47 protein-coding genes (1 of these 47 running past the window's edge) are annotated in these 56,988 nt (G+C 73.8%); 30 read left to right on the forward strand and 17 right to left on the reverse strand.

The window, feature by feature from the left end; all coding sequences use genetic code 11:
* Nucleotides 1-147: 147 nt before the first annotated feature.
* The gene (locus ACFY4B_RS05165; protein ID WP_387966529.1) at nucleotides 148-1,458 is read right to left on the reverse strand and encodes a chitinase; all 1,311 of its coding nucleotides are present in this window, start codon (nucleotides 1,456-1,458) and stop codon (nucleotides 148-150) included.
* A gap of 196 nt (nucleotides 1,459-1,654) precedes the next feature.
* The gene (locus ACFY4B_RS05170) at nucleotides 1,655-2,560 is read right to left on the reverse strand and encodes a LysR family transcriptional regulator (protein ID WP_380738131.1); all 906 of its coding nucleotides are present in this window, start codon (nucleotides 2,558-2,560) and stop codon (nucleotides 1,655-1,657) included.
* Nucleotides 2,561-2,663: 103 nt separating this feature from the next.
* On the opposite strand from ACFY4B_RS05170, the gene ACFY4B_RS05175 reads away from it, so the two are divergent.
* From ACFY4B_RS05175 to ACFY4B_RS05190, 4 genes are all read left to right on the forward strand, one after another.
* Nucleotides 2,664-3,575, forward strand: coding sequence for a DMT family transporter (locus ACFY4B_RS05175; RefSeq protein WP_387966530.1), 912 nt, complete (start codon nucleotides 2,664-2,666; stop codon nucleotides 3,573-3,575).
* 10 nt (nucleotides 3,576-3,585) lie between these two features.
* Nucleotides 3,586-4,899: a sensor histidine kinase gene (locus ACFY4B_RS05180; RefSeq protein WP_380777344.1), complete on the forward strand. Its 1,314-nt coding sequence runs from the start codon at nucleotides 3,586-3,588 to the stop codon at nucleotides 4,897-4,899.
* Nucleotides 4,884-5,540 (forward strand): response regulator transcription factor, encoded by a 657-nt coding sequence (locus ACFY4B_RS05185; RefSeq protein WP_049660614.1) that lies wholly within the window; start codon nucleotides 4,884-4,886, stop codon nucleotides 5,538-5,540. The genes ACFY4B_RS05180 and ACFY4B_RS05185 overlap by 16 nt, the downstream gene beginning before the upstream one ends.
* 71 nt (nucleotides 5,541-5,611) lie before the next feature.
* A complete protein-coding gene (locus tag ACFY4B_RS05190) occupies nucleotides 5,612-5,974 on the forward strand; it encodes a hypothetical protein (protein WP_049660617.1) in 363 nt (120 codons plus the stop codon).
* On the opposite strand, the gene ACFY4B_RS05195 is transcribed toward ACFY4B_RS05190, so the two are convergent.
* Complete coding sequence (locus ACFY4B_RS05195) at nucleotides 5,946-7,076, reverse strand: glycosyltransferase family 4 protein (protein WP_387966531.1); 1,131 nt, start codon at nucleotides 7,074-7,076, stop codon at nucleotides 5,946-5,948. The genes ACFY4B_RS05190 and ACFY4B_RS05195 overlap by 29 nt on opposite strands.
* The gene (locus tag ACFY4B_RS05200) at nucleotides 6,983-8,332 is read right to left on the reverse strand and encodes a glycosyltransferase 87 family protein (protein ID WP_387966532.1); all 1,350 of its coding nucleotides are present in this window, start codon (nucleotides 8,330-8,332) and stop codon (nucleotides 6,983-6,985) included. Before ACFY4B_RS05200 ends, ACFY4B_RS05195 begins: the two co-directional genes overlap by 94 nt.
* 223 nt (nucleotides 8,333-8,555) lie before the next feature.
* On the opposite strand from ACFY4B_RS05200, the gene ACFY4B_RS05205 reads away from it, so the two are divergent.
* The 7 genes from ACFY4B_RS05205 (at nucleotide 8,556) to ACFY4B_RS05235 (ending at nucleotide 17,681) form a co-directional block, all read left to right on the forward strand.
* Nucleotides 8,556-9,587, forward strand: a complete 1,032-nt coding sequence (locus ACFY4B_RS05205; protein ID WP_387966533.1) for a GNAT family N-acetyltransferase — start codon at nucleotides 8,556-8,558, stop codon at nucleotides 9,585-9,587.
* Nucleotides 9,580-10,374 carry an aminotransferase class IV gene (locus tag ACFY4B_RS05210; RefSeq protein WP_117490597.1) on the forward strand — a complete coding sequence of 265 codons (795 nt, stop codon included), beginning with the start codon at nucleotides 9,580-9,582 and terminating at the stop codon, nucleotides 10,372-10,374. Before ACFY4B_RS05205 ends, ACFY4B_RS05210 begins: the two co-directional genes overlap by 8 nt.
* Nucleotides 10,375-10,479: 105 nt before the next feature.
* Nucleotides 10,480-11,379, forward strand: coding sequence for an ABC transporter ATP-binding protein (locus tag ACFY4B_RS05215; protein ID WP_387966534.1), 900 nt, complete (start codon nucleotides 10,480-10,482; stop codon nucleotides 11,377-11,379).
* Nucleotides 11,376-13,946: an FtsX-like permease family protein gene (locus ACFY4B_RS05220; RefSeq protein WP_387966535.1), complete on the forward strand. Its 2,571-nt coding sequence runs from the start codon at nucleotides 11,376-11,378 to the stop codon at nucleotides 13,944-13,946. The genes ACFY4B_RS05215 and ACFY4B_RS05220 overlap by 4 nt, the downstream gene beginning before the upstream one ends.
* Before the next feature lie 205 nt (nucleotides 13,947-14,151).
* The gene (locus ACFY4B_RS05225) at nucleotides 14,152-14,625 is read left to right on the forward strand and encodes a hypothetical protein (RefSeq protein WP_387966536.1); all 474 of its coding nucleotides are present in this window, start codon (nucleotides 14,152-14,154) and stop codon (nucleotides 14,623-14,625) included.
* Entirely contained in the window at nucleotides 14,622-16,208 is a 1,587-nt protein-coding gene (locus tag ACFY4B_RS05230) for a multicopper oxidase family protein (RefSeq protein ID WP_387966537.1), read from the forward strand. The genes ACFY4B_RS05225 and ACFY4B_RS05230 overlap by 4 nt, the downstream gene beginning before the upstream one ends.
* Nucleotides 16,209-16,322: 114 nt before the next feature.
* Nucleotides 16,323-17,681: a DUF2252 domain-containing protein gene (locus ACFY4B_RS05235; RefSeq protein WP_049658339.1), complete on the forward strand. Its 1,359-nt coding sequence runs from the start codon at nucleotides 16,323-16,325 to the stop codon at nucleotides 17,679-17,681.
* 50 nt (nucleotides 17,682-17,731) lie between these two features.
* Here the strand turns inward: ACFY4B_RS05235 and ACFY4B_RS05240 are convergent, their stop codons facing one another.
* Nucleotides 17,732-18,301 carry a TetR/AcrR family transcriptional regulator gene (locus tag ACFY4B_RS05240; protein WP_375874527.1) on the reverse strand — a complete coding sequence of 190 codons (570 nt, stop codon included), beginning with the start codon at nucleotides 18,299-18,301 and terminating at the stop codon, nucleotides 17,732-17,734.
* A 105-nt stretch (nucleotides 18,302-18,406) separates the two neighbouring features.
* On the opposite strand from ACFY4B_RS05240, the gene ACFY4B_RS05245 reads away from it, so the two are divergent.
* Nucleotides 18,407-19,384, forward strand: coding sequence for an NADP-dependent oxidoreductase (locus tag ACFY4B_RS05245; RefSeq protein ID WP_387966538.1), 978 nt, complete (start codon nucleotides 18,407-18,409; stop codon nucleotides 19,382-19,384).
* Between the two features lie 337 nt (nucleotides 19,385-19,721).
* Here ACFY4B_RS05245 and ACFY4B_RS05250 read toward each other — a convergent pair whose 3' ends face one another.
* Together ACFY4B_RS05250 and ACFY4B_RS05255 are read right to left on the reverse strand one after the other, a co-directional pair.
* Nucleotides 19,722-20,870 carry a Cmx/CmrA family chloramphenicol efflux MFS transporter gene (locus ACFY4B_RS05250; RefSeq protein ID WP_387966539.1) on the reverse strand — a complete coding sequence of 383 codons (1,149 nt, stop codon included), beginning with the start codon at nucleotides 20,868-20,870 and terminating at the stop codon, nucleotides 19,722-19,724.
* Between the two features lie 329 nt (nucleotides 20,871-21,199).
* On the reverse strand, nucleotides 21,200-21,967 hold the full coding sequence (locus ACFY4B_RS05255; protein ID WP_375874525.1) for an alpha/beta hydrolase: 768 nt from the start codon (nucleotides 21,965-21,967) through the stop codon (nucleotides 21,200-21,202).
* Between the two features lie 234 nt (nucleotides 21,968-22,201).
* On the opposite strand from ACFY4B_RS05255, the gene ACFY4B_RS05260 reads away from it, so the two are divergent.
* From ACFY4B_RS05260 to ACFY4B_RS05270, 3 genes are all read left to right on the forward strand, one after another.
* Nucleotides 22,202-22,822: a hypothetical protein gene (locus ACFY4B_RS05260; protein ID WP_387966540.1), complete on the forward strand. Its 621-nt coding sequence runs from the start codon at nucleotides 22,202-22,204 to the stop codon at nucleotides 22,820-22,822.
* A gap of 2 nt (nucleotides 22,823-22,824) precedes the next feature.
* Nucleotides 22,825-22,986 (forward strand): hypothetical protein, encoded by a 162-nt coding sequence (locus ACFY4B_RS05265; protein ID WP_387966541.1) that lies wholly within the window; start codon nucleotides 22,825-22,827, stop codon nucleotides 22,984-22,986.
* Nucleotides 22,987-23,064: 78 nt separating this feature from the next.
* Nucleotides 23,065-23,982, forward strand: a complete 918-nt coding sequence (locus tag ACFY4B_RS05270) for a DUF6891 domain-containing protein (RefSeq protein ID WP_049658625.1) — start codon at nucleotides 23,065-23,067, stop codon at nucleotides 23,980-23,982.
* A 54-nt stretch (nucleotides 23,983-24,036) separates the two neighbouring features.
* On the opposite strand, the gene ACFY4B_RS05275 is transcribed toward ACFY4B_RS05270, so the two are convergent.
* On the reverse strand, nucleotides 24,037-24,945 hold the full coding sequence (locus tag ACFY4B_RS05275) for a diacylglycerol kinase (RefSeq protein WP_380738162.1): 909 nt from the start codon (nucleotides 24,943-24,945) through the stop codon (nucleotides 24,037-24,039).
* Nucleotides 24,942-26,510, reverse strand: coding sequence for an FAD-binding oxidoreductase (locus ACFY4B_RS05280; RefSeq protein ID WP_387966542.1), 1,569 nt, complete (start codon nucleotides 26,508-26,510; stop codon nucleotides 24,942-24,944). The genes ACFY4B_RS05275 and ACFY4B_RS05280 overlap by 4 nt, the downstream gene beginning before the upstream one ends.
* Before the next feature lie 74 nt (nucleotides 26,511-26,584).
* On the opposite strand from ACFY4B_RS05280, the gene ACFY4B_RS05285 reads away from it, so the two are divergent.
* Nucleotides 26,585-27,214: a TetR/AcrR family transcriptional regulator gene (locus tag ACFY4B_RS05285; protein WP_387966543.1), complete on the forward strand. Its 630-nt coding sequence runs from the start codon at nucleotides 26,585-26,587 to the stop codon at nucleotides 27,212-27,214.
* The gene (locus ACFY4B_RS05290; RefSeq protein ID WP_387966544.1) at nucleotides 27,211-28,887 is read left to right on the forward strand and encodes a glycerol-3-phosphate dehydrogenase/oxidase; all 1,677 of its coding nucleotides are present in this window, start codon (nucleotides 27,211-27,213) and stop codon (nucleotides 28,885-28,887) included. Before ACFY4B_RS05285 ends, ACFY4B_RS05290 begins: the two co-directional genes overlap by 4 nt.
* Here ACFY4B_RS05290 and ACFY4B_RS05295 read toward each other — a convergent pair.
* Both ACFY4B_RS05295 and ACFY4B_RS05300 read right to left on the reverse strand, forming a co-directional pair.
* Nucleotides 28,875-29,288 carry a hypothetical protein gene (locus ACFY4B_RS05295; RefSeq protein WP_387966545.1) on the reverse strand — a complete coding sequence of 138 codons (414 nt, stop codon included), beginning with the start codon at nucleotides 29,286-29,288 and terminating at the stop codon, nucleotides 28,875-28,877. The two genes, ACFY4B_RS05290 and ACFY4B_RS05295, sit on opposite strands and share 13 nt — an antisense overlap.
* A gap of 253 nt (nucleotides 29,289-29,541) precedes the next feature.
* Complete coding sequence (locus ACFY4B_RS05300; protein WP_074004108.1) at nucleotides 29,542-29,844, reverse strand: hypothetical protein; 303 nt, start codon at nucleotides 29,842-29,844, stop codon at nucleotides 29,542-29,544.
* A gap of 127 nt (nucleotides 29,845-29,971) precedes the next feature.
* On the opposite strand from ACFY4B_RS05300, the gene ACFY4B_RS05305 reads away from it, so the two are divergent.
* Nucleotides 29,972-30,388, forward strand: coding sequence for a hypothetical protein (locus ACFY4B_RS05305; protein WP_387966546.1), 417 nt, complete (start codon nucleotides 29,972-29,974; stop codon nucleotides 30,386-30,388).
* A 148-nt stretch (nucleotides 30,389-30,536) separates the two neighbouring features.
* Nucleotides 30,537-31,112 carry a TerD family protein gene (locus tag ACFY4B_RS05310; protein WP_049650185.1) on the forward strand — a complete coding sequence of 192 codons (576 nt, stop codon included), beginning with the start codon at nucleotides 30,537-30,539 and terminating at the stop codon, nucleotides 31,110-31,112.
* Nucleotides 31,113-31,189: 77 nt separating this feature from the next.
* Here the strand turns inward: ACFY4B_RS05310 and ACFY4B_RS05315 are convergent, their stop codons facing one another.
* On the reverse strand, nucleotides 31,190-32,500 hold the full coding sequence (locus ACFY4B_RS05315; protein WP_387966547.1) for an FAD-dependent monooxygenase: 1,311 nt from the start codon (nucleotides 32,498-32,500) through the stop codon (nucleotides 31,190-31,192).
* A 287-nt stretch (nucleotides 32,501-32,787) separates the two neighbouring features.
* Between ACFY4B_RS05315 and ACFY4B_RS05320 the strand changes: the two genes are divergently transcribed.
* The 4 genes from ACFY4B_RS05320 (at nucleotide 32,788) to ACFY4B_RS05335 (ending at nucleotide 37,062) form a co-directional block, all read left to right on the forward strand.
* Nucleotides 32,788-34,830 (forward strand): FAD-dependent oxidoreductase, encoded by a 2,043-nt coding sequence (locus ACFY4B_RS05320; RefSeq protein WP_387966548.1) that lies wholly within the window; start codon nucleotides 32,788-32,790, stop codon nucleotides 34,828-34,830.
* A gap of 157 nt (nucleotides 34,831-34,987) precedes the next feature.
* Nucleotides 34,988-35,548 carry a YcxB family protein gene (locus tag ACFY4B_RS05325; protein ID WP_387966549.1) on the forward strand — a complete coding sequence of 187 codons (561 nt, stop codon included), beginning with the start codon at nucleotides 34,988-34,990 and terminating at the stop codon, nucleotides 35,546-35,548.
* Nucleotides 35,549-35,624: 76 nt separating this feature from the next.
* Nucleotides 35,625-36,209: a PadR family transcriptional regulator gene (locus tag ACFY4B_RS05330; RefSeq protein WP_387966550.1), complete on the forward strand. Its 585-nt coding sequence runs from the start codon at nucleotides 35,625-35,627 to the stop codon at nucleotides 36,207-36,209.
* A 91-nt stretch (nucleotides 36,210-36,300) separates the two neighbouring features.
* The gene (locus ACFY4B_RS05335) at nucleotides 36,301-37,062 is read left to right on the forward strand and encodes a hypothetical protein (protein WP_387966551.1); all 762 of its coding nucleotides are present in this window, start codon (nucleotides 36,301-36,303) and stop codon (nucleotides 37,060-37,062) included.
* Between the two features lie 97 nt (nucleotides 37,063-37,159).
* Here ACFY4B_RS05335 and ACFY4B_RS05340 read toward each other — a convergent pair whose 3' ends face one another.
* The gene (locus ACFY4B_RS05340) at nucleotides 37,160-41,446 is read right to left on the reverse strand and encodes a LamG-like jellyroll fold domain-containing protein (protein ID WP_387966553.1); all 4,287 of its coding nucleotides are present in this window, start codon (nucleotides 41,444-41,446) and stop codon (nucleotides 37,160-37,162) included.
* Nucleotides 41,447-42,043: 597 nt separating this feature from the next.
* Here ACFY4B_RS05340 and ACFY4B_RS05345 point away from each other — a divergent pair.
* The 6 genes from ACFY4B_RS05345 to ACFY4B_RS05370 all read left to right on the forward strand — a co-directional run bounded on the left by ACFY4B_RS05345 (nucleotide 42,044) and on the right by ACFY4B_RS05370 (nucleotide 52,678).
* Entirely contained in the window at nucleotides 42,044-49,000 is a 6,957-nt protein-coding gene (locus ACFY4B_RS05345) for an RHS repeat-associated core domain-containing protein (RefSeq protein WP_387966554.1), read from the forward strand.
* 276 nt (nucleotides 49,001-49,276) lie between these two features.
* A complete protein-coding gene (locus ACFY4B_RS05350) occupies nucleotides 49,277-49,708 on the forward strand; it encodes a hypothetical protein (protein WP_049650194.1) in 432 nt (143 codons plus the stop codon).
* A 562-nt stretch (nucleotides 49,709-50,270) separates the two neighbouring features.
* Complete coding sequence (locus ACFY4B_RS05355; RefSeq protein WP_387966555.1) at nucleotides 50,271-50,951, forward strand: hypothetical protein; 681 nt, start codon at nucleotides 50,271-50,273, stop codon at nucleotides 50,949-50,951.
* 91 nt (nucleotides 50,952-51,042) lie between these two features.
* Nucleotides 51,043-51,261: a hypothetical protein gene (locus tag ACFY4B_RS05360; RefSeq protein ID WP_049650196.1), complete on the forward strand. Its 219-nt coding sequence runs from the start codon at nucleotides 51,043-51,045 to the stop codon at nucleotides 51,259-51,261.
* A gap of 479 nt (nucleotides 51,262-51,740) precedes the next feature.
* Complete coding sequence (locus tag ACFY4B_RS05365) at nucleotides 51,741-52,253, forward strand: hypothetical protein (RefSeq protein WP_387966556.1); 513 nt, start codon at nucleotides 51,741-51,743, stop codon at nucleotides 52,251-52,253.
* Between the two features lie 176 nt (nucleotides 52,254-52,429).
* Nucleotides 52,430-52,678 (forward strand): hypothetical protein, encoded by a 249-nt coding sequence (locus ACFY4B_RS05370; RefSeq protein WP_387966557.1) that lies wholly within the window; start codon nucleotides 52,430-52,432, stop codon nucleotides 52,676-52,678.
* 58 nt (nucleotides 52,679-52,736) lie between these two features.
* Here ACFY4B_RS05370 and ACFY4B_RS05375 read toward each other — a convergent pair whose 3' ends face one another.
* Both ACFY4B_RS05375 and ACFY4B_RS05380 read right to left on the reverse strand, forming a co-directional pair.
* Complete coding sequence (locus tag ACFY4B_RS05375) at nucleotides 52,737-54,041, reverse strand: alpha/beta hydrolase family protein (RefSeq protein ID WP_387966558.1); 1,305 nt, start codon at nucleotides 54,039-54,041, stop codon at nucleotides 52,737-52,739.
* 240 nt (nucleotides 54,042-54,281) lie between these two features.
* The gene (locus ACFY4B_RS05380) at nucleotides 54,282-55,244 is read right to left on the reverse strand and encodes a phosphatidylinositol-specific phospholipase C (protein ID WP_387966559.1); all 963 of its coding nucleotides are present in this window, start codon (nucleotides 55,242-55,244) and stop codon (nucleotides 54,282-54,284) included.
* 223 nt (nucleotides 55,245-55,467) lie between these two features.
* On the opposite strand from ACFY4B_RS05380, the gene ACFY4B_RS05385 reads away from it, so the two are divergent.
* A complete protein-coding gene (locus ACFY4B_RS05385; RefSeq protein ID WP_053111985.1) occupies nucleotides 55,468-55,734 on the forward strand; it encodes a hypothetical protein in 267 nt (88 codons plus the stop codon).
* Between the two features lie 36 nt (nucleotides 55,735-55,770).
* Here ACFY4B_RS05385 and ACFY4B_RS05390 read toward each other — a convergent pair whose 3' ends face one another.
* Entirely contained in the window at nucleotides 55,771-56,613 is an 843-nt protein-coding gene (locus tag ACFY4B_RS05390) for a methyltransferase domain-containing protein (RefSeq protein WP_387966560.1), read from the reverse strand.
* A 172-nt stretch (nucleotides 56,614-56,785) separates the two neighbouring features.
* Nucleotides 56,786-56,988 carry the 3' end of a ferredoxin gene (locus ACFY4B_RS05395; protein ID WP_387966561.1) on the reverse strand. It continues 460 nt past the right edge of the window, so only the last 203 of its 663 coding nucleotides appear in the window; the start codon falls outside the window, past its right edge; it ends in the stop codon at nucleotides 56,786-56,788.

The following is a 56,988-nucleotide window of genomic DNA, read 5'->3' on the forward strand; positions in this document are numbered from 1 at the left end:
TGCGGGGGGGGGGGGGGGGGGGGGGGGGGGGGGGGGGGGGGGGGGGGGGGGGGTGGGGGGGGGGGGGGGGGGGGGGGGGGTGGCGGGGGGGGGGGGGGGGGGGGTTGGGCCCCCCCCCCCCCCCGCTGGTGGTCGCCGGTACGGCCGTCAGCAGGGCCCGTCGTCGGCCCAGACGCCCCACTGGCCACTGGTGCTCGGCACCTCGTTCAGCGTCCACCACTTGGCGTGGTAGGCGTGCCCGTTGTACGAGACCTTGGCGCCGCCGTTGTACGTGGTGCTCGCGCTCCATGCCGGGGCGGCGCAGCTGCCCGGGGTGGTCGGCGGCGTGGTCGGGGGAGTCGTCGGCGGGGTGGTGGGCGGGGTGGTGGGCGGCGTGGTGGGCGGGGTCGCCCCGGCGAACTTCACCGTGAACCTGGTGAAGTCCCAGTCGTTCTGCACCACGCTGGAGCAGGAGCCGGACAGCCCCGGGTCGACGTTGCCCGCGCACTGGCGGTCCCGGTTGACCGACCAGTAGGTGTACCGGGCCAGGCCGTGCGCGGTGGCGAAGTCCAGCACGGTCTGGAAGTCGGACTGGTGGAAGTACTCGGCGGCGTCGGTGCGGCCGTTCATCATCGACACGCCCTCGTGGGCGTAGGCGGTGGCCTCGTTCCAGCCGAAGGTGGTCTGCAGGATCTGGTTGAACTTCACCAGCGCGTCGGTCTGCGCCGCGGCGCCGCTGAAGCCGCCGTCGAACGGCATGATCGAGTAGTTGTCGGGCGTGAAGCCCTGCGACTTGGCCTCGTTGAGCATCTGGGTGCCGAACCAGCCGGTGCCCGCGTTGGTGCCGGCGGTGGTGATCGAGACGTACAGGCCGGGGTTGTTCTGCTGGAGGATCCGCGCCGCGCCGATCTCGTTGTGGATGGCCGCGGTGTTCTCGTACTCCGGCTCCTCCAGGTCGAAGTCGATCGCCTTGAGGCCGTACTTGGTGATCACCTTCTGGTACCCGGCGGCGGTCGCCTCGGGGGTGCCGCAGACCTGGCCCAGCTTGGTGCCGCCGTACCCGCCGACCGACACCGAGACGTCCCCGCCCTTGCCGCGGACGGTCTGGATGACGCTCGGCATGGTGGTGTCGGTGTCGATCGGGGAGGTGCCGCCCCAGGCGGGCGAACAGCTGCTGCCCTGGGCCAGGATGAACGCCAGCTGGAAGGCCTTCTGGCCGGTGGCGTCCATGACGGCGGCGGCGTCCGGCGGGCTGTTGTCCTCGGGCATCAGGTACGGCGCCGAGGCGTACCAGTTGCTGCCGAGCCCTCCGGCGGCCCCGGTGCCGGTGGTGCCGGTGGTGTCCGCGGCGGCGGAGCCGGAGCCGGCCAGGGCGGCGACGCCGCCGGCGACCAGGCCGAGCGCGGCGGCCACGGCGAGTACGGCGCGGCGCCTGAAGGGGGGACGTGCGGTGTGCTGTGGGGGAAGAGCGCGTTCCATCGGAAGCCTTTCCAGGACACGGCAGTGGGGAAGGCGGGCCTGCTCACGCCGGGTGCGGGGGTGGCGTGGCGGCCGAACGGGCCGTCGGCGGCGGGTGGTTGCCGAAGGTCCTCACTGGTATAGACCTGTCAGGGAAGGGCGGTCAACCCCAAAGAGGTCAAGGCGCACCGGTCGGCCGACGGGCCCTGGAGCCGGCTCACCGGGACGGAACGCCGGCCGCCGCCCCGGCCGCCACTCCCGGCGCCATCCCCGCCAGCAGCGAGCCGACCGCCGGGGACCACGGGCGGCCGGTCGGCCCGGTCAGCGACAGCGTCCGGTGGACGGCGGGCCGGATCGGGACCAGCACGCAGTCGGCCGGGAGCATGGTCAGCGCCAGCGCGGGCATCACCGAGACCCCGACGCCCGCGTGCACCATGCCGATCAGGCTGTTCAGGTCGCGGATCCGGTGCCGGGGCGTGAAGCGGGTGCCGGCCCGCCGGTAGGCCTCGCGGATGTGGCGCTCGCAGCCGCCCTCCGAGAGCAGGAAGTCGTCGTCCTCCAACTCGGCCACGTGGACGGTCGGTTGACCGGCGAGCGGGTGGTCGCGGCGGAGCAGCGCGTGCATCGAGTCGGCGCCGAGCGAGACCGCCCCGGGCGGCAGCGGCCCGGCGTCCACCAGGACAGCGGCGTCCACCGTGCCCGCCTCCAGCCAGGCCGCCAGCTCGTCGTCCTCGCCCTCGAAGACCCGGACGGTCACCTGCGGGTAGGCCGCCCGCCAGTCCTTGAGCAGCCCGGGCAGCAGCGCCTGGCAGACGGTGGTCGGCGCCGCCAGCCGTACGGTGCCGGTCGGGCCGCCGGAGTGCCGGGTGGCGATCGCGCGGACGGCGGCGGCCGAGGCGACGGCGGTCCGGGCGTGCGGCAGGACCTGCTCGCCCAGCGGGGTGGGCCGGCACGGGCTGCCGCGCCACAGCACGGGCGCGCCGAGGCTGCGCTCCAGCGCGGCGACGGCGTGCGAGACCGCGGACTGGCTGATGCCGAGCTCGTCGGCGGCCGCGCTGAAGCCGCCGGTGTCGGCGACCGCGACCAGTGCCCTGAGCTGGGCCAGGTTGACGTCCGGGGTCATGAGACTTCCTCATCACGAGTGCACTGCCACTTGTTGGACTCATGCTGCGCCGCCGGGCCACGCTCTGTCCAGAAGACGCGACGGGAGGACGGAGGTGGTCGGGGTGAGGCGCTGGTTGCCGGGCTTCGTGGCACTGTCGGCGATCTGGGGCGCGAGCTTCGCCCTGATCAAGGTGGCGGTCGAGGCGGGCATGCCGCCGCTGTGGGTGGCGCTGTGGCGCTGCCTGCTCGGCGCCACCACGCTGTGGGCGGTGCTGCTGCTGCGCGGCGAGCGGGCCCCGCGCGACCGGGCGCTGTGGGGGCACTCGGCGATGGTCGCGGTGCTGCTCAACAGCGTGCCGTTCACCCTCTTCTCCTTCGGGGAGACCAGGGTCAGCTCGGTGCTCGCCGGGGTGATGAACGCGACCACCCCGCTGTTCACCCTGCTGTTCGCGGTGCTGACCGTCCCCGAGGAGCGCCGCCCGGGCGGCCGCCGGCTGGCCGGTCTCGGACTCGGCTTCGTCGGCGTGCTCACCGTGCTCGGGGTCTGGCGCGGCCTGGGCGCCGGTGCGACCGCCGGTGCGCTGGCCTGTCTGGCCGCCGCCTGCTGCTACGGCGCGGGCTTCGCCTACCTGCGCCGCTTCCTGTCCGGCCGCCCGGAGTCGGTGACCACCCTCTCCACACTCCAGATCACCTGCGCCACGGTGGAGTTGGCCCTGGTGGCGCCTTTCGCCGCGGGCCTTCCGCGCTGGCCGGGCGCCGCCGCGGCCGGCGCGCTGCTGGTGCTCGGCGCGCTCGGCACGGGCGTGGCCTACCTGCTCAACCTGGCGCTGGTCCGCGGCGCCGGGACGACGGTGGCCTCGGCTGTGACGTACGTGACGCCGCTGTGGTCCACCGCGCTCGGCGCGGCCTTCCTCGCCGAGCCGGTCGGCTGGAACGCCCTGGCCGGCGGCGCGCTGGTGGTCGCCGCCGTCGCGCTGACCAGGCCGCGCGCGGCCCGAGCCCGGGCCCCGAAGGACCGTCAGCCGGTCGGTTAGGGTGGACCGGGTGAACGAGGGGTCGGTGACGGACGGGGAGCGGCGGCCGACGTCCGTCCGTGAGGCGCTGCGGGCGCACCCGCTGCGCTTCCCGTTCACCCGCTGGGTGCCGCGCTGCTGGGCGTACCTGCTCGGCGGGGCGCTGTTCGGGCCGGTGCTGCTGGTGGTCCTCGCGGTGCTGCTGGTGGTCGGTGCGGGCCTGTCGGTGGTCGGCGTCGGACTGCCGGTGCTGCTCGCCCTGGCGCTCGCGGGCATCCCCGCCGCCGGTGTGGCCCGGTGGCGGCTGCGGCTGGTCGAGCCGGTCCCGCCGCCCGACCCGCACCGCAGTCTGCCCGGGGCCGGCCGCCGGGCCCGCGTCCGCACCCGGCTGCGCGAGCGGGCCACCTGGCGCGAACTCGCCCACGCCGGGCTCACCTCGACCGTGCTGGCCGCCGCCTCGCTGGGCTTCACCGCGCTGCTGGTGATCTCCGGCGCGTTCACGGTCTCCCCGCTGGTGGTCTGGGCGCTCGCCCCGGAGACCGTGATGCTCGTCCCCGGGCGCGCCGTCGCCGGGCCGTTCGCCGCCCTGCCGTTCACCGCCGCCGGACTGGCCGGTCTGCTGCTCTGCGCGTACGCCGGAGCGCTGCTGGTCCGGGCCGAGGTCGCGCTGGCCCGCTTCCTGCTCGGACCCCGGGAGGACGACCTCGGCCACCAGGTGCTCGAACTCACCCGCTCCCGGGCCCGGTTGGCCGACGCCTTCGAGGCCGAGCGGCGCCGGATCGAGCGCGACCTGCACGACGGCGCGCAGCAGCAGCTGGTCGCGCTCAGCATGACCCTCGGGCTCGCCGAGTACGAGCTGCGCGACCGGGACGGCCGGGCGGCGGAGCTCGTCACCCGGGCGCGCGGCGAGGCCCGGCAGGCGCTGGAGCAGCTGCGCGGGCTGGTGCGCGGCATCCACCCGCAGGTGCTCACCGACCACGGGCTCGCCGCCGCCGTCGACGAGGTCGCGCAGCGCCACCCGATCCCGGTGGCCACCGACATCGAGCTCCCGGAGCGGCTGCCCGCCCCGGTGGAGACCACCGCCTACTTCACCGTCACCGAGGCGCTCACCAACGCCGCCAAGCACAGCGGCGCCACCGCGATCACCGTCCACGGGCGGCTCGCGGGCGGCCGGCTGGTCGTCCAGGTGACCGACGACGGCCGGGGCGGGGCGGACCCGGCCGCCGGGGCCGGGCTGGCGGGACTCGCCGACCGGGTGGCACTGCTGAGAGGACGGTTGATGGTGACGAGCCCGACGGGCGGCCCGACGACGCTGCGGCTGGAGGTCCCGTGCTCCGGGTCGTGATCGCCGAGGACGCGGTGCTGCTGCGCGCCGGACTGGTCGAACTCCTCACCCTCGGCGGCCACCGGGTGACCGCCGCCGTCGGCGACGCGGAGGCGCTGGCCGCGGCCGTCGACGCCGAGCGGCCGGACATCGTGGTCACCGACGTCCGGATGCCCCCCGACCACACCGACGAGGGCCTGCGCGCCGCCCTCGCCCTGCGCGAGCGCCACCCGGGCCTGCCCGTCCTGGTCCTCTCCCAGTACGTGGCCACCCCGTACGCGACCCGGCTGCTCGCCGCGGCCGGCGCCCAACCGGCCGGTCTGGGCTACCTGTTGAAGGACCGGGTCGGCGACGTCGCGGACTTCCTGGACGCGCTGCGGCGGGTCGCCGACGGGGAGACGCTGATCGACCCCGAGGTGGTCCGGGTGCTGCTGCGCGGCCGGTCCGCCGACCGCCCGCTGGCCCGGCTCACCCCGCGCGAGCGCGAGGTGCTCGCGCTGATGGCCGAGGGCCTCAACAACCAGGCCGTGGCAGGCCGGTTGAGCATCACCGAGGCCTCGGTGGTGAAGCACTGCGGGAACATCTTCATGAAGCTGGACCTGGACCCGACGGAGGGTAACCGGCGGGTCCTCGCGGTGCTGGCCCACCTGCGCGGGGAGTGAACCGGCGGGCTCCGTACGGCTTTTGAGTGACGCCCTTGTCAGGGCGGCCGCGGTGCCGGAACGATGGCGGCATGGCGAGGACACGGGAACCGCAGAGCGCGATCGTCAACCGGATGCTCAAGGGCGAGGCGACCAGGGACGACACCACGACGGCCCAGACCAACTTCCTGCTGTGGCTGCGGCAGGAGTGGGCCGGGGACGGGGACCAGGCGCTGGCGGCCTGCCAGGACGTGCTGACGGCCGCCGGGGGCGAGGAGTGGCGAGCACTTCCGGAACGCGACCTGTCCGCCCACGTCTGGCTGTTCAGCTTCTCCTGCCCGAGCCGGGAGGACCTGCCGGGCCAGGCGCGGAACTGGGTGACGGCGGTCGGCGCCAACGGCGGGGCGCCCGCGATCGCCCGGCTGGTCAGGCACCTGCGGGGGCAGCCGGAGTGACCGTACCGGCCGGATCGACCGCGGTGGCCGGGTCGGCCGGGTCCGGCAGGGGCACGGCGGGGTCGAGCAGCTCGGTGAGCCGCCGCGCCGAGGCCTCCCAGGTCCAGTGCTCCTCCGCCCAGCGCCGCCCCGCCGCCCCCATCCGGGCGCGCTCGGCGGGCGGGGCGAGCAGGATCCGGGTCAGGGCGGCGGCCACTTCGGCGGGCGCGCGGCCGTCGACGACCGCGCCGGTGACGCCGTCCAGGACGGTGTCCGGGGCGCCGCCGGAGCGGCCGACCACCACCGGGAGGCCGGCCGCGGCCGCCTCCAGGAAGACGATGCCGAGGCCCTCGGCCTCCAGGCCCAGCCGGCGGGTGCGGCACGGCATCGCGAAGACGTCCGCCCCCGCGTAGTGGACGGCCGTCGCGGCGTGGTCGAGGCCGCCGGTGAACACCACGCTGCCCGGCTCGGCGAGGCGGAGGGCGAGGCCCCGCAGCCGGTCCTCGTCCGGGCCCCGGCCGACCAGCACCAGGGTCGTCCCGGGCACGGCCCGGCGGATCGCGGGCAGCGCGCGGATCAGCACGTCCTGGCCCTTGCGCGGGACCAGCCGCGCCACGCAGAGGACCACCGGGGCGGCGGACGCCTCCCCGACGGAGTCCTCGGAGGCCGGCCGGAAGACCGCCGGGTCGACCCCCGGCACCAGGCGCGCCAGCCGGGCGTCCGGTCCGAGCGCGGGCGCGATCCGGGCGCGGGTGTAGGCGCCGAGGTAGGTGACCACGTCCGTGCCGCGGCCGATCCGGCGCAGCAGGCCGCGGGCGCCCGGGGTGCGGGCCCACCAGATCTCGTGGCCGTGGGTGGTGGCGACGGTGCGGCGGATGCCGGGCGCCAGCCGCCGCAGGCCGGGCGTCATCGCGGCGAGCGGCGCGGCGGCGCCGAACCAGACCCGGTCGCAGCCGTGCGCCCGGGCTATCTCGGCGGCCCGGCGGGTGGCCCGCGGGGTCGGCAGCAGGGTGCGGGCGCGGTCGCGGATCACCGGGTAGGGGAGAGCGGCGTCGTGGTGCTCCGCACCCGGTTCGGCCGAGGTGTAGACCACGACGTCGTGACCGGGGACGCGGTCGGCCATGGCCTTGACGAAGGTTTCGATGCCGCCCTGGCGCGGCGGGAAGTCGTTGGTGACGACGAGGGTGGTGCCCATGGCAGGCCTTTCGGAACGGAGAGCGGAACGGAGGACGGGAGGGAGAGCGGAACGGAGGACGGGAGGGAGGGCGAGACGGAGGACGAGAGGGAGAGCAGGACCAGGACGAGCGGCAGCGCGAGGTAGCCGAACCGTCCGGCGGGCGCCAGCAGGAAGGCCGCGGTCAGCCCGAGGGCCAGCCGGTGCACCGCGGCGGGCGCGGTGCGGGGCGGCCGGACGGCCAGGGACGCCCCGACGGCGAGCCCGGCGAGCAGCAGCAGGCCGACGGCGGCGCACCAGCCGGCCGGGCCGAGGTCGGCCAGCAGCCGCCCGGGCAGCGGGCTCGCGGCCGGCGTCGGCAGGCCGCCGCGCCCGGTGGGGAAGGCGAACACCTGCTCCACCAGCGGCCCCGGCGCGCGCAGCGCCACCGGCAGCACCGCCAGCGCCGCCGCCCCCACCGCGACGGCTACCCCGCGCAGCGCCGCGCGCCGTCCGGCGGTGGCCGCCAGCAGGGCCGCCACCACGGCCAGCGCCGGCCAGGCCGTCCACTTCAGCGCGCAGGCGGCGGCCAGCGCCAACCCGGCCGCCACCGGCCGTCGTTCGGCGGCGCGGACCAGGGCGAGCCAGCAGAGGCCGGTGAGCGGCAGGTCCACCCCGCTGACGCAGAGCGGCAGCGCGACCACCGGCGAGGCGGTGAGCGCGGCGGCGCCGAGCCGGCGCCCGGCGGGCACCGTCCGCAGCACGCAGACCAGGAACACCGCCGCGCACCACAGCCGGGCGTCGCCCAGCGGCGAGCCGCCCAGCGGGGTGCCGTCCAGCAGCGCCCGCGGCAGACCCAGCAGGGCCATCCCGGGGAGGTACGGGGTGTACTCCTCGACGGTCCGCGGCTCGGCCAGGTACGGCGTGCCGGTGTGCAGCAGCAGCGACCCGGAGCGCTCGATCACCCCGACCTCGCTCTGCCCCCGCCCGTCCAGGACCAGCAGGAGCAGTGGCATCAGCACCGCCCCGAGGGCCGCGACCGCCACCGAGACCTCACGTCCGCGCCGCCGCACCAGCACCACGGCGAGCGCCGCCAGCAGGTACCCGCAGGCCGCCCAGGCCCCCCAACTCCGGTGCGGCCCGAGCCCGGACACCACCGGGAACGCCCCCGCCCACCCCGCCGCGACCAGCCACCCGCCGCACCACCACCACGCCCGTTTCGTCACCGCTTCATTGCATCGCCGCAGCTCGGCGGGGTCATCACGGCCAGGTCGAGTCTCGTGGTCGGGTTTTCCCTACCCCGCCCCGACGGCCGCCGGCGGCGGGCGCCGTCCTCGGGGCCGGCCCGGCGGCGGGGCGGGGTCGGCGCCACCTCCCGCTCCCCGTACTGACATTCGGTGGCGGCCGGATTACTGATCGTCCCCGCCGCGCCGCTATCCTCGCCCTGTGGTGAGGTCGTGGGATGCGGCGGTGGAGCGGGCGCAGGACCGGCTGGCGGCGGGGCCGCGGCTGCGGGCGGCCGGGCCGGGGGACGAACGGCGGTTCGCGCTCTGGGACTTGGCGTCCCTGGTGGAGGGCGGGCTGGGCGAGCTGGTGGACCCGGACGGGCTGGCGCCGCCGGCGGAGCGCGCCTGGCGGGAGCGGCTGGGGGAGAGCGGGCGGGAGTGGCCGGGCGGTGAGCTGTACCGGCGGCGCTACTGGATCCAGGACGACGACGGCGCCGTGGTGGGCACCGTCGCCGTGGACAACTGGACCAAGGGCCCGAGCCAGCTCGCCGTCTCCTCCCTCTACGTGACCCCGGCCGCGCGCGGGCGGGGCCTGGCCGCCGCGGCGCTGGACGAGGTGTACGCGGCGGCCACCGCCGAGGGCCTGCCGGGGTTCCGGCTGGAGGCGCACTGGACCTGGCAGCCGGCGGTCCGCTACTACCTGCGCCGGGGCCTGTGGGTGGTGGGCTGGAAGCACTCGCTCTCCTTCGCCCGGATGCCCCAACTCCCCCTGCACCGGGTGCGGGAGGAGGACGGCCGGCTGCTCCTGCTGGTCGCCGACCGGCTGCGCGGCTGGGTGCCGATACTGGCCGCCGGGCAGGAGGGCCGCTGGCTGCGGCTGGACGAGACGGCGGACTACCGGGGCTGCGACGGCTGGGTGCACGAGTACGCCCGTTCCACGCTGGCCCTGTACCTGGCGCTGGCCGGCCGGCCGCTGGTGCGCGGCCCGCAGTGGTGGGCGGAGGCGTGGCGCTGGTCGGATGCCGGGGAGCCAGAGGGCCTGGCGTACCGGATAGAGGAGTTCGAGCGGGTGGCCCGGGCGGCGGGCCGGCGGGTGGTGAGCCCGTACCGCCCGGTGCCGCTGCCGGAGAGCGCGTTGCCGGAGGGCGCGTTGCCGGAGTCCGTCCCGCCGCAGTCAGTGTCCCCGCGGTCCGCGCTGCCGGGCTCCGCGCCGCGGCCCGGGTCCCCGCAGCTGGCAGACTCGGGGGATGGCTGAGATCGAGATCGACGGCGCCCCCGCCGACCCGGCGCGGCTGGCCGCGCTGGGGCTGCTCAACTACGGGCACTTCACCACCCTGCGCGCCGAGGCGGGCCGGGTGCGCGGTCTGGCCCTGCACCTGGACCGGCTGGTCCGGGACTGCCGGGCGCTGTTCGGCGCCGAGCTGGACCGGGCGGCGGTGCGGGAGCGGATCGGCGCGGTGCTGCCCGCCGACGGTGCGCCGGTGATCGTCCGGGTCACGGTGTACGACCCGGCGCTCGGCCTGGAGCGCCCCGCCGCCCCGGCCGCGCCCGCCCTGCTGGTGACCACCCGCCCGGCCGCGGCGGCCGAGCCCGCCCCGCTGCGGGTCCGCACCGCGGCGTACCGGCGGGAGCTGCCGGAGGTGAAGCACGTCGGCCTGTTCGGCCTGGTGCACCACCGTCGGCAGGCCCAACTGGCGGGCTACGACGACGTGCTGCTGGTCGGCGAGGACGGCCTGGTGGTCGAGGGCGCGACCTGGAACGTCGGCTTCCTGGCCGGGGAGCGGCTGGTCTGGCCGCAGGGCCCGAGCCTGCCCGGGGTGACGGAGGCGCTGCTGTCCGGCGCGTACCGGGGCCCGCAGTCCCGCGAGCCGCTGCCCGCCGACGGGCTGGACCGCTTCACCGCCGCCTTCGCGGTGAACGCGGGGGTCGGGGTGCGCCCGCTGGCGGCCGTGGACGGCACCGCCTTCGACCCCGCGCACCCGGCGCTCGCCGTCCTGCGCGCCGCTTACCTGGGGATTCCCGCCGAAGCGGTGGGGGGATAACCCCACCGCCGTTCCGCCGGTGGCCTGCATGGTTCGCGGAGCCCGTCGTCCCTAGGTTGGAGCACGTTGACGACGAGCGACGCAGAACCGAAGGAAGGCCCACCCATGGCACGCCGCCAAGACCGCCGCAGGACCGACGAGTTCGGGACGGATCAGTACGGCCCCGGCGGCCACGCTGCCGAGGGGTACGGCCCCGACGGATACGGCCGCGAGGGCTACGGCGCCGACGGTCACGGCGGGTACGCCCCGGCCCCGCAGGCGGCCCCCGCGATCGAGCTGCGCGGGGTGCGCCGCACCTACGGCCGCGGCGAGGCGACGGTGCACGCGCTGCGCGGGGTCGACCTGGCGCTCGCCCACGGCAGCTTCACCGCGGTGATGGGCCCGTCCGGCTCCGGCAAGTCCACCTTCCTCCAGTGCGCGGCGGGCCTGGACCGCCCGGACTCCGGGCAGGTCCGGCTCGGCGGCGAGGACATCACCGCGCTGAGCGAGAACCGGCTGACCAAGCTGCGCCGCAGCCGGATCGGCTTCGTCTTCCAGGCCTTCAACCTGCTGCCCTCGCTGACCGTCGAGCAGAACGTGCTGCTCCCGCAGCGCCTCGCCGGGGAGCGCCAGGACCGGGCCCGGGCACGGGAGCTGCTGGCCCGGGTGGGCCTGGGCGAGCACGCCAAGCGGCGGCCCGGCCAGCTCTCCGGCGGCCAGCAGCAGCGGGTGGCGATCGCCCGCGCGCTGATCACCCGCCCGGACGTGGTCTTCGCCGACGAGCCGACCGGCGCGCTGGACACCCGCACCGCGCACGAGGTGCTGGCCCTGCTGCGGCAGGCCGTGGACTCGCTCGGCGCGACGGTGGTGATGGTGACCCACGACCCGGTGGCGGCCTCCTTCGCCGACCGGGTGCTGTTCCTGGCCGGCGGCGCGATCGTCGACGACCTGCCGCACCCGAGCCCGCAGATCGTCGCGGACCGGATGGTCGCGCTGACCGCCCGCCCGGTGGGAGCCGCGGCATGACGAACGGACTCGCGCGCTCCTCGGTGCGCTTCCGGCCCGCGTCCTTCGCGGGCACCCTGGTCGCCCTGCTGCTGGGCGCCGCCGTGGTGGTGGCCTGCGGCGTGCTGCTGCAGACCGGTCTGACCGCGAGCCTCAAGCCGGCCCGGTACGCGGACACCCCGGTGGTGGTCGCGGCCGACCAGGCGGTGAAGATCCAGCGGAAGGTCGGCACGGACACCGAGACGACGGAGGAGGCCACCCCGGAGCGGGCCCGGACGGACGCCGCGCTGGCCGGCCGACTGGCCGCGCTGCCCGGGGTCGCGGCGGCCCGCCCGGACACCGCCTTCCCGCTGCCCGCCTCCGGCCGGGCGCCGGCCCTGACCGGCCGGGGCTTCGCCGCGCTCGGCATCGCCGGGCCGGGCGACACCCTGGTCGAGGGCCGGGCCCCCGGCGCGAACGAGGTGGTGCTGGACGCCGACACGGCGCGCGCCGCCCACATCGCGCCCGGCGCGAACCTCACGCTCACCGCGCCCGGCGGCACCGCGGACTACCGGGTCTCCGGCCTGGCCGCCGCCCAGCAGGCCGGACCCACCGCCTGGTTCGCGGACGCCACAGCCGACCGCCTCTCCGGCCACCCCGGCCGGATCGACGCCATCGCCGTCCAGCCCCGCGCGGGCGTGACCACCGCCGCGCTCGCCGCCCAGGTCCGCCAGGCCGTCGGCGGCGACGCCGGTGCCAAGGCGGGAGCCGACGCCGTTGCCGGAGCCGGTGCCGTCAAGGTCCTCACCGGGGACGACCGGGGCGCCGTCGAGCACCCCGACCTCGGCGGAGCCCGCACCCTGCTGATGGCCCTCGGCGGCAGCTTCGGCGGCTACGCCACCATGACCGCGGTCTTCGTGGTGATGAGCACCGTCGCCCTCGCCACCGGCCAGCGCGCCCGCGAGTTCGCCCTGCTGCGCGCCATCGGCGCCACCCCGCGCCAGATCCGCCGCACCATCGCCGCCGAGGCGATGCTGGTCGCGCCGCTCGCCGCGGCGCTCGGCATCCTGCCCGGAATCGCCCTCGCCCGCTGGTGGTTCGACCAGCTGGTCGAGCGCGGTGCCGTCCCCGCGGACGTCCGCCTGGACGTCGGCCCGCTGCCGATGCTCGCCGCCGTCCTCGCCTGCACCCTCGCCGCGCTGACCGCCGGGTTCCTGGCCGCCCGCCGGCCGTCCCGGATGCGGGCCGCCCAGGCGCTCGGCGAGGCCGCCGTCGAAGCGCCCCGCCCGGGCGCGGTGCGCACCGTCCTCGGACTGGTCTTCGCCGCCGGCGGCATCGCGGCCGCGGCCATCGCCACCTCCCTGGACGGCGCCAAGGCCGCCCAGACCGCGCTCGGCGTGGTGATGTGCTTCATGATGGCCGTCGCCCTGCTCGGCCCCTGGCTGGCCCGGGTCGCCGCCGCGGTGCTCGGCGCCCCGCTGCGGGCCGGCGGCGCGCCCGGCTCGCTGGCCGCCGACAACACCCGCGCCAACGCCCGCCGCCTGGCCTCCGCGATCACCCCGATCGTCCTGGTCACCGCCTTCTGCGGCACCCTGCTGATCATCCAGAGCACCGTGCGCCACACCAGCGGCGAGAACGTCCGGGCCGGCGTCACCGCCGACCACGTGGTCGGCGCCACCGGCCCCGGCCTGCCCGCCGGGACGGCCGAGCGGGCGGGCCGGGTGCCCGGCGTGGACACCGCCGTCGGCGTGCTGCGCACCGGCGTCGTCTACCGCAACGGCGACCAGCTGAGCTCCGCCCCCGTGCTCGGCGTCGACGGCGACCCGGCCCGGCTGCCGAAGGTGCTCGACCTGGGCGTGCGCAGCGGTGCGCTCGCCGACCTCGGCCGCGCCCCCGACACCGTGGCGCTGAGCTCCACCCTGGCCGAGGCGTTCGGCGCCGAGGTCGGCGACCGGGTCCCGCTCTGGCTCGGCGACGGCACCGCCGTCCGGCCCGCCGTGGTCGCGGTGTACGACCGCGGGCTCGGCGTCGGCCAGGCGCTGCTGCCCCGGGCCGCGGTGGCCGCGCACGTCACCGCCGGGTACGACAGCCAGGTGCTGGTCGCCGACGCGCCGGGCGCCGACCGGGCGGCGGTGGCCGCCGGGCTGGGCGGGCTGGCCGGGGCCGCGGTGACCGACCGGGCCGGGTTCGTCGCCCAGTCCGACAAGGCGATGGAGGTCAACGGCTGGGCCAACACCGTGATGGCCGCCGTGCTCGGCGGGTTCGCCGCCGTCAGCGCCGCCAACACCCTGGTGATGACGGTGCTGGACCGGCGCCGCGAGGTCGCGCTGCTGCGGCTGGCCGGCACCACCCGGCGCCAGGTGCGCGGCATGATGCGCTGGGAGGCGCTGCTGGTGGCCTCGACCGGGCTGGCGGTCGGCGCGGTGATCGCCGCGGTCACCCTGGTGCCGGTCGCCCGGGGCGTGGCCAACTCCGCCCCGTACGTCCCGCCGATGCTGGCCCTGCCGCTGGCCGCCGGAGCCGTGCTGCTCTGCCTCGCGGCGACCGGGGTGCCGGTCCGGGCGCTGCTGCGGACCCGGCCGGCGGGGCTGGGCGCGGCGCGTCAGTAGCGGGCCCGCGGGAGGCGAGGAAGGGGGTGCTCTTGAGGACGACTCAAGGGCACCCCCTTCCTTCGGGTGAGAACGACGGCCCCGAGCGGGCGGTCATGGGGACCACATGACGGTCCGATGACCTTTTCAAGAGCTGATCGTGACGTCGCATCAGTTACGCTCGCGCCCGCCCCGCCAGACCGTCGACGCAGAGAGTAGCCCGACCATGAGCAGTCCTCCTGCCGCCCCCGCGCCCCGCTGGCCGCTGATCCTGCTGCGTACCTCCACCACCCTGCTCGCCCTGCTGGCACTGCTCCAGGTCATGCTGGCCGGCAGCTTCCTGAACGGCACCTACGACTCCCTGAAGGACCACGAGGGCAACGCGATGATGCTGGCCACCGTGGTGGTGCTCCAGCTCGCGGTGGCCGTCGCCGTCCGGTGGCCCGGCCGGGGCCCGCTCTGGCCGCTGTGGACCACCGCCGTGCTCACCGTCGCCGTCATCGGCCAGATCACCGCCGGCTACGCCCGGGCGCTCGGCGTGCACGTCACGCTCGGCGTGCTGCTGGTCAGCGGCGTGCTGTTCGGTCTGGTCGGCGCCTGGCGGCTGCCGCTGCCGGCCCGGGAGGCGCGGGTCGTCGGCGGTCCGGACGGCACCGGGCGGCTGCCGCGTCCCGGCGGACCGGTCGAGGTGGTCAAGTGAACCGGCGCCGGTTCCTGTGCGTCGGCGCCTCCGTGCTCGGCGCGGGCGCCCTGGTCTCCGTGGCCGGCCCCTCCGTCGCCCGGCTGCTCGCCGAGGGCCGCCCCGGGCAGCTGCTGAGCAGCGAACTCGACCTGCCGGAGGCCTTCCGGGCCGCGCTGCCGGTGCCGACCGTGCTGCAACCGGTGCGCACCGACGCGACCGCCGACCACTACGAGATCACCCAGCAGGTCGCCCGGCTGGAGATCCTGCCCGGGGTGCGGACCGAGGCCTGGACGTACGGCGGCGGCTTCCCCGGGCCGACCGTGGTCACCCGCTCCGGGCGGACGGCGGTGGTCAAGCACCGCAACGAGCTGCCGGTGCCCTCGGTGACCCACCTGCACGGCGGGCACACCCCGGCGGACAGCGACGGCTACCCGGTGGACCTGCTGCTGCCGGTGGGGTCCTCGCCGGACGCCGCCCAGCAGGCGGGCGGCATGGCCGGGATGTCCGGGATGTCCGGGACGGACCACGCCGCCGCCCGCACCGCCGTCGGCGAGCGCAGCTACACCTATCCGGGCAAGCAGCGCGCCGCCACCCTCTGGTACCACGACCACCGGATGGGCTTCACCGGCCCCGGCGTCTGGCGCGGACTGGCCGGCTTCCACCTCGTGCACGACGACGAGGAGGACGCGCTGCCGCTGCCGCGCGGCGAGCGGGACCTGCCGCTGATGATCACCGACCGCTCCTTCGCCGCCGACGGCTCCTTCCGCTACCCCGCCGTCGACCCGCAGCTCGCCGAGCCGGGCGTCACCGACGCCTACGCCAACGGCGTGCTCGGCGACGTCATCCTGGTCAACGGCGCGCCCTGGCCCCGGCTGGACGTCGACCGGGCCCGCTACCGGCTGCGGCTGCTCAACGCCTCCAACGCCCGGCTCTACCGGCTCGAACTCGACCCGCAGCCGGCCGGCGGCGACGCCCTGGTCCAGATCGGCTCCGACGGCGGCCTGCTCGCCGCCCCGATCCGGCACGACGGCATCGAGATCGCGCCCGCCGAACGCTTCGACGTCGTGGTCGACTTCTCCCGCTACCAGCCCGGCACCCAGGTCCGGCTGGTCAACCGCTTCGGCAGCGGCCGGACGGCCGAGGTGATGCGCTTCGACGTCACCGCGAAGCAGCCGGCCGACGACGCGACGGTGCCCGACCGGCTCGCCGCCGTCGAGGCCCTGGACGCCTCCGCCGCCGTCGCCACCCGCGACTTCACCTTCCGGCGCAGCCGCGGCGACGGCTGGACCATCAACGGCCGCCCGTACAAGCCGGGGGAGTCCATCGCCACGCCCGCCCTCGGCACGGTCGAGCTCTGGCGCTTCTCCACCGACCTGCACCACCCGGTGCACGTCCACCTCGACCACTTCCAGGTGATCGGCCGCAACGGCGCCGACCCGGGCCCGTACGACGCGGGATGGAAGGACACCGTGGACCTGCGCCCGGCCGAGGCGGTGGAGGTACTGGTGCGCTTCACCGACTACGCGGGGGCGTACATGCTGCACTGCCACAACCTGGAGCACGAGGACATGGCGATGATGGCGGACTTCACGGTGCGCTGAGCCGCCGGGGTTCACCCGGACGGCCGACCGCCGGAGGGCGCGCGCTGCGCCCTCCGGCACCCGTGTCCTAGCCTCGCGGGGAGGAGGGGACCCGCCGACGCCCGGAGCCGCGCCATGACCACCCCCGCCGAACGCCGCCGGCACGGCCGGGCCGCCCGGGAGCGGGTCTCCCGCTCCGCCCACGGCCGGTGGATCCCCGCCGCCGACCGGCCCGACCCGCTCGGCGTGCTGGAACGGCAGGGCGCGGACCGGGTCGCCCGGCTGCTGCCGATCCGCCACGGGCGGATGGCGGAGAGCCCGTTCGCCTACCTGCGCGGCGCCGCCGCCGTCCTGGCCGCCGACCTCGGCGCCCTCCCCGACACCGGGCTCACCGTCCAACTCTGCGGCGACGCCCACCTGTTGAACTTCGGCCTGTACGCCTCGCCGGAGCGCGCGCTGCTCTTCGACGTCAACGACTTCGACGAGACCTTCCCCGGCCCCTTCGAGTGGGACGTCAAACGGCTCGCCGCCAGCGTCGCCGTCGCCGCCCGCGACAACGGCCAGGACGATCGGCGGGCGCGCCGGGCCGCGCTCGCCGCCGCCCAGGGGTACGCGACCGCGATGCGGCGGCTGGCGGGCCGGGGCGAACTCGACGTCTGGTACGCCCGGGTGGACACCGCGCAGCTGCTGCCGCTGCTCGCCAAGCCCCGGCAGCGCAGGCGGGCCGAGGCCGAGTTCGCGCGCGCCCGGCGCCGCACCAGCCTCCAGGCCTTCGGCAAGCTCACCGAGGAACGCGACGGGCGGCGCCGGATCATCAGCGCGCCGCCGCTGATCGAACCGTTGAGGAAGACCGAACTGCGCGGCGTCGGCAAGGTGTTCAGCGACTACCGGGCCACCCTCGCGGAGGACCGCCGGGTGCTGCTGGACCGCTACCGGTTCGTCGAGGCGGCCACCAAGGTGGTCGGGGTGGGCAGCGTCGGCACCCGTTGCTACATCGTGCTGCTGGAGGGCGGGAACGGGCACGACCCGCTGTTCCTCCAGCTCAAGGAGGCCGGCCGGTCGGTGCTGGAGGACCACCTGCCGCCGCTGCGGGCGGACGCCGAGGTGCTCGCCCACCACGGCGGCCGCCGGGTCGTCACCGGCCAGCACCTGATGCAGGCCGCCAGCGACATCTTCCTCGGCTGGACCACCGGCCCCGCCGGGCGCCACTTCTACGGCCGCCAACTGCGCGACATGAAGGGCTCGGCGGACATCGCCGACTTCCGGCCCTCCGGCCTGCGCGCCTACGCCGACCTCTGCGGCCGCACCCTCGCCCGCGCCCACGCCCGCACCGGCGACCGCCTCGCCATCGCCGGCTACCTCGGCAGCGCCGACACCTTCGCCGAGGCGGTCGCCGACTTCGCGCTGCGCTACGCCGACCGGACGGCGGCCGACCACGGCGAGCTGGTCGCGGCGATCGCCGACGGGCGGGTGGCGGCGACTCCGGGGGTGTGAACCGGGGCCGGGGGAGGGCGAGTTCGGCGCGGCCTTCGGCGCCGGTGGGGTCAGCGGGGCCGCAGGCCGTCCATGACCAGCCCGAAGAGGTGGTCGCGGCGCTCGGCGAGGGTAGGCCCCTGGTCGGCGGTCCAGCTCAGGGCGTTGACGAGGACGAAGACGTCGAGCGCCGTGACGTCCGGGCGGATCAGTCCCTCCTGCTGGGCGGCGGCGAGCAGCCGCCCGCCCGCCTGGCGCATCCGCAGGCAGCTCGCGTGCAGGGCGGACTCCGGGTCCTGCAGGGTGGCCATCAGGGTGGCGGGCAGGCCCCGGTAGGCGGCGGCGTCGAGGAACTCGTGGAGCCAGGTGGTCAGGGCGGGGCCGGCCGGTTCGGCGGCGGCGAGGGTGTCGGCGCGGGCGGTGAGGAGTTCGAAGCGGCGGCCGAGCAGGGCCGCCAGCAGGTCCTCGCGGGTGGGGAAGTGCCGGTAGAGCGTGCCGAGGCCGACCCCTGCGCGGCGGGCGACGTCGCGCAGGGAGGCCTGGGTGCCCTCGTCGGCCATCAGGGCGGCCGCCTCGGCCAGGATCCGGTCGCGGTTGCGCTGGGCGTCGGCGCGGGGCGCCGTCTGCGGTTCAAGGGGCATGGGGTTCCTCGACGTTGACAACTGGAGCACTGCTCCGGTTAGCTTTCCGGAGCGGCGCTCCGGATTCTAGTCGGAGCCCGTCCGTCCTGCGTCGGGGGAGAACACATGGCCACGGAGAACACGATGAAAGCCGTCCGGCTGCACGCCTACGGCGGACCCGAGGTGCTGCGGTACGAGGAGGTGCCGAGGCCCGTCCCGGGGCCCGGAGAAGTGCTGGTCCGCGTCCACGCGGCGGGCGTCAACCCGCCCGACTGGTACGTCCGGAGCGGCTTCACCACCATCCCGGCCGAACGACGGCCCGACTGGCCGCTGCCGCTGACCCTCGGCACCGACGTCTCCGGCGTGGTCGCGGAACTCGGCGGCCCCGACACCGGCTGGAACGTCGGCGACGAGGTCTTCGGACTCCTCGGCTTCCCCGGCCGCCCGTCCGGCTACGCCGAGTACGTCGTCGCGTCGGCCGCCGACCTGGCGCGCAAGCCGGCCGCCCTCGGGCACGTCGAGGCCGCCGCCGTCCCGATGGCCGGGCTGACCGCCTTCCAGTTCCTGCACAAGCGCCTCGGCTACGCCGGGGGCGGATCGGCCGTGGTGGTCGGCGCGGCCGGCGGGATCGGACACCTCGCGGTCCAACTCCTGCGCCTGGCCGGGGCGGAGGAGGTCGTCGCGGTCGCCTCCGGGCGGCACGAGGAGTTCCTGCACGGCCTCGGCGCCGACCGTTTCGTGGACTACACCCGCACCCCGGCCGCCGAGGCCGTCCAGGGCGCCGACCTGCTGGTCGACACCGTCGGCGGCCCCGAGGCCCACCGCCTGCTGGGCGCCCTGCGGCGCGGTGGCCGACTGGTGTCCTGCTTCCTCGGCGAGTACCGGCCCGAGCGGGCCGCGGAACTCGGGGTGGCCCTGAACGAGGGCCTGTGGCAGGTCCGTTCCAGCGGCGGCGACCTCGCCGAACTCGCCCTGCTGCTGGCGGACGGCCGGGTCCGGGTGGCCGTGGACGGCGTCTACCCGTTGCGGGAGGCCGTCGCCGCCCACCGCCGGGCGGAGCGGGGGCACATCCAGGGCAAGATCGTGCTGCGGGTGGTCGGGTAGCGGGGGAGGGGGCGTGCCGGGGCCGTACGGGGGTCGGTCCCGGCAGGCAGTCACCCTGCGTCGGGCTGCGGCGCGGGTCGTCGCGGGTGGGGGAGCCGGCTGTCAGGGCCGGTCCCCGGCGGGGCATCACCGGGCCACCGGCCGCCGTGGGCAGCGGAGTTGCACCGTCGGGGCCGGTCTCCTGGGTGCCGGGCCCGGCCCCGCCGCCCGGGCGATCGACAGGCGCCGGCCGGCGTGCACGCCCGGGTGCCGGTCGACACGCCGGACCAGGAGCGGCCCACCGCGCCGCGGGCGGCGGCCGGCTTCCGCCGCCGCCCGCAATTGGCTCCGGCAGCGCTCAGCCGAGCCGCGGCCGCACCGCCGCGACGAGCAGTGCGGCGGCGACCAGCAGGCCGCCCGCGTAGAACGGGCCGAGGTCACCGGCCGCCGTGCCGAGGGAGGCGGCGGCCAGCAGCGGGCCGGCCGTGGCGCCGAGGTTGAGGGCGGCGGTCGCGTAGGCGCCGGCCAGCGCGGGGGCGCCGGCCGCCTCGTACAGCACCCGGGTGATCAGCGTGCCGCCGACCGCGAAGGACAGCCCGCCCAGCAGGAACACCAGCGGCAGCAGCGCGCCCGGCGCGTCCGCCAGGACGGCCAGGGCGGGCCAGCCCGCCAGCAGCAGCGGGCCGCCGACGGCGAGGACCAGGCCGGGGCGCCGGTCCGCGAGCCGCCCGGCGACGGTGACCCCGGCGAACGACCCGGCCCCGAACAGCACCAGCGCGACCGGCACCCACAGGTCGCCCAGCCCGGCCGGGCCGGTCACCACGGGGGAGAGGAAGGTGAAGCCGCCGAAGGTCGCCGCGTTCACCAGCGCGGCGAGCAGCATCGCGCGGAGCAGCGGGGGGCGGCGCAGCTCGCCGAGCTCCGCGCGCAGGGCCGGGGCCGCGGCCCGGTCGGTCGACGGGGCAACGGGCGGAAGGCCCTTGGCGATGCCGACGGCGGCCGGCAGGCAGAGCAGCGCGACGGCCCAGAACGCGGCGCGCCACCCGAACAGCGCGCCCAGCACCGCCCCGCCCGGGACGCCGGCGACCGTCGCCACCGTCGTCCCCGACAGCAGCACGGCGAGCGCCCGCCCCTTGCGGTCCGCCGGGACGAGCGCGGCGGCGGTGGTCAGCGCCACCGCCAGGAACCCGGCGTTGGCGAGCGCGGCGACCACCCGGGTGGCCACCAGCACCGGGAAGCTCGTCGTCACCGCCCCGACGGCGTGCGCCGCCGCGAACACCAGGACGAACCCGAGCAGGCTGCCGCGCCCCGACCGGCCGCGGGCGAGCCCGGCCATCAGCGGCGCGCCGACCGCCATCCCGACCGCGAAGGCCGAGGTCAGCCCGCCGGCCGTACCGACGGTGACGCCGAGATCGGCGGCGAGTCCGGGCAGCAGCCCGGCGAGCATGAACTCCGAGGTGCCCATGGCGAACACGGCCAGGGCGAGCAGATAGAGCGGAAGGGGCATCGAGAGGCTCCGAAGCGGGGCGGTGGGAACGAGGAGGACGGACGTCTCGTCACCGCACGCTCAACCCCCGGGCGGCGCAGGCGTGGCGCTCGCTCGGACCTCGGTGGTTCAGGATCTCCGGGGTTTCAGGGGGCTGACGGCGCGTGACCGAAAGCCCCCACCCTGGATGCCTCAGGGCTCGACATGCCCGGCACGCTACCCGACCCCCTGCCGCCGGGTCACCCGGTTTTCCCGGCGGCCGGGCCGGGAGCCACCGGCCGGCGCGCCGCGAATCGAGGAGGGACCGCCCCCTCCTCGATCGCGACGGCCGGCCGGCACCGGCCTACTGCCTACCGTCCACCGGGACCGGCCTGCGGCTGGCGCAGGTGCCGGGCGAAGAACCCGGCCGCGTCCTCGCCCGCGAACCGCGGGACGCCCGTGTGCCCGCCCATGTTGGCGTGCAGCGTCTTCTCCCGGGAGCCGAAGGCGTCGAACAGGTCCAGGGACGCCTGCCGGTCGTTGCCCTCGTCGTCCCACTGCAGCAGGACGTGCAGCGGAATGGTGACCCGGCGGGCCTCCTCGAACACGGCGCGGGGAACGAGGCTCCCGGCGAAGAGGCCGGCGGCCACGATGCGCGGCTCGACCACCGCCAGCCGGACGCCGATGGAGATGACTCCCCCCGAGTACCCGACCGGGCCGCCGATCCCGGGCAGGGCGAGGAGGGCGTCCAGGGCGGCCCGCCATTCCGGGACGGACTTGTCGACGAGCGGGAGGACGAGGGCGTCGACGATCTCCTCGCCGACCGGCTCGCCGGCCTCCATGGCCCGGCGCAGGTCGGCGCGCGCCTGCTCGAGGGCGGCCCAGCGGGGCCGGTCCCCGCTGCCGGGGAGCTCGATGGTGGCCGCGGCGAAGCCGTCCGCCGCGCAGCGTCGGGCCCGGGCGACCAGCCGGGGGTGCATCCTGCGCAGTCCGAGCGGGGGGTGGCCGAGCAGGACCAGCGGGACCGGCTCGGACGGGGAGGCGGATGCGGGCGTCCACAGGATGCCGGGGATCTCGCCGAGGGTGAACCCACGCTCGAGGACGCCGCCGTCGAGGTGCTGTTCGGAAGTGAAACGCATGGTCGTGCCTTTCGGGAGTGCACTGGAACGGCGCTCCCGGACGACGACCTATCGCCCGACCGTGACCCCGGAGGAGAGCACCCATGTCGAAACGTTCACGGGTACCACCTCCTCGTTCTCTCGCACGGCCTCCAGGAGGCTAGCAGACCGGCGGTACCGGGGCACCGGAGAACCTCTCGGCCGGGCGGGGGCGGGCAGCGCCCTAGGATGCCCGGAAACCGAGGAGGGGGTTCGATGGCGAACCGTGGGAGAGCCGGCGGCATCGTGGCCGCCACCGCGCTGCTGCTGCCGCCGGCGCTGTGGGCGGTGGGGCGGATGGAGTCCGGGAACGGTGGGCGGGCGGTGGTGGCCGATGTCCTGAACCGGCCGTGGGCGATGCTCGGCCTGGCCGCCGTCCTGCTGCTGGCCGCGGTCGTGGTCCGCGGCCGGTGGGACGTCGTCGGCGGGCTGGCGTCGGCGTTCGCGGTGTTCGGGCTGCTGCTGTCGGGTGGCGGCCACGTCCTGCAGATGTTCGGACCGAAGGTCCAGGGGGTGAGCCGCACCGCCTCCCCGGAGCGGGCGGACCACGTCCTGACGGTGGCCCACCACGACGATCCGGAGGGCTACAACGGGCGCTACTTCGTCCGGCTGGAGACCGGCACCGGCCTGGCGACCCGCCGTTGGGACGTCCTCGCCCTCCACACGGGCGGCTTCCGGGGCCAGGGGGAGTTCGTCGCGGCGGAATGGGCCGGGTCCGGCCGGGTCAGGGTCACCACCGACGCCGGCTACCGCGTCTTCACCGTCGACCCGGGCTCCGGCGAACCGACCCTCACCGAGAGCGTCGGCGAGCTGAAGTCCCTCGTCCAGGGGGCCTGAGCATGGACGACGGGACGTTCGCCGCCGAGGCCGCCGCGGCCTGGGACGACGGGTTCACGGTGGGGGAGGGGCCGGGGCGGGAGAACCGCGTGCCGCTGGAGACGGCGGACGCGGCGGCGGCCGTGGCGCTGCCGGCCGGCCGGGTACGGGCGTGGCGGGCCTGAACCGCCGGATCTGTTGCGGGGATCGGCCGCCGGGGATCGGCCACGGGGATTGTCAGTGCCGTGTGCAACGGTGACGTCATGCTGGCGATCACGGTGCAGACGAACGAGACGCGGCACCTGAGGGTGTCCGCGGACGACCTCGCGGGGATGGTCCGGCGCATCGGTGCGCCGGACGACCGCTTCCTCGTCGTGGAGCGGATACCGGACCTGCCGGACGTGTACGTGCAGGTGTGGCACGCCGACGGCGAGGAGTACACGCTGGAGCACCGGGACGGCTCCGCCGAGCGGCACTTCGAGGTGCGGCTGGCCGGGCCCGAGCCGGTGGTCGCGGCGATGACGGGCTGGGCGCGCGGTGCGGCGGGCTGGGACGAGGGGCTGGACTGGCAGCCGCTCGACCTGGGCCCGGCGCCGGCGCCGGTGCCGCCGATCGACCTGGAGGCGGGCGAGCGGCGGGAGTTGGAGGACCGGCTGCGGCTGACGCTGGCCTGCGGCTACACCGACCGCGCCCGGCTCGCCGAGCAGGCCGAGGAGCACCTGGTCGCGGGCGACCGCCGCCCGCTCTCGCGCCCCCAGGCCGAGCAACTCGCCGACCGGCTCTGGCTGGAGCGGGTCGGCGAGCAGACCGGCTGGATCGGCGAGACGGATCCGGAGCGCCTGGCCCGGGCCTTCGCCGCCCTGGAGGCGGGCGGCATCACGGCCCGGGAGGACTTCGGCTGCTGCCGCTCCTGCGGCGACGCCGAGATCGCCGAGGCCGGCGAGGCCGACGCCCGCGGCTTCGTCTACTTCCACGCCCAGGGCACCGAATCCGCCGCCCTCGGCCACGGACTGTCCCTGCTGTACGGCGGCTTCGACGGCTCCCCGGCGGCCACCGCCGCGGTCGGGAAGGAGGTGGTCGCCGCCCTGGCGGAGGCCGGTCTGCCGACGGTCTGGAACGGCGACCCGTCCCAGGCCGTCGAGATACGCCCGCTGCTGTGGCGCCGCCGCCTGGCGGGGTGAGACCGGCACCGCGGTCCGGCGGCACCCCGACGGCCGGACGGCGGCGTCAGCCCCTCACGGCACCAGCACCCGCAGGGCGTCCCGTGCCACCGCGACGTCCACCGGGAGCGCGGCGATGAACTCGCCGTCGGCGTAGGCGGTGATGCCGGGGGACTCGATCCGCAGGGCTTCGGTGCGCAGCGTGGTGACCTCCGGATAGGTGATGTGGGTGCCCTTGAAGAGCGTGGGAAAGAAGCGGGCGATGCGCAGCCGGGGCATGGCGTCGACGAGGGTGAGGTCGAGCAGTCCGTCGTCGGGCAGGGCGGCGGGGCACATCAGCATGCCGCCGCCGTAGCTGCGGGTGTTGCCGACGGCGGCCAGGGTGAGGTCGCGTTCGATGACGGTGCCGTCGGCGAGGGTGATGCGGAACGGCAGCGGGCGGAGGTTGGCGAACTCGGCGGCGATGGCGAGGTTGTAGCGCATCCGGCCGCGCGGCCAGCGCAGCCGGTTCGCGCGGTCGCTGACCAGGGAGTCGAAGCCGGTGGCGAGGACGGAGCCGTACCAGCGCACCGCCCCGTCCGGGCCGGTGATCCGGCCGAGGTCGACGCCGCGGGTGCGCCCGGCGGCGATGACGTCGGCGGCGGCCTCGGGGGCGCCGAGCGGCAGGCCGTACTCGCGGGCGTGGTCGTTGCCGGTGCCGGCCGGTATCACGCCGAGCGGGACGGGCGTGCCGGCCAGGGCCTGGAGGGCGAGGTTGATCATGCCGTCGCCGCCGACCACGGCCACCGCGTCCACGCCGTCGGCCGCCGCCTCGCGGGCGAGCCGGACGGCGTCCTCGGGGGAGCGCCCGGCCCGCGGTTCGACGTCGACGCCGAGGGCCCGCAGCCGGGCGGTGGCCCGGTGGGCGGCGGGCTCGGCGTGGCCGATGCCCGCCGCCGGGTTGGTGAGAACGGCGACCCTGCGGACGGTTCTCACGTCGTTCACGGGATCAGCTTGCCCGGGTTGAGGATGCCCGCCGGGTCGAGTTCGGCCTTGACGGCGCGCAGGACGCGCACGCCGAGGTCGCCGATCTCCTCGGTCATCCAGGGCCGGTGGTCGGCGCCGACGGCGTGGTGGTGGCTGATGGTGCCGCCGGTGCGGAGGATGGCGTCCCCGGCGGCGCGCTTGGCTGCGCCCCAGCGGGTGAGCGGGTCCTCGCCGAGGGCGGCGACGACGGTGAAGTAGAGCGAGGCGCCGGTCGGGTAGACGTGCGAGACGTGGCAGAGCACCAGGGAGCCGGGCAGGGCGCCGGTGAGCGCCTCGGTGACGGCGGCCCGCAGGGCCGGCAGCCGGCTCCAGGAGGCCGCGGTCTCCAGGGTCTCGCACAGCGCGCCCGCGGCGAGCAGCGAGTCGCGCAGGTAGGGGGCGCTGAACCGGCCGTGCTCCCAGGCCCGGGCGGGGCCCTCGCCGAGCGAGGTGCCGCCGGCGGCGAGCAGGGCGTCGCGGGTGAGCTGCCGTCGGGCGGCGACCTGGGCGGCGCCGCCCTCGAAGACGGTGACGGCCAGGCAGCCGCTGACCGCCGGGGCGCCGCCGATCTGCTCGGTCATGGCCAGGTTGATCATGGTCTCGGCCTCGTCGGAGAGCCGGATCACGGTCGGGCCGGTGCCCTGCTGCTCGACGGCGCGCAGCGCGGCCGTGCCGGTGGCGAAGTCGGGGAAGCTCCACGCCTCGTACGCCTTGACGGCGGGCAGCGGGTGGACGCGCAGCCGGACGGCGGTGATCACGCCGAGGGTGCCCTCGGAGCCGAGGAAGAGCTGGCGCAGGTCGGGGCCGGCGGCGGAGGCGGGGGCGCGGCCGAGGTCGAGCACCCCGGCCGGGGTGACGACGCGCAGCCCGCGCACCATCTCGTCGAAGCGCCCGTACCCGGCCGAGTCCTGGCCGGAGGAGCGGGTGGCCGCGAAGCCGCCGATGGTGGCGTAGCGGAAGCTCTGCGGGTAGTGGCCGAGCTCCCAGCCGCGCTCGGCGAGCAGCTCCTCCGCGGCCGGGCCGGTGAGGCCGGCGCCGAGGACGGCCTCGCCGGAGGTCTCGTCCAGGTCGAGCAGCCGGTCGAAGCGGCGCAGGTCGAGGGAGACGACGGCGGCGAGGCCGCCGCGCTCGGGGTCGAGGCCGCCGACCACGCTGGTGCCGCCGCCGAACGGGACGACGGCGATGCGGCGTTCGGCGCACACCGCGAGGACGGCGGCGACCTCCTGCTCGCTGCCGGGCAGCACGACGGCGTCGGGGGCGTCCTGCGCCTCGCGGCTGCGGCGGCGCAGCAGGTCCGGGGTGGACTTGCCGCCGGCGCGCGGCAGCCGGTCGGCGTCGGCGGCGCTGACGTGCTCCTTGCCGACCGCGCCGGCCAGCGCGTCGAGGTCCTCGGCGGAGAGCCGGGACGGGTGCAGGACGACCTCGTCGGCGCTCGGCCCGGGGGCGGCGTCGCCGGTGACGCCGAGGGCGGCGGCGAGCAGTCCCTTGATGTCGGCGGACAGCTCCTTGGCCAGGGCCGGGTCGCCCCAGGCGTCCCACTTCATCGGGGGGAGCGGAAGTGCGGCGCCGGCCGGTCCCGCTTGCGTCTCAGGTGCCATGCGTTACAGTTTCACACATCATGTCAAGTAGTAACGACGAGCCCGAGACGCCGGGCCAGACCCGCGGGGGCACCGGCCAGGTCCCGGGGGCCCGCAGCACCGACGACGCGATCCTGGACGCCGCCGCCGACCTGATGGTCCATCTCGGCGTGCGCCGCACCCAGCTCGCCGAGATCGCCCGCCGTGCCGGGGTCAGCCGGCCGACCGTCTACCGCCGCTGGCCGGACGTCCGGGCGGTGATCGGCGCACTGCTCACCCGGGAGATCCTGGCCACCCTGGAGGCCGCCGTGCCGACCGGCCGGGACCGGGAGGCCTTCGTCGAACGGACCGTGGAGATCGCCGTCCGGCTGCGCGACCACCCGGTGATCGGCGCGCTGCTGCGCTCCGACGACTCCGACCTGCTGCTCGAGTACGTCGTCGAGCGGCTCGGCGCCAGCCAGCGCGGCCTGCTGGAGGCACTGCGCACCGGCATCGAGCAGGGCCAGGCGCACGGCTCGATCCGGGAGGGCGAGCCGCTCGAACTGGCCGCCATGGTCCTGCTGACAGCCCAGTCCACCGTCCAGTCGCACCGTATGGTCGCCTCCCTGCTGCCCGAGGCGGCCTGGCGGCGCGAACTGGCCAGAGCACTGAACGGATACCTCGCGCCATGACTCCCACCGCAGGCCCGCACACCGGTCCGCACTCCAGCTCGCACGCCGGTCCGTCCTCCGGTTCGCACGCGGGCCCGTACACCGGTCCGCACGCCGGGACCTCCCGCCTCAACGCCGTCCGAAGGGCGGCGGAGCTGGAGGCGCTCGGCGACGACGCCCGGATCGACCTCCTGGTCATCGGCGGCGGCGTCACCGGCGCCGGAGTGGCCCTGGACGCGGCCTCGCGCGGCCTGCGCACGGTGCTGGTCGAGGCCCGGGACCTCGCCTTCGGGACGAGCCGCTGGAGTTCCAAGCTGGTGCACGGCGGCCTGCGCTACCTCGCCTCCGGGCGGATCAAGGTGGCTCGGGAGAGCGCGGTGGAGCGCGGCGTGCTGATGACCCGCACCGCCCCGCACCTGATCCGCGCACTGCCCCAACTGGTGCCGCTGCTCCCGGACCTGCTGCGCCCCGGCCAGGCCGCGCTGATCCGTACCGGCTTCCACGCCGGGGACGCGCTGCGCCTGACGGCCGGCACCCCGGGCGCGCTGCTGCCCCGGGTGCGCCGGATCGACGCCGACCGGACCCGCCGGCTGGTGCCGGGCGTGCGGACGGACGGGCTGCGCGGCGCGCTGGTCGCCCACGACGGCCAACTCGTGGACGACGCCCGGCTGGTGGTCGCACTGGCCCGGACCGCCGCGCAGTACGGTGCCAGCGTGTTGACCAGGGTGCGCGCCGAGCAGGTCACCGGCACCTCGGCCCGGCTGGTCGACACCCTGACCGGGCGGGAACTCACCGTCCGGGCCGGCGCGGTGGTCAACGCCACCGGCGTCTGGGCGGGCGAGGTGGACACCTCGATCCGGCTCCGGCCCAGCCGGGGCACCCACCTGCTGGTGGACGCGAAGGCCCTCGGCAACCCGACCGCCGCCCTCACCGTGCCGGTGCCCGGCTCCACCAGCCGCTTCGTCTTCGCCCTCCCGCAGCAGCTCGGCCGGGTCGCGATCGGTCTGACCGACGAGGACGCCCCGGGCCCGATCCCGGACGAGCCGCAGCCCACCGAGGCCGAGCTCTCCTTCCTCCTCGACACCGTCAACGCCGCCCTCGCCACCGCCCTGACCAGGGCGGACGTGATCGGCGCCTACGCCGGGCTGCGCCCGCTGATCGACACCGGGGACGGCAGCACCGCCGACATCTCCCGCGAGCACGCGGTGCTGGAGAGCCCGTCCGGGGTGATCACCGTGGTCGGCGGCAAGCTCACCACCTACCGCCGGATGGCCGAGGACGCGGTGGACACCGCCGTCCGGCTGCGCGGCCTGCCCGCCCGCGCCTGCTGGACGGCCCGGCTGCCGCTGGTCGGCGCCCCCGGCCACGGGGACAGCCGCCCGCTGCCCGCCGGGGTCCCGGAGGGCGGAACCGCCGGGCGGCTGCCCGCCTCACTGCTCGCCCGCCACGGCGGTGCGGCCCACGAGGTGCTGGCGGCCGGAGAGTTGACGTCGATCGCCGAGGGCCTGGACGTGACCCGCGCCGAGATCGCCTACGCCGTCAGCCACGAGGGCGCGCTGGACCCGGCCGACGTGCTCGACCGCCGCACCAGGATCGGGCTGGTCGCGGAGGACGCCGAGCGCGCCCGGAAGGCGGTCGAGGAGATCGTCGAGGGGACCGTCGAGGAGCGTGCCGGGCGGCGTCAGGACGGCTGAGCGGCCCGGGGGAAGGGGGCGAGGTCCGGCTCCACCCAGGTGGTCCGGGCCTGCTCGCCCGCGAGCGTCCCGGGCCGGTAGTGGCGGGTGAGCAGCTCCTTGTCGAGCAGCTCGGGGTGGCGGGCCGCGAACGTGTCGAAGTCCGGTGCGGCGTCGGCGTGGTGGGCCACCAGCTCGACCCAGGCGCGGGTCATGGTGACGTGGAACTTCTGCGGTGCGCCCGCCTTGGCGGCCGTGCGCCGGATGCCCTCGCCGACCAGGGTGAGGGCCTCGTCGGCGCCGTGGCGGCGCACCGCGAGCCAGGTGAGCCGGACGTGCTGGCGGTGACCGAAGCGCTCGGAGCCGGCCATCGCCTCGCCCAGGAGGGTGTCGAAGGCGTCAGGGGTCGCGGGGGTGGTCATGGGAGGGCTTTCGTCGTGGGGGTCCGGGCCGGTGGGTCCGGACGGTGGATCGTAAGGTTTGGTGGCATTTGCGAGCAAACCGCCTGAACGGGTGGTTTCGGTGCACCGAAGGGGGTCGCGGACGATCGAGGGTTGACCGAGGGGGTCGGCCGCGAACGGGGAACGGGGTCCCCGGCTCCACGCCCTCGCAAGGCGGCCGTGGACGGGCGCGGCCGTGCGGAGGAGGCGGAATTCGCGGGGGGAGGAGGCGGAATCAGCGCGCCGTGCGCTCGGGCATCGGGTGCTCGGCGCCGGACAGCTCCAGGACGCAGGAGAGCGGGTGCTCGGCCCGGCCGGTGCGGTCCAGCCGCACCGCGAGCGGCCTCGGCGGGGTCGGCGGCTCCTCGGCGACCTGGGCGGTGAGGGTCAGCGGATAGTCGCCGTGCCCGTGGACGCGGTGGAAGTCGCACTCCTTGCCGTCGACCAGCAGCTCGGTCTCGGTGATCCAGCCGGACCGGACGTTGACGGTCACCGAGTGCCCGCCCTGGTCGAGGTGGAAGCTGTACCGCTGGCGCATCGGGACCTCCGGCGACCGGGCCTGCGACGAGGGGAGACGGCGGCGAGCCGACGAGGGGAACGGGTGAAGAGCGGACGAGGGGAAATCCACTGCCAGTCTAGGGCGGGAGGTCGCTAGGGTGCTCGGCATGCGGAGCACAGCGGGCGGCCTGCGGCCGTACGGGCCGGACGAGGAGGTGGCCGAGGCCGAGTACGTCCTCGGCCTGTACCGGGTGCCGGTCAAGGCGAGGACGGGGCGCGGGGCCGGCCCGGCGCCGCAGCCCGGGCGGCTGGAGGCCTGGGTCGACGGCGGCGCCCTGCGGGCCGTCCTGCGCCGTCTGGGTGCGCGGACCCTGCCCACCCTCGCCCGCCACGAGCCGGACCTCGACTTCAGCAGCCGGATCCGGCAGCCGTCGATGGCCGCGCTGGTCCGGGAGATCGAGCAGGTGGACCTGGCCCGGCTCCCGGCCGCCGAGCGCGAGGTGCTGGGCCTGCTGCTGGGTTGGGGCCGCAGGGCGACGGCCGAGAACGGTGCGCTGCGGATCGAGATCGACGCCGTGCGGTGACGCCCTGGCCGGGCCGGCGGCGGTTCCCGCGCAGGGTTCCCGTGTGCGACCCGGAGAAATTCCCGGGGTGGGCCCGCCCGCAGACGGATTCTCGTGATCTCTACAGTGTTGTAGATTCGTCCACAGGGAGAGATCAGAGGAGGGCATTGTGGGAGTTTCGCTGGCCAAGGGCGGCAACGTCTCGCTGAGCAAGGAGGCGCCCGGTCTGAGCGCCGTGATCGTCGGTCTCGGCTGGGACGTGCGCACCACCACCGGGGCCGACTACGACCTGGACGCCAGTGCGCTGCTGTGCAACGCGCTGGGCAAGGTGGTCTCGGACCAGCACTTCGTCTTCTTCAACAACCTCCGCAGCCCCGAGGGTTCGGTCGAGCACAGCGGCGACAACCTGACCGGCGGCGGAGACGGGGACGACGAGCAGATCAAGGTCGACCTGGACCGCGTCCCGGCCGACGTGGCCAAGGTGGTCTTCCCGGTGTCGATCTACGACGCCGACGCCCGGCTGCAGAACTTCGGCCAGGTGCGCAACGCGTTCATCCGGATCGTCAACCAGGCCAACGGCCTGGAGATCGCGCGCTACGACCTGACCGAGGACGCCTCGACCGAGACCGCGATGGTCTTCGGCGAGCTGTACCGCAACGGCAACGAGTGGAAGTTCCGCGCCATCGGCCAGGGCTACGCCTCCGGCCTGCGCGGCATCGCGACCGACTACGGCGTCAACGTCTGACCGTCGCCAGCCGGTAGCGGTCGACGCCCGTTCGCCCGAAGCGGGTCGACCGGGGTTCGGCAGTCACGGCCACGCGCTCAGTCGGTACGGCCGAGCGCGTGGCCGCCGAAACCCCCGCCGCCGGTGAACTGGTGGTGCCACCAGGCGGTCATGGCCGGTTCGTCCATCCCCGACCAGTCCGGCGCCGCGGTGACCTGGGCCCGGCCCAGGGTGCGGCCCAGTTCCACCAACTCCCGCCCGGCCGCCGTCCGTTCGCGGTCGTAGGCGGCCAGCAGAGCTGCCCAGGAGCCGGCCTCCCGCCCGGCCAGCTCGAAGGCGTGGGCGTCCTGGATCGCCTTCACCGCGCCGCTGGTGTTGTGCGGGCGCACCACGGTGGCCGCGTCCCCGCCGATCAGCAGCCGTCCGGCCGTCCGGGCCGGGGCCGCCAGGTCGTAGACCGGCTGGAGGAAGGTCCGTTCGCGCGGGGTCAGGGTGACCAGGCCGGCCCAGTACGGCGGCAGGTACCGCTCGGCGAGCCGGCGCAGCTCGTCCACCTGCGGGTCGGTGAGGCTGCCCGCCGGGATGCTGGTCGGGCCGTCCAGTCGCAGCCAGGCGGGGGTGGGGGCGTAGAAGACCCAGTTCACCTGGGTGCGGCCGGGCGCGACCCCGGGGATGCGGTAGATCACCACCTGGCCGCCGGGGTAGCAGGCGGTGATGCACTGCTCCTCCGGCCAGGGTGCCGCGCCGCCGGGCAGCTCGGCCAGCAGGGCGGCGTCGTAGCTGCCGCGCCAGCACACGTACCCGGCGTACTCGGGCTCGGCCTGCGGGCAGACGGCCTCGCGGACCACCGAGCGGTAGCCGTCGGCGCCGATCACCAGGTCGTACATCTCGCGGCCGCCGTCCGTCTCGACCCAGGCACCGCCCGTCTCGGCCCGGGCGCCGTCCGGCTCAGCCTGGGGGCCCTCCGACCCGCCGCCGTCCGGTTCGTCCCCGCCCGGCTCGTTGCCGACGGCCGTCACGGTGGCACCCAGCCGGAACTCGACCTGCTCGGGCATCCGTTCGCGCAGGGCCTGCCAGAGCACGCCCCAGTGGTGCGAGTGGAACGGGAAGGGCTGGGCCCAGAGCAGTCGCCCGCAGCCGTCCGGCCCGTCGCCCTCGCCGGCCGCGCCCCGGGCGACCCAGCGGCGGACGGTGAGGCGGTGGCGGCGGGTGTCCGCGTCGAGGTGTCCGGCCCGGACCAGTTCGTCGAAGCGGTCGTTGTGGGTGCACAGCCCCACGCCGCGGTCCTCCAGGTGCCCGGGGCTGCGTTCCAGCACCACCACCCGTTCCGCGCCGAGCCGGGCGGCCGCGCCGGCGAAGGCGCTCCCGGCGATGCTGCCCCCGACCACGGCCACCGAGCCACCGCGCACGGTCGCTCCTCTCCTGAGTCCCGAGCTTCGAGTCCGCGGCGTCCCCGCGATGCGATGTCCCCCCGCGACGCCCCCGCGATGTCCGGGACACGACGATACGCGTCCGGTCGGTCCCCGGCGCCGTGTTCGAGCCATCCGGAGGGCCCTCCCGGCGACCCGGGAGAGCCTTATGCAACTAGTTGCATACCCCGCCGCCCGTCCCCTACCCTGCGGTAACAACGCCCCCGGTCCACAACGCCCCGGTCCACTCCCCGGTCCACTTCCCGCCCGCGCCCCAGGAGACGTCGATGAGCGCCCACCCCGGCAGCAACCGCTACCCGCACCTGCTCAGCCCGCTCGACCTCGGCTTCACCACCCTGCCCAACCGCGTGATCATGGGCTCGATGCACGTCGGCCTGGAGGAGGCCCCCGGCGGCTACGAGCGGATGGCCGCCTTCTACGCCGAGCGGGCCCGCGGCGGCGTCGGCCTGATCGTCACCGGCGGCATCGCCCCCAACGAGGCCGGGCGCCCCTGGGAGGGCGGCGCGATGCTGACCACCGAGGAGGAGGCCGACAGGCACCGCGTGGTCACCGATGCGGTGCACGCCGCCGGCGGCAGGATCGCCCTCCAGATCCTGCACTTCGGCCGCTACGCGTACCACCGCGACCTGGTCGCCCCCAGCGCGATCCAGGCCCCGATCAGCCCCTTCACGCCCAACGCGCTCACCGCCGAGCAGGTCGAGCAGACCATCGAGGACTTCGCCCGCTGCGCCGAACTCGCCCGCCGCGCCGGGTACGACGGCGTCGAGATCATGGGCTCCGAGGGCTACCTGGTCAACGAGTTCATCGTCGCCGCGACCAATCACCGCGAGGACGAGTGGGGCGGCACGTACGAGCGGCGGATGCGCTTCCCGGTGGAGATCGTCCGCCGGGTCCGCGAGCGGGTCGGCGAGGACTTCATCATCGTCTACCGCCTCTCCATGCTCGACCTGGTGCCCGGCGGCTCCACCCTCGACGAGGTCGTGCGGCTCGCCCAGGCCGTCGAGGCCGCCGGGGCGACCATCATCAACACCGGCATCGGCTGGCACGAGGCCCGCATCCCCACCATCGCCACCTCGGTGCCGCGCGGCGCCTTCGGCTGGGTGACGAAGAAGGTGATGGGCAAGGTCGGCATCCCGCTGGTCACCACCAATCGCATCAACACCCCCGAGATCGCCGAGCAGTTGCTCGCCGAGGGCAGCGCGGACCTGGTCTCGATGGCCCGCCCGCTGCTCGCCGACGCCGACTTCGTCGCCAAGGCCCGGGACGACCGCGCCGAGGCCATCAACACCTGCATCGGCTGCAACCAGGCCTGCCTCGACCACACCTTCAACCTCCAGATCACCTCCTGCCTGGTCAACCCGCGCGCCTGCCACGAGACCGAACTCGTCCTCGGGCCCACCCAGTTGCGCAAGCGGATCGGCGTCGTCGGGGCGGGTCCGGCCGGCCTCGCCTTCGCCGTCTCCGCCGCCGAGCGCGGCCACGACGTCACCCTGTACGACGCCGCCGAGGCGATCGGCGGGCAGCTGAACATCGCCCGGCGCATCCCCGGCAAGGAGGAGTTCGACGAGACGCTGCGCTACTTCCGCACCCGGCTGGCCGAGTTGGACGTCACGCTGCGGCTCGGCGCGACCGTCACCGCCGAGCAGCTGGCCGGGCAGGGCCACGACGAGCTCGTCCTCGCCACCGGCGTCACCCCGCGAACTCCCGCCGACATCCCGGGAATCGACCACCCCAGCGTGCTCGGCTACCTCGACGTGCTGCGCGACGGCGCGCCGGTCGGCGAGCGGGTCGCCATCCTCGGCGCCGGCGGCATCGGCTTCGACGTGGCCGAGTTCCTCACCGACCCGGGCGACGCGGCGAGCCTCAACCCGCCGGTGTTCCAGGCGAAGTGGGGCATCGACCCGGAGTACCGCGAGCGCGGCGGCCTGCGCGCCCCGGAGCGGCCGAAGCCCCCGCGCAGCGTCCACCTGCTCCAGCGCAGGACCACCAAGGTCGGCGCCGGCCTCGGCAAGACCACCGGCTGGATCCACCGCACCGAGCTCAAGCACCGCGGCGTGGTGATGGTCCCCGGCGTCACCTACGACCTGATCGACGACGCCGGTCTGCACATCACGGTGGACGGCGAGCGCCAACTGCTGCCCGTGGACACCGTCGTGCTCTGCACCGGCCAGGAGCCGCGCCGCGACCTGTACGAGGCGCTGCGCGAGCGCGGCCTGCCGGTGCACCTGATCGGCGGCGCCGACGTGGCCGCCGAACTGGACGCCAAGCGCGCCATCAAGCAGGGCACCGAGCTCGCCGCGGCGCTCTGAGCCCCCGCGTCCCGCACGGTCGGCGCCCCCGCCGCGAGCGGGGGCGCCGACCGAAAACCACTCGCCGTCCGCCCGGGGGCCGTTGCTAGTATCCGCAGGTCGCAGCGCGGATCACGGCGCGCGGGGCGTGGAGCGGATCACAGGGGAGGGCAGGCCGATGGACGAGCAGGGCGAGACGGCGTACGCGCCGATGGCGGACGAGCCGGCGGCGGACGAGCGGGTCGAGTTGGCGTACACGCCCACGGTGGCGGACTTCCGGGAGGCCCTGGCCGCCCGGTCCCGGGCGACGCGCGCGGGCCGGCGCCAGCGGGCGTTCCTGTACCTGCTCGTCGTGTGCGGCCCGCTCATCGCCGCGCTCGACCTCTCCACCGGCAAGGGCATCGGCTTCCCGCCGGTGTTCATGGTGCTCGCCGCGCTGGCCCTGCTCCTCTGGCTGCCCCGGCTGCAGGCCGGCCAGTTCCACAAGTTGACCGCCGACAAGGGCGAGTTCACCGCCACCGTGGCAGCGTCCGGCGTGACCATCGCCAACCGCCACTCCACCAGCACCCTGACCTGGCAGGCGGTCCCGCACCACGTGGAGACCCCGGGGCTGTTCGTCCTGCTGAGCAACGACAAGAACAACTCCTGCCTGGCCGTCCTGCCCAAGCGCGGCACCGCCGACCCCGACCGGCTGCGCGCCGTGCTCGACCGGCACGCCCCCGCGCCCGCCCGGGGCTGAGCCCGACCCGTCCCGCGCGCCCGTACCCCGCCTTCGCCCCGTTCGTCCCCTGCCCGCTCCCCGTACGATCGACGGCATGTCGCTGCCGCACGCCATCCTCACCGCCCTGCTGGAGAAGCCGTCCTCGGGGCTGGAGCTGACCAGGCGGTTCGACCGGTCGATCGGCTTCTTCTGGCCCGCCACCCACCAGCAGATCTACCGCGAACTGGGCCGGCTGGAGGCCTCCGGACAGATCCGGGCCCTCCGGCCGGAGGCACCGGTGCGCGGGCAGAAGAAGGAGTACGAGGTGCTCCCGGAGGGCCGCGCCGAACTGGCCCGCTGGACCGCCGAGGGCGCCGCGCCGCGCGCCGTCCGGGAGCCCCTGCTGCTGCGGCTGCGGGCGGCCGCGGTGGTCGGCACGGACGGCCTGACGGCCGAGCTGGAACGCCATCTCGCCCTGCACCGGGAGCAGTTGGCCGACTACCGGGAGATCGAGCGGCGCGACTTCCCGGTCGAGCGGGCGGACGAGGAGAATCGGCTCCAGCACGCGGTGCTGCGGGCCGGCATCGGACTGGAGAGCTTCTGGGTGCACTGGCTCGCCGAGACCCTCGACACCCTGCCGGCCGAGCCCTCCCGCCCCTCCGACGCTCCTCGCGCCTGCGACCCCTCCGACCGGCCCTGACCTGCGCCGATCCCCGCCCGCGCGCCCGGCCCCGCCCCCGGTGGGACACTGGTGGCCTGTCCCTTCCCGAACTCTCGACCGGGGGACCCGTATGTCTCTGACCAGGCCCTTCCACGCCCTCACCGCCGCGGCCGTCGTCGTGGCGGTCGCCCTGGGCCCGGCCGCCCTCCCGGCGTCCGCCGCAACCGCCCAGCCACTGCCCTCCGCCGACCAGCTGAAGTCGGCCCTGCTGACCGCGGCCGACCTCGGCCCCGGCTGGACCGAGCCCCCGGTGACCCAGAGCCCCAGCCCCAGCGCCGGCGCGAGCCCCAGCGCGAGCCCGTCGAACCCGGTGACCGGATGCGACGCGCTCAGCGCCCTGATCAACATGTACGTCACCCGGCCGGGCGCGGCGATCCCGCGCGCCGAGACCGAACTCGACGGCCCGAACGGCAACCCGATGGTCACCCAGGCCCTCGCGGCCGAGCCGTCCGACCAACTCGCCACCGACTTCAACTCCGCCGCCGACGCCCTGAAGACCTGCCACACCATCACCTTCAACGCCGGCCCCAGCGACACCGTGACCTTCACCGTCAGCCCGGTCACCCTCGGCGACCGCAAGGACGCCCCTGCCGTCCACCTCGACGGCACCCTGGCCGGTGTCCGACTCAACGGCTACGTCGGCATCGAACGCTTCGGCACGGTGGCCATGGCCTTCGGCTACTTCGAACGCCAGGGCAGCAACGAACAGGCCGCCTCCATGGAGTACCGCACCGCCGTCGCCAAGGTCGAACGCGCCCTCGGCGCCAAGGCCGGCAGCACCACCGGCCCCACGGCCGTCCCCGCCACCCCCACCGAGGGCCGCCGCGTCTGACCCGCCCCGCCCTCCGAACACCACCGCGGCCCCCCACCGAACGCACGAGGCGCTCGGCGAGGGGCCGCGGGGGTGGCCTGACGACGACCGACGGGGGCTACACGCCCGCGAGGGTCTGGTTGTCGAAGAGCCAGTGCTGGTTCGCCTGGTTTCCGCATGGCCAGACGGCCAGTGCGGTGGTGTTCTGCGTGTTGGACGCGGGCAGGTCCAGGCACCTGTTCGACGCCGGGTTGAAGAGCGTGCCGTCGTAGCGGCGGATCCAGGTCTGGGCCCCGGAGTTGTCGCACGCCTGCGAGACCACCGGGGTGCCGTCGATGACGTTGGCGTCCCGGGTGCCGATGCAGAGCCCGTTCGGTACGGTCTTGAGCTGGTTGTCCCGGGTAGCGGTGAAGTGCTGCTTGTCACCGTTCCAGCAGTCGTAGATCACCACCGGCGAGCCCGCGGTGCTGCCCCAGTTGTCCAGGCACTTGTGCTTGTCGACCGCACTGCGGATGTGGACGATGGACTGCGACGTGGCGACGGTGTTCACCTGGGGGTCGGTCAGCGCGTACGGGTAGACCCGGACGTCGCTGATCGCGCCGTTGACGAGGTCGGCGGGGACGTCCTTGTTGTACGCGGCGCCGCCGATGTTGAGGCTGCCCGCCGGCGGCTTCCACGTGGTTCCCACCTTGGTGGAGCCGACGGCCAGGCCGTTGACGTACAGGGTGGCCATGCCGTTCGTGGCGTTGTAGGTGCCGGTCAGGTGGGTCCACTGGCCGACCGTGGCCGTGGTGCGGCCGCTCTGGTCGTACGCGGTGTACCAGGCACTCGCGTTGAAGCTGTCGTTGCTCGGCAGGACGAAGGCCCAGTTCTTGAGGGACTTCGAGTACTGCAGATAGAACGGGCTGGCCTCGTTGCCGGTGAGCGAGACCGCGGTGTGGTAGCCGTCGGTGTTGTTGATCTTCACCCAGGCTGAGACGCTGTAGCTCTGGGTGGTGTCCAGCCCCGGGGTGTTGGAACCGGAGTTGACCGGCGCGGTGGTGCGGTAGACCGTCGTGCCGTCGAAGGCGGTCGCCTTGTTCGCCGCACGGTTGTGGTCGGTGGTGAGTGCGGCCCCGGCCGGGTAGGTGGCCTTGGGGTCGCCGCCGTTCCTGTACAGCGTGTTGGTGCCGCTGCTGTCACCGGTGCCGTCGAGCGCCCACCACTGGGGGGAGACCGAGGTGTTCCCGATCGGGCTGGGACCGGCCAGCCAGCCGAAGCCGGCCGAGGGGTTGCCGGGGGTGGTGGGCTGGCCCCACCAGATCTCCAGGGAACCGTCGGCCTTCCGGGCCCAGAGGCCGGGGTTGCCGTTGCCGGTGAGGTCGCCGTCCGAGCCGACGGTCGGGTAGGTGTCGGTGGAGACCCAGCCGATCCGGGTGCCGACCGGCGCCATCTGGGTCAGCGTCGGCACGAGCAGCGGCTTGCCGTTGCTGTCGATGACGGGCGCGCCCAGGCTGTCGGTCGCGGTGACGGTCCCGGTGGTGAAGGTGTAGGCGAGGAGGTCGTCCTTGGGTCCGTCGGCGGCGGCCGCGAGGTTGCGGGCCCACAGGCCCGGGCGGCCCTGCTTGGCCCAGTCGCCGGGGGTGATCAGCTCCTTGTCCTTCCACCCGGACGCGGCCAGCTGGACAGGCTTGCCCAGGGTGTTGGCGTTGGTGGCCGGGTAGTACCAGAGAGCCGCGTCGGCACCGTTGTTGGTGCTCTCGACGGTGAGTAGACCGGTCTTGTTCTTGAAGCCCAGCTTGGGGTCGAGGTCGGTGCTGACCGGGTCGCCGAGGGCGGCGATCCGCAGCGTGCCGGACCAGTCGGCGGCGTTGTACCCAGCGGCCTTCAGCCAGGCGCAGTCCTCGGACGCGGTCGGGACGCACTTCGGCTTGGCGATCGGCACCGACTTGTCGATCCGGCCGTAGGCGCCGGTGTTCCCGGGGTTCTGGTAGAGCCGCAGCAGCGGGTCACCGGGAGCATGGGCGAACACGTCGTCGATGTTGTTGCCACCGGTGAGCGTGCCGCGGTGGGCGATCTGGATGGTGTTCCAGCCCTTGCCGCCGGGCGCGTCGGCCGGGGTGGCGACGGCCGCCACGGCCGGGGAGCGGACCTTCGAGTTGCCCGGGGCGTTGTAGGCGCGCAGGTAGCCGGCCTGGTCGGGCTGCAGGATGTCCGGGGCGCCGTCACCGGTGACGTCACCGAAGACGGGCGGCGGGCCGTCCGGGTTCCACGGCACGTAGAAGGAGTACTGCGCGACCGGCGAGACGTTGCGCGCGTTGTCCATCACCTGCATGTACAGGATGTTGGTGCCCCAGCGGGAGAGCGTGACGGGGAAGCCGTTGCTGATGCCGCCACCGCAGTACCAGCCGTCCCCGGCGAACTGCGGGTCCCAGGACCAGCGCGCGCAGACCACACCGGAGGCGTTGCCGCCCGGGGCCGGGTCGGCCGCGGTGTACGGCACCAGGCCCTCCTGGCCCACGTGCTTCCTGGTCACCTGGCCGTTGCCGGACGGCGGGAGCTTGTAGTCGAGCTCGGCCTCCGGCAGCAGGGTGTTGGCGTCCGGGACGGAGAGGGTCGGCGGGGTCAGGTCGACGCCGAAGCGGCAGGCCGGGCTCCCGCCGGACCGCTGGACCAGCCCGTCGGTGGCCATGACGTCCCAGCCGTACACGTGGCCGTCCTGGAGCAGGCCCTGCTTGACCTGGAACGCGGCCGTGCCGCTGTTGGCGACCTCGGGGGTCTGGCCGCTGTCGGCCCGGTTGGTGTCGGCGTAGTCCCAGATGCCCATCCAGCCGTAGAGCGACTGCTGGACCGGGCTGCTGACCGTCGCGTTGAGGGTGACGGCGCCGTTGAAACCGGACGCGGAGTTCATCCAGCCCATCGTGCCGCCGGTGCAGCCCTGGTTGTCTGCCCACGGCACGGCCGTGGTGGGAGCGGGGGAGGCGTACGTGCCGGTCGGGACGTTGGGGACGCGGTCGTACTCGATCTCGACAGCGGGGCTGTAGCCGAGCCGCTTGAACGCCGACATGTTGGACTCGTCGCGGGCGAACACACCGAAGGTGAGGGTGTCGCGGCTGGTACCGAAGTTCTGGTAGACCCCGGTCACGTCGTAGTTGAACTGGTACTCGCCGCCGCAGCCGGGCTGACCCGCGCCGGGGACCGAGGCCTCGCCGAGTCGGCCGCCCTGGTTCGTGGGCGGATTGCTCCAGCTGGTCTGGTCGCTGATCGGGCTGGTGAGGTAGAGGTCCAGGGTGTACTTGTTGGTGCAGGAGAAGTCCGAGGACTCGTGCTCCCACACCGACATGGTCGCGCGGTTGATGATCGCGCCGCGGTACCAGTGGGTGTCGAACTGGAAGTAGGAGCGCTCGATGCCCTTGTCGACCCGGTAGCCCTGGTAACCGACACCGGGCCGCGCGTACTGGTCCCCGCTGCCGGTGGTCCGCCCGATGTTGGCCTTGCCGGGGTAGGCGGCCTGGGTCCAGGTCCAGTTGTTGGCCACGTTACGGTCGGGGATCCAGGCCGGGTCGATGAACCACGGGCCCTGGCCCTTGCCGAGCACCGCGTCGTCGGTGGTCAGCTCGACGGCGTCGGCCGTGACGGTGGTCGACATGGTGGCGACCTTCGCGCCGTAGCCCGGGCCCTCGGCGGTGCTGCGCGCCTCGGACTTCGCCTGCGGGGCGTCTCCGGCCGAAGCGCTCAGGGCGGGGGCCGACTTGGCGGCCGCCACCGGGGCGGCGGCAGAGCTGTCCCACATCTGCGGGCTGGGGGCGTGCCAGCGGGACGTACCGTCGGCGGCCGCGGCGGTGAGGTTGCCGGCCTCGTCGGCCCGGACGGTGACGCCCTTGCCCTGGGTACCGAAGCGGACCTTCTTCAGCGCCGGGTTCTTCGCCGCCTCCGCGGTCTTGACGATCAGGACGGTGGAGAGCCCGCCGAACTTGGAGGCGGTCACCTTGAGGTCGACGCCGGGGGCGACCTCGGGGTAGATCAGCGCGTCCCCGCTCGGGTCGATCGCCGGCTTGGTGAGCGGGAACGGCGAGTCGATGGTGAGCGTCTCGCCGTCGGCGCTGGTCAGGGTGGCGAGCGGGCCCTGGCCACCGCCGGACAGGCGCAACCCCGACAGCGCGGTCTTCGGCCGGTAGCCACCCTGCCCGTCCGGGACGAGAGCGCCGTCGAGTGTCGCCCAGGCGCCGTTCTGCTTCACCCGCTGCGGCTCGACGTGCTCGGTGCGCTTGAGGTGGCCGGCCGGGGTCGCGACGGTCTCGCTGACCTCGTCCGTCAACTCCGGGATCGGGACGGGCTTGCCGGACTTCTGCGCCTCGGCGATGGCCTTGTCGGTCGGGCTGAGCAGCGGCTTGTTGCTGGCGCGCTCGGCGTCGACGGCGTCCATCCGCGCCGCGAGGTCCGGCGGGATGGCCGACGGGCTGGCGGCGGGGCTCCCGGCCGGAGCGTCGGCCGGGGCGGTGGCAGCGGTCGACGGACCGTCAGCGAAGGCGAACGGCGTGATCGAGGTCAGCGCCAGGGCGAGGCCGACTGCGGTGGCGACAGCAGTCCGTGACGGATATCTGGAACGGCTGGCTCCGGATGTGGCTCCGGGCGGAGCGGCAGGCATGGTGACGTACCCCCACGTGAGATGTCCTGATCTGGTCTGACCAGACGGGATCTGGCTCTGCAAAGGAAGTGTGCAGAGGCGCCCAGCAAGCTACCGCCAACAGTCAAAGGATCGTCAACTTCTTATTTCTGCAGACGTGTCCGATTTGGTGGGTCGTCCGCCAATTTTCTCGGATGTGATATCGATCACATCCTCAGCCCTTCCTCAATTTGCTCGACCATTGGATGGTTTGTCCCCTACCCTCCTGCGAGATCCCGTCCGCATCGATCGGCGGTGCGGACTCTTCTTGGGGGGGTAAAAGTGTCTTCCGAAGTAGAAATACCACCCGGTGAATCCGGATGGGGTGATTCACCGTCACGGTGGCGCAAGCCTCGAATGGCAATTCTGGGTTCCTTCGCCGTACTGAGCATGCTGGCCGCGCCGCTCGGTACCGCAGTCGCCGCCCCCGCGGATGGGGGCAAGGGCAAGGTCTGGTCGCCGCCGAACACGCCGCTCCAGCGGACGGCCTCGGTGCCCGGGACGACGGACAAACCCAAGGCTTCCTCGCCGAACACCGGCTCGCCGGACTGGGTGCCACCGAAGAGCGTGCCGCAGCCGAAGCACGGCACGGCGGTGGTCGCCCTGGGCACGCCGACCGACCGGGACGCCGGCGCGGCGGACGGGCGGGAGTCTGTCGTCGGCGCGTCGAAGCAGGCGGGTGACCTGCCGGTCTGGGTGGCTCCGGTCGCCCGCGCCGGCGACGCCGCTGCTGCCGCGCCCGTGCAGGTGACGCTCGCGGCCGCGCCGGGCTCCGGTCCGGACGCGGGTGCGCCGACGGCACTGGTGGCGCTGTCGCGGAGCGGCGACGAGGCCCAGCCGGGGAAGGTCCGGATAGGGCTCGACCTGGGATCGTTGGGTTCCGGTGGCGACTTCGCGCACAGGGCCGGGTTGGCGGTTCTGCCGGAGTGTGCGTTGACGACGCCGGACGCCGACGGCTGCCAGGCGCGTACGCCGGTCACCTCGCACTACGACGAGCAGGCCAAGCGACTCGTGGCGGACATCGACCTGCCCGCCACCACGACCGGCTCGGCCGAGGGGCAGCGCGCTCAGGCCAAGTCCGCGGGTGCCCCGGCACTGGCCGCCGCTCCCGCGCAGGTGGTGCTGGCACTCACCGCCGCTCCTTCCAGCGGGACCGGCACCTACAGCGCGACGTCGCTGTCGCCGAGCCAGGCGTGGGCGGCGGGCAGCGGCTCGGGGTCGTTCACCTACAGCTACCCGATCGTGACCCCGTCGACTCTCGGAGGTGCCGCTCCCACGTTGGCGCTGGGTTACGACTCGGCGTCGGTGGACGGGAAGACGGCATCGACGAACGCGCAGGCGTCGTGGATCGGTGACGGCTGGGACCTGAGTTCCGGATTCGTCGAGCGGGGCTACCGGACGTGCGACAAGGCCGGCATCCCCGGCTCGGGTGACCAGTGCTGGGGCGGTGCGAACCTGACGCTGTCGCTGGGCGGCCACTCCGGTGAGCTCGTTCCGGAGCCCTCCTGCACGGCCGGTAACGGTGTCGACGAGCAGTCGAAGTGCACCTGGCACCTGAAGAATGACGACGGGACGAAGATCGAGTTCCTGACCGGCGCCAACAACGGCACCTGGAACGGCTCGTACCTGAAGGTGACGGACACCTCGGGAGTGGTCTACTACTTCGGCCTCAACCAGCTTCCGGCGGCCGACGGTTCGCCCAGCAAGGTGGGCCCGGAGAGCAAGTCCGCGTGGACGACGCCGGTGTACTCGCCGAACGCCGGTGACCCGTGCTACGACGCGGCCAAGGGCAAGGGCTCCTGGTGCCAGACGGCGTGGCGCTGGAACCTGGACTACGTGGTCGACCCGCACGGCAACCTGACCACCTACTCCTACACGCCCGAGACCAACGTGTACGCGCGCGGCGGCGCCCAGAACAGCGGGAAGGGCACGAACACGTCGTACACCCGCGGTGGTGTGCTCCTGTCGATCGCCTACGGGCAGCAGCTGTCCGACCAGCTCGCCGCCGGAGGCACGTACCAGGCGGCTGCGAAGATCGACTTCGAGTCGGGGGAGCGCTGCCTGGAGGACGCCAAGGCCTGCGACCCTTCGCAGCGCACGGCGGCGAACGCGGCGAACTGGCCGGATGCCCCGCTGGACAAGCAGTGCCAGGACACCGGGACGTGCACCAACTTCGTTCCGACGTACTGGTCGACGAAGTGGCTGAACGGGATCACGACGACGATCCGTTCGGGCGGCACGTACCGACCGGTGGACCACTACGACCTGAAGCACGTGTTCAAGACGCCGGCGAACGCGACGGACAACGCACCGATCGCCTGGCTGCAGTCCGTGAAGCGCACGGGCAAGGACACCGCCAACGGCCAGGCCGAGCAGGCGCTGCCGGAGATGACCTTCGCCGACGAGCTGCTGCCCAACCGGGTCGACGGCCTGGTGCCCGCGCGTCCGCGGTACTACCGCCCGCGTCTGGCGGTCATCACCACCGAGACCGGCGGCACGATCCTGGTGTCGTACGCCAAGGAGTCCTGCTCGCGCACGACCGGGAGGATGCCGGCTTCGGCGGACGGCAACGACAAGAGCTGCTTCCCGGTGAAGTGGTTCGACACCGGAGTGCAGACGACGGTGGACGACTGGTTCCTGCGGTACCCGGTGGAGACGGTCACCGCCGACCCTAACGCCAAGCTGATCACCGGCGCGGTGGCGACGACGACCTCCTACGTGTACGGTCCCGCCGCGTGGCACCGCAACGACAGTGCGCTCGTCGAATCGGACTACCGAACCTGGGACCAGTTCCGCGGCTACGCCAGCGTCACCACGGTGACCGGCTCCGGCAAGGACGGGCCGCGGTCGAAGTCGACGACCAGCTACTACCAGGGCATGGACGGCGACTACAAGGCGGACGGCAAGGCCAAGGCCGCTTCCGTCGCGGGCGTGAAGAGCGGCGGACGGGCCGACTCCGACTGGCTGTTCGGTCAGATCCTGGAGACGGACAGCTACGCGGACGCGTCCGCCGACCCGGCTTCGCCGCTCTCGTACACGGTGAACACGTACGAGGCCCCCGTGGCGAAGGCCACGCGCACGCGGGCCGGACTGCCGGACCTGGTGGCCCGGTACCAGGCGACCAAGGTCACCTCGACCACCACGGCAGTGACCACGACTGGTACTCGCACCACCTCGACCGCGACCACCACTGACCCCGATAGCAACAACCGGGTCACCACCTCGCTGAGCACGGCCGACGGCACGTCGGATGTGTGCACCCGCTACCGCTACGCGGCTGCGGCGAACCGGCAGATGACCGGTCTGGTCTCCGAGGTCTTCGTGATCTCCGGCGCCAACGCCTGCACCGTCAACGCGTCGCCGGCCAACACGATCTCCGACACCCGCACGCTCTACGACGGCCAGGACTTCGGCACTGCCGGAGCCAAGGGCGAGGCCACCGGAACCCAGGTACTGGACCACTACGACGCCAACGGTGCGGCCCAGTACGTCCTCAAGGCCACGGCCGGCTACGACACATACGGCCGCACCACGGCCGCCACGGACCCGACGGTCACCGACAAGGCCAACCCCGGCGGCGCGACCGTGACGACCGCGTACAGTTCGGCGAGCCCGGGCGAATTGCCCACCAAGGTGGTCACCGGTAGCCCGGCCCCGGCCGGTGCACCCGACGCGGGCACGCCCCGCACGACCACGGTCACGTTGAACCCAGCCCGCGGTCTGGCGCTCACCACGAGCGACCCCAACGGCCGGACCGTGACCAAGACCTATGACGGGCTGGGCCGACTGAAGGCGGCCTGGGCTCCGGGACAGGACACGGCGAGCAACGCCAACGCCACCTACGACTACGCCGTCAACGGCACGTCGTCACCGTCCACCACAACGACGAACTCGCTGCGTCCGGACGGCAAGACGTACGGGAAGTCGGTGCAGATCCTGGACGGTCTGGGCCGCCTGGTGCAGACCCAGGGCGATCCCGCGGTCTCCTCCTACCACGGCCGCCTGATCACGGACACGTTCTACGACTCGCAGGGGCGCGTCAACCGGAAGTACAACAACTACTACGAGGACACCACCACTCCGAACACCACCCGGTGGATCCCCGAAGGCGCGAAGGTGCCGAGCGCGAGCGTGATCCAGTTCGACGGCCTGGGGCGAGCGGTGAGCACGCAGTTCGTGGCGCTGGGCACGCTGCAGACCACGAACACCACGGCGTACCCGGGGGCGGACCGGGTCGACGTGTCGCCGCCGAGTGGCGCGACCGCGACCAGCACCGTGACCGACGCCCGTGGCCGCACCGCGCAGCTGTGGCAGTACCGGACACCGACGGCGACCGGCAACCCGGCCGACGCCGACGTCACCACGTACACCTACAACGCGAACGGCCAGCCGGCGACCCGGGTGGACGCCGCAGGCAACACCTGGAGCCTCGCCTACGACCAGCGCGGCCGCCTGGTGAAGAACGACGACCCGGACTCCGGTGTGTCGACACGTACGTATGACGCGGGCGGACGGGTCGCGACCACGACGGACGCGCGTGGGCAGACGATCGCGATGACGTACGACCTGCTCGGCCGCAAGACGGGTACGTTCAGTGGCACGACGGACCCGGCGAACCAGCTGACCGGCTTCACCTACGACACCGTGGCCAAGGGGCAGGCCAGTTCCTCGACCCGCTACGTCGGTGGTGCCGGGGGCGCGGCTTACACCAAGTCCGTTGGCGAGTTCGACGCTGCCTACCGTCCGACGAAGACCACCGTCGCCATCCCGGGCAGCGAGGTCGGCAAGACCGGGCAGGTGACGTTCGACTACACGGCGGCGTACAACCCTGTCAGTGGCTCCATCATCGCTGACGGGCGCGCCGCGGCGGGTGACCTGGCGCAGGAGTCGATCAACTACAACTACGAGTCCTATGGCGAGCTCAACGACATCAGTGGGGCCGGTTACACCTATCTGCGGCAGGCGGACTGGGATGCCTACGGGCGTAACATCCGTACCACGATGAACCCGTGGGGCACGCAGATCGTCGCGACGAACACGTACGACGAGCCGACCGGGCGCGTGCTGACCCAGTACGTCGACAAGCAGACCGCCACCACCGGTACCGTCCAGAACACCACCTACGCGTACGACCCGGCGGGCCAGATCACCGCGATCCGGACGATCCCGAACAACACTCCGGCCGCGACCGACCTCCAGTGCTTCACCCACGACTACCTGGGCCGACTGACCTCGGCCTGGTCGGACACGGGGAAGCTGAACCAGCCGACGCCGTCGCTCGCCGGGCAGGGCGCGTGCGCCAACGCGACGCCGACCAATGGTGCGGTCGCTCCGGCGAAGACCACGGTGGGCGGGAGTGCGGCGTACTGGCAGGACTACACCTACGACGCGGTCGGCAACCGGACCAAGCTGGTCATGCACAACCCGACCGGCGACGTCTCGAAGGACCTGACGATCGACCAGGCCTTCCCGACCCCGGGCACCCGCAACACGCCGACCACCGCGGCCGGCACGGGTGGCGGCACCGGCGGTCCGCACGTGCCGACGACGGTGAAGTCCACCTTCCCGAACAACGGCAGCACCCCCGGGAGCAACCAGTACGACGCGGCCGGGAACACCACGAAGATCGCCAACCCGGCCGCCACCAAGACGCTGGGCGCGGGCTTCGTGCTCAACTCCGGTGAGTCGGTGCGCTCCAACTCCACTCAGCTGACCATGCAGACCGACGGCAACCTCGTGCTGACCTCGCTGCGCACCGGCCTGGTGACCTGGTCGACCAACACCCAGAACCACCCGGGTGCCTGGGCGACCATGCAGGACGACGGCAACTTCGTGGTCTACGACCCGCAGCGCGTGCCGCTGTGGTCCTCGCAGACCTGGATCGGGGCGAACAGCAAGTACTTCGCGGTCGTCCAGGACGACGGCAAGTTCATCGTCTACGCGCCGGGCTGGGTGTCCAAGTGGGGCACCTCCACTTGGAACGCCGTGGACGCGGCCAACGGCACGGAACTGACCTGGGACGCCGAGGGCAAGCTCGCCTCGATGAAGCAGGGCACCTCCACCACCGGCTACCTCTACGACGCGGACGGCAACCAGCTGATCCGCCGCAACCCGGGCAAGATCACGGTCAACCTCGGCGGCGGAGACGAACTCGTCTACGACACCGGCAGCAAGACCAGCACCGGCACCCGCTACTACACCATGCCCGGCGGCGTCACCCTGGTCCGCCAGGGCCCGACCAAGCTCACCTACCAGTTCACCGACCACCACAACACCGGCACGCTCTCCATCGACTCGGCCACCAGTGCCGAGACCCGCCGCTGGACCGACCCGTTCGGCGTCCTGCGCGGCTCCGGCGCGGCCAACTCCTGGGCCGGCGACAAGGGCTACGTCGGCGGACTCAAGGACGACACCACTGGCTTCACCAACCTCGGCGCCCGCCAGTACCAGCCGGGCACCGGCCGCTTCCTCAACCCCGACCCGCTACTCCTCCCCGAGGACCCGCAGCAGTGGAACGCCTACGCCTACAGCAACAACAGTCCGGTCAACAAGACCGACCCCACCGGCATGGCGTTGGAGGAGTGCGCGAGCGGCTTCGCCAAGTGCACCAACATGGGCACCAAGCTCACTGAGGAGACGCAGTGGCAGGGCCCGAACTACGACAAGATTGTTGCGGACAACAAGGCTGGAGAGGCCTACCGGCAGCAGGGGTTGGAAGAGTACCTCAACAGCCCGCCGCCGTTGGGTTCGCCTAGGAACAACAAGAAGCCGAAGCCTGACCGTGCCTATGACGTGAGCAAGAACCGGCCCGATGGTGGCACTGATGTCCTCGCAACCTCGACGAAGAGTACCTACGAGGACTACATTGACAAGAACGTCGGGGCTGATATCCGGACCGCGGATGCGGACGGGCCGCTCGCGCTCGTTGACAGCAGAACGAAGACCAAGCAGTGGACCAAGCAGCTTGCGAGCAAGGTGAGCAAGTCGGAGGGGCGCAAGATCGCCGGATCGGCGGATTTCTATGGCGTCCTCAAGGTCGACGGCGAAATCAACTGGAACGACAGCACGGAGGATAGTACCCAGACGTCCGAGGCGACGACCGACGCGGACACGACCACCGAGTCACGGAACCTGATGGTCAAGAAGGGGCAACAATACGGGTTCGCGCCGTCTTTCCGGAAATGGAGCTACCGGACGACCTACTATCATTCGGACGGCAGTGTGACAACGAAGGATTGGGCAACCTACGAGATGCTCAACTGGAACCGCGTCACCTTCGACTCCTCGCCCGAGCTGGTCCTAGGTAGGAATTGATGGGCCATGGAGTCTCCGGTTCGAGCAGGCGCAAATTTTCGCCCACGGGAGGTGAGTGATGTGACGGGACGTTCGGCGATATTCTGTGTTGTCCTCGCAGGTCTGTTGTGCGGTGTAAGTGCGTGCACCGGGGCGTCCGGAGGCGACGGGTCGGTCGCCACTGGTGGGACCGCATCGACGGCTACGGCTCAGCACACCTTCCCGGAGAGCTACAAGAAGCTGATCCTTCGTACCGCGAAGGCGGACGGGACGGCACCAGCGGGTGACCGGTTTACGGTGATCGAGTTCGACGGCGGGTACGACCCGCAGCTGATCTGGCAGCCGGAGGAGACCGGTGGTCTCTGCATCGCATCGGAGGTCGTCGCGTCCGGGAGATGCAAGACTGAGAAGCAGATTGCCGAGGAACGGGTTCCCGGAGTCGGCATCTTCGGAGACTCCGGGCTGTTCAACCGCGAGGAGGATCCATGGTGGGCAGTGCAGGTGATGGCCAGCGGTGAGACGATCGACCATCTCTCCTGCCAGGGAAGGAACTTCCCGGTGCGTCAGGTGTACTCGATCAGCCTGGCCGGCGCCCAGCGCACCGTCTACACCGCCATCATCCCAAGGAGTCTTCAAGGTGAGTACCGGGTGGCCGTCCAGCGAGACGGGCAGTCGGAAGAAGAACGGCTCGACCTCGGTCTGGAGAAGGGCTACGCCGTTCAGTGCTGAGCCGACGTAGTCGGTATGTGTGACGGTGGCGGGGCGGCCTTCGGGGCTGTCCCGCCACCGGTGTTTGGTGAGGCCCTTGAGCTGGCGGAGTCTGTGAGGGACCTTCGAACCCTGTATTGGAGCGATGGCTGGGACTCGGGTCGCAGCCCTACCGATATCGGCGTCTTGTACGACGGTGTCACGGGGGACTTCCGGCCTGGCTGGCCGGGGTCGCGACGGTCACTCCGGGACCAGGGATGGGCTGGCCGATCCCCTACGCCTTGGGCGCCCTCGTGATGGTCTCCGCGACGGGGCTTGTCGGGACGTGCTAAGGCTGGTCGATATGGGTGCCCGCCAAGGGCCGTCCTATCGGCAATAGCCCGAGGATCACGAAGCTGCGTCGAACCGGTCTCCGGGAATCTTCCCATCCGTTCGTCGCGTGGGGCGTCCCTGCGTACTTGTTCAGGGGCGGAAGGGGGTTGGTGACGATTGATGGGCACGAGGACCTGGCTTCTGGAGGGGAGGTGGCTCGCGTGGCGGGATCCTGACGCGCGCGGTGGGATGAGCGGGAGACCGGTCTTCGGTGGGGGAGGCGATTCGCGTGATAGGGCATTCGATGGTGTTCCGGGTGGTTCTGGTGGGGCTGTTGTGTGGCGCCAGTGCGTGCACTGGGGCGTCCGGTGGGCACGGCGGGGCGTCGGCGGGCGCCGTGTCCGGTGGGGTGGCGGCCGAGGTCGCGTGGCCGCTCGGTGAGGAAGGGGCGACGCTCTCGGAGGTCGAGAGGCGGCGGATCCTGCGATCGGCCGCGGAGAACGGCTGGGCTCCGGCCGGTGGCGAGGCCACGGAGGTTCGGTACGACAGCGGGTACGGCCCGGAGCTGATCTGGCGGGCGAAGGGGACCGGCGCGGTCTGTTCGGGATCGTCGCGTAGCTCGGGTCCCTGTATTCCGCTCGCGGACATCGCCGCGAGGCCGAACCCGGGGGTCGGAACCTTCATCGGCGCCGCCCTCCACGAGGGGAAGTGGTCGGTCATGCTGCTGTCCAGCGGTGAGACGGTCGATCGGGTCATGTGCCAGGGGCGGAGCTTTCCGGCACGGAGGGCGTACGAGGTCACGGTCGACGGCGTGCTCCACACCGTCTACACGGTGTCGATACCGCGCGGACTCCAGGGCGAGTACCGGGTGGCCGTCCGACGGGACGGGCAGCCGGCCGAGGACCGCGTGACGCTCAACATGGATCGGGTCGCCGGCCCGGCGCGGTGCTGACCGGGCGGGCGAGGCAGCGGACTGGGCTTGGTAGGGTCCGCGGGTCGGGTTCCTACCGCCGCTACCGCCCTGGACCGTCCGGGAGATCCTTGTGCGCATCCTCGTTGCTCTGGCGTTCCTGATCCCCCTGTTCCTCGGAGTGGCCATGGTCACGGACTACCGAGGTTTCTCGAAGTGGTTCACGCAGCCCTCCGGGAGGTCCTCCAAGGACGGGCCGGCCGGCATCCACCTGGTTGTGGGGTGGGGGTTCACCGTCCTCTCGAGCGTCATGGTCATACGCATACTCGTGTCGCTCTTCTTCAACAAGTGAGCCGCTGAGTTCCGCCGCGGAGGCGATCCCGGGTGCGTTCCGGGCCGCTGACGTGGAACGGTGGGTCATCCGTGAGCGTCCCATCCGATGATCGGGTGGGACGCCCACGGCGTTCATCCGGAGGCGAAGCGGTGCCGGTCCCGGCCCGGGCCGCAGGGGGAGGAACAGGTGACCGTGCTGTGCGGGGCTTCCCGAAGTCGCGGGAGGGGGTTGTCCTGCTGGCGGGCCTCCTGCTGATCGTCAGAGCGTAGTTCGCCCGGCGCTGATCCGGCAGGCCGAGAAGACTGGGGCCGTCCGGTCGGCGGTGCCATGGCGAAGTCTTGAGCAATGCGCATGGGGGGATGAGTCACGTGGTGGGACGTTCCATGAGGGTGAGCGCTGTTCTCGTGGGTCTGGTGTGTGCTGCCAGTGCGTGCAGCGGGGGTGGGGCCGGAGGGGTGGCGGGCAAGGGTGTCACGTCGGCGCCCGTGGTCCGGCCGGTGTTTGCGGAGAGCTCGAAGCAGGTGATCCTGCGGACGGCGAAGGAGAACGGGACGGCGCCGGCGGGTGATCGGTTCACGCTGGTCGAGTACGACGGCGGGTACGGGCCGGAGCTGATCTGGCAGGCGGAGCGGACCGGGGGTCTGTGCGCCGCGTCGGAGAGCGTCATGGCGGGTTGGTGCGAGACGGTGGAGGAGACCTCCGGGCGGCGGGTTCCCGGCGTCGGCGTCTTCGTGGACCCGGGGCTGCGCGAACGCGACGGGGAGGCGTCGTGGGTGGTGCGGGTGATGGCCAGCGGTGAGACGATCGACCGTCTGTCGTGCCAGGGAAGGGATTTCCCGGTCCGCCAGGTGTACGCGGTCGACCTGGCCGGGGCCCGGCGCACCGTCTACACCGCCTCGATCCCGAGGAATCTCCAGGGGGAGTACCGGGTGGCCGTCCAGCGGGACGGGAAGCCGGACGAGGATCGTCTCGACCTCGGCTTCGAGAAGGGCCGTGTCGTGCAGTGCTGAGGGGCCGGCCGCCGCGGGCCCGGTGCGCGGGCGGAATCTGCCTGGCCGACGCCGAACTGCTGAAGCGCCGTTTCCCGCAGCTGGGTTCGCTGTCGGCGGCGATGTGGGTCGGCCGGGTGCTGACGCAGAACTCCGTGACGTGGGTTCCCGGGCCGACCGACGTGAGTGTGCAAGGGGTGGCACGGGTCGAGTCGGCGAAGCTGGCGGAGATCACGGTGAACGGGACGTGGGAGGAGGTCTCCATCGGTTGCGGTGTCCCGGAGGAGATCGCCGCCGAGGTGGGTGACCCGACCAGGTGGCTCCACAGCAGGGCCTTCGACGAGTCGGTCACCCGGACCCAGTACTCGGGGAGCTTCTACTTCGACAAGCAGACTGGACGGGTCTACTTCTGCGCGGTCAACCCGAAGATCAGGGAGGGGAGTTGAGCGTCTGCGGGCCTTGCGGGCGGCCGTACCCCCGTGACGGCCGCCCGCCGTACCGGGCCTACGGGTGGTAGACGACCTCCGGGAAGGCCGTCGACGGTCCGTCGAGCAGGTTGCCGCAGTGCCGGCCCCGCAGGTGGAGGTCGAAGAAGGCGCGCGGGTAGGCCTGTTGGACGAGGACGCCGCGGTCGGGGTCGAGGGTGCCGACCTGGGACTGGATCTCCTGCTCGGTCATGCCGAGCAGCTTGCCCGCCTGCGGGATCAGCGTCATGTTGTCGCCGTAGGAGCTGTGGATGGCGCCGGTGGCCTGGACGTCGAGGCGCCAGCCGCGCAGGTGGCCCCAGAAGGTCTCGATGAACGGGCTGGTGGCCCGGGTGTAGCGGGCGGTCATCATCATGAACGGCCGGTCGATGTCGGTGGTGATGGCGGGGTTCGACTCCATCCGCCCGTCCAGGGTGAGCCCGGCGCGGATGCGCTGGTCGGCGACCATGGCGAGGCCGACGGCGGTGCCGCCCTTGGACCAGCCGAAGGCGCCCATGTTCCGCGCGTCCAGGTTGCCGAGCAGGCCGGTCGGCAGGGTGCGGCCGTCGACGTCGGGGTTGCGGCCGTTGGCGAGGTCGACGACGCGGTCGAGGAGGAAGAGCAGGTCGGCGGCGTAGTCCTTCGGGGCCAGCCCCGGGGCCACGCCGTCCCGGGTGACGACGGTGCCGTCGGGGAACTCGGTGAATCCGTCGTGGGTGTGGTCGACGGTGACGACGGCGAAGCCGTGGCTGGCCAACTCCTGGACCACGATGGTGTGGTCGGCGCGGTGGCTGCCCGCGCCGTGCGAGTAGACGATGACGGGCAGCGGCCGGCCGGCCCGATGGACGGGGGCGCCCTGGTGGCCGGCGGTGAGCGGGGCGAGCGAGAGAGGGAGGGGGAAGCCGGCGTCGTCGAGGAAGGCCTTCAGGGCGCCGTCGGTCATCCAGGGGGCGAGCGGGTACGCGTCGGCGGCCGCGGCCCGGGCCGGGTACCAGACGGTGGCCATCAGCTCGCGGAACTTTCCGGGCCGGGCGTTCGGGTCGAGCCTGGCCTCGTCGCGCAGGTGCAGTGGCACCATGCCCACGGGGAAGGGGCCGGTGGGCGCGGGCAGGGTGAGGCGGCCGGGGGAGTCGGGGCCGGTGCCGGTGCTGGTGCCCGTGGAGGAAGCGGGGGTGGAGGCGGGGGCGGCCGAGGCGGCGTGGGCGAGGCCCAGCGGCGCGACGGCGCCCAGTGCGAGGGCGGCGCCGAGCATGCGGCGGCGGCTCGGTCCGGTGGGGCGGGCGGTCGGCGTGCTGTCCATCGGCGTGGTGCCCGTCGGCGTCGTGTCCATCGGCGTGGTGTCCATGCGCGGAACGCTGTCACGTGGGGCGCGGGGGCGGCATCGGCCTGTGGATTGATGATCTGTCATCTGGCATTGGCCCACGGGTTTACATCCCCGGGCTGATGCGGAACGGGCGTGCGCGGGGTCTCGCGAAGGGCGGCCCCGAGGGCGTGCGGTCGACGTCTCGGCCCCCTCGGGTGCGGGAGGGGGCCGAGGGGGCCGAGGCGGATGGTGCCGAGAGGGATGGTGCCGTTGCCGATGTGCCTAGATGAAGTTCTTGTCGATCAGCATCTGCAGCACGTTGACGTGGAAGTCCGGGAAGTCCATCGGCACGATGCCGAACCGGGCGCGCTGCTGGGTGCGGGCGTTCAGGTACGGGTAGATGCTGCGGTCCATCAAGGTCTGAGAGCTGGTCTTGGGCCAGTAACCACCTGCGTACGAAAGGAAGTTGACGAACATCTTCGAGTAGCCCGGGTTGAGGAAGGCCTTGTCGAACTGGGCGACGATGCGCTGGCCCTTGGTCCCCAGGGGGTCGGTGCCGCCGGTCTGCCAGAGGTCCTGGGTGTCGAAGTAGCCGTTCTCGCCGCTGGACCAGTCGATCAGGCCCCACGGGTTGGTGAAGTCGGCGATCAGGACGACCTTCCCCCGGGCGGTGGCGAGGGTCGGCCAGCCGTAGAAGTGGAACAGGTCGCGGTAGCCGAGCCCGTCGAGGTAGTGGTTGATCCGCCGCATGAACTCGGTGTCGTCGAGCGCCTGGCCGCCGGCGCGCTCGTTGCGCAGGCGCATCAGGACGGTCTCGCCGGGGTGCGAGCGGAGGAAGGAGCGGCACTGGTCGAGCACGTCCTGGAGCCGGATGTGCTGGTAGTTGTCCGAGTGGTAGATCCCGAGTTCGTCGGGCGCGCCCTGGAGGCCGTTGCAGCGGATGTCGAGGAAGCGGACGCCCTCGGTCAACTGCTGGGGCAGGCCCCAGTTCTGGGTGTGCGACCACTCGGTGCCGTAGGCGGGGTTCTCGCAGCAGGAGTCGTGGGTGCCGGGGATGGTGAGGTCCAGGAGGGAGGTGCTGCCGTTCAGGCGGCTCATCCAGCTGTCGGTCGGCAGCCCGCGCGGGGTGGTCGAGGAGGCGGCGGAGGGGGAGGCCGAGGCGCTGCCCGGGAGGGCGAGGCCTCCGAGGGCGGCGGCGCCGAATCCCGCGCCCCAGCTGAGGAGTTCACGGCGTGCGATGCCCATGGTGCGGCTCCTTGGGGTCCAGTCGGTCCGGAGTCGTCCGGTTGGTCCGGTCGGTCGTGCGAGTCGTGCGAGTTGTGCGAGTCGTGCGAGTGGTGCGCTTGTCATCTTGGAGCACGCGGCCACTGCTTTGGCAGGTTCACGACGCCGGCAATCCGGGGCCGGACGGCCCCGGCGGGGTGAAGATCGAAATGCGCGGACGGCCGCCGCCCGCCACGGTGGGACCGTGGCTGCGATCGTCGTCCTCTTCGAACTGGCCCCGGACCAGGCCCTCGGCCCCGAGGGCGTCGGGCCGGGCGTGGTCGCGGTGCACGCCGCCGGCCAGGACCCGGACGTCCCGGAGGACCCGCAGGCGCGCACCCTCTGCGGGCTGGACACCGCGCCGATGGAGCACGCCCACTACCGCCCCGCCCGGCCGGGCGAGCCGTGGTACCCGCCCGAGCTGGAGCAGCAGCGGTGCCGGCTCTGCGAGGCGGCGCTGCACCGGCTCTGAGAGTCCTGAGGATCAGGAGAACGTTCGAGCGGCCGGTCAGCGGGGCCGGTGGGCGATCGCGGCGAACATCGTCACCGACAGGTGGAACGCCCCGTGCCCGGCGGCCGCGTCGAGGTCGGCGTAGAGCCGGTCGCGCTGCTCCTCGGTGAGCAGGCCCCGGCCGACGGCCGCCGCGCCGAGACCGCGGAGGATCGGTCCGCCGACCGTGTGGGGGTCGTGCAGGAGGACGTCGGCGCCGAGGGTGTCGACGGTCAGCCCGGCCTCGACCAGCCAGCCCGCGAGGCTGCGCCCGGCCTCCGGCTGGGCGGCGGCGCCCTGGACGACGGCGGCCAGCGCGGGACGGACGTCCGGGGCCACCGGGTGCAGCAGGAAGGTCGACCAGTCGGTGTCCAGCAGCGCGACCCGGCCGCCCGGGCGCAGCACCCGGGCGATCTCGGCGACGGCCTTCGCCGGGTCGGTGAGGTGCTGGAGAACGCGCTCGCACCAGACCGCGTCCAGCCCGCCGTCGGGCAGCGGCAGCGCCTGCGCGTCGCCGTCCAGGAAGCGGGCCGGGCTGCCGGCCTCGGTGGTGCGCCGTTCGGCGACGGCCCGCAGGCCGGGGTGCGGTTCGACGCCGATCGCGCTTCCCGTGCTGCCGCCGGCCGCACCGCCCTCCGGGCTGACCGCCGCCGCGAGCACCCGGGTCTCCGAACCGGTGCCGGCGCCGACGTCCAGCGCGCGCTCGCCAGGGCGTACGGCGAGCCGCTCGTGCGCCCACGCGCGCAGGCGCCGTACCCCGGGGTTGGCGGCCTGGGCGTCCAGCGCGGCGACCAAGCGGTCGGTTTTCGCTGGGTCGGCGTTGGCGCGGTGGAAGGCCGAGGTGGGGCGCGGGTCGGTCATGGGCGCCACCCTAAACGGACATGACGGTCCATCGGCGACATCCCGCCCGTGCTCCTCGCGGCACGGCACGGCACGGCTCGTCCCGGACGGCGGTCCGCCCCCTGCCGACCGGCAGGGGCCCTGGTATGGCGGGTCCGGCCGACTTCCCGCTCCTCGCGCCCGCCGCCGAGGGTCAGAGTTCCGGCAGTGCCTCGCCGGCGCGGGGTTCGCGGTGCTCGGTGAGCCAGAACAGGTAGCCGCGCAGGTAGGCCTCCAGCCCGTCGTCGAGGTAGGCGGCGTACTGGCGCAGGGCGTCCGGTTCGTTCCGGCTGTCGTCGCCCAGCCGCAGTTCGTCGGCGATCCAGGCGCGGACCTCGTCCCGGCGGGCCCACCAGT

Source organism: Kitasatospora sp. NPDC001261 (assembly GCF_042896795.1).
Lineage (GTDB): Bacteria > Actinomycetota > Actinomycetes > Streptomycetales > Streptomycetaceae > Kitasatospora.

Coding starts and splice junctions, on each gene's coding strand:
- ACFY4B_RS05165 (WP_387966529.1), bottom strand. CDS start 1,458: ATGGAACGCGCTCTTCCCCCACAGCACACCGCACGTCCCCCCTTCAGG.
- ACFY4B_RS05170 (WP_380738131.1), bottom strand. CDS start 2,560: ATGACCCCGGACGTCAACCTGGCCCAGCTCAGGGCACTGGTCGCGGTC.
- ACFY4B_RS05190 (WP_049660617.1), top strand. CDS start 5,612: ATGGCGAGGACACGGGAACCGCAGAGCGCGATCGTCAACCGGATGCTC.
- ACFY4B_RS05195 (WP_387966531.1), bottom strand. CDS start 7,076: ATGGCCGACCGCGTCCCCGGTCACGACGTCGTGGTCTACACCTCGGCC.
- ACFY4B_RS05210 (WP_117490597.1), top strand. CDS start 9,580: ATGGCTGAGATCGAGATCGACGGCGCCCCCGCCGACCCGGCGCGGCTG.
- ACFY4B_RS05215 (WP_387966534.1), top strand. CDS start 10,480: ATGGCACGCCGCCAAGACCGCCGCAGGACCGACGAGTTCGGGACGGAT.
- ACFY4B_RS05220 (WP_387966535.1), top strand. CDS start 11,376: ATGACGAACGGACTCGCGCGCTCCTCGGTGCGCTTCCGGCCCGCGTCC.
- ACFY4B_RS05225 (WP_387966536.1), top strand. CDS start 14,152: ATGAGCAGTCCTCCTGCCGCCCCCGCGCCCCGCTGGCCGCTGATCCTG.
- ACFY4B_RS05235 (WP_049658339.1), top strand. CDS start 16,323: ATGACCACCCCCGCCGAACGCCGCCGGCACGGCCGGGCCGCCCGGGAG.
- ACFY4B_RS05240 (WP_375874527.1), bottom strand. CDS start 18,301: ATGCCCCTTGAACCGCAGACGGCGCCCCGCGCCGACGCCCAGCGCAAC.
- ACFY4B_RS05245 (WP_387966538.1), top strand. CDS start 18,407: ATGGCCACGGAGAACACGATGAAAGCCGTCCGGCTGCACGCCTACGGC.
- ACFY4B_RS05250 (WP_387966539.1), bottom strand. CDS start 20,870: ATGCCCCTTCCGCTCTATCTGCTCGCCCTGGCCGTGTTCGCCATGGGC.
- ACFY4B_RS05255 (WP_375874525.1), bottom strand. CDS start 21,967: ATGCGTTTCACTTCCGAACAGCACCTCGACGGCGGCGTCCTCGAGCGT.
- ACFY4B_RS05260 (WP_387966540.1), top strand. CDS start 22,202: ATGGCGAACCGTGGGAGAGCCGGCGGCATCGTGGCCGCCACCGCGCTG.
- ACFY4B_RS05265 (WP_387966541.1), top strand. CDS start 22,825: ATGGACGACGGGACGTTCGCCGCCGAGGCCGCCGCGGCCTGGGACGAC.
- ACFY4B_RS05270 (WP_049658625.1), top strand. CDS start 23,065: ATGCTGGCGATCACGGTGCAGACGAACGAGACGCGGCACCTGAGGGTG.
- ACFY4B_RS05280 (WP_387966542.1), bottom strand. CDS start 26,510: ATGAAGTGGGACGCCTGGGGCGACCCGGCCCTGGCCAAGGAGCTGTCC.
- ACFY4B_RS05285 (WP_387966543.1), top strand. CDS start 26,585: ATGTCAAGTAGTAACGACGAGCCCGAGACGCCGGGCCAGACCCGCGGG.
- ACFY4B_RS05290 (WP_387966544.1), top strand. CDS start 27,211: ATGACTCCCACCGCAGGCCCGCACACCGGTCCGCACTCCAGCTCGCAC.
- ACFY4B_RS05295 (WP_387966545.1), bottom strand. CDS start 29,288: ATGACCACCCCCGCGACCCCTGACGCCTTCGACACCCTCCTGGGCGAG.
- ACFY4B_RS05300 (WP_074004108.1), bottom strand. CDS start 29,844: ATGCGCCAGCGGTACAGCTTCCACCTCGACCAGGGCGGGCACTCGGTG.
- ACFY4B_RS05305 (WP_387966546.1), top strand. CDS start 29,972: ATGCGGAGCACAGCGGGCGGCCTGCGGCCGTACGGGCCGGACGAGGAG.
- ACFY4B_RS05320 (WP_387966548.1), top strand. CDS start 32,788: ATGAGCGCCCACCCCGGCAGCAACCGCTACCCGCACCTGCTCAGCCCG.
- ACFY4B_RS05325 (WP_387966549.1), top strand. CDS start 34,988: ATGGACGAGCAGGGCGAGACGGCGTACGCGCCGATGGCGGACGAGCCG.
- ACFY4B_RS05330 (WP_387966550.1), top strand. CDS start 35,625: ATGTCGCTGCCGCACGCCATCCTCACCGCCCTGCTGGAGAAGCCGTCC.
- ACFY4B_RS05335 (WP_387966551.1), top strand. CDS start 36,301: ATGTCTCTGACCAGGCCCTTCCACGCCCTCACCGCCGCGGCCGTCGTC.
- ACFY4B_RS05340 (WP_387966553.1), bottom strand. CDS start 41,446: ATGGACGCCGTCGACGCCGAGCGCGCCAGCAACAAGCCGCTGCTCAGC.
- ACFY4B_RS05345 (WP_387966554.1), top strand. CDS start 42,044: ATGGCAATTCTGGGTTCCTTCGCCGTACTGAGCATGCTGGCCGCGCCG.
- ACFY4B_RS05375 (WP_387966558.1), bottom strand. CDS start 54,041: ATGGACACCACGCCGATGGACACGACGCCGACGGGCACCACGCCGATG.
- ACFY4B_RS05380 (WP_387966559.1), bottom strand. CDS start 55,244: ATGGGCATCGCACGCCGTGAACTCCTCAGCTGGGGCGCGGGATTCGGC.
- ACFY4B_RS05390 (WP_387966560.1), bottom strand. CDS start 56,613: ATGACCGACCCGCGCCCCACCTCGGCCTTCCACCGCGCCAACGCCGAC.